Origin of the sequence: Novipirellula aureliae (assembly GCF_007860185.1) — a bacterium.
GTDB classification, from domain to species: Bacteria; Planctomycetota; Planctomycetia; order Pirellulales; family Pirellulaceae; genus Novipirellula_A; species Novipirellula_A aureliae.
On sequence record NZ_SJPY01000002.1, the window covers coordinates 749,804 to 807,474 of the forward strand.

Below are 57,671 nucleotides of genomic sequence, written 5' to 3' on the forward strand. Positions count from 1 at the left end.
ATATTGGAAAGTGGGATCCGCATGCCTGGGCGATGCGAATGCTGTGGTACAAATACATAGGGGATGAGCGGAATTTCCAGGCTGCAAAAGTGGAGTTTGATAGCGGTTTGTCGGAGCATTACATGCCAAACGACGGCGTCTCACCAGCTGGCAATGGGTACTGCGTACAGCGATGGAACTCGGTTGAGCGTTCCGCTAAAAATGCCACACCCGATTTGATGGAGTACATGGGCTATCATGAGTACTACACCAATCCTGGGATCATTGGGCTGAAAGAGTTTATGTATGGCTATGCAGTGGCCCCCTTTGGACGCATCCTGCTCTACGGCGATTCTCGCAGTACCGAAGGTCAGGTGCCATGGGATATTAAAGGGGGAAAGGTTGTTGTGTCCCCCCATATTCTTTCAGCGGCTAGGTATTCTCCCAAAGCCTACCAATACGCGATGTGGGTTCTGCGTGAAGGGGTTGGTGTGTCTTCGCTACGTTTAAAGGGACACTTGTCTAATTACTTAATTATGGCGGGGACCGCGGCCAAGAATGATCCAATCGCAGTTGAACTCAATGATGGGGTCATGGCTCCCAGCCGATTGTTTCAAAATTATGCCGCTTTCATTTCAAAAACTGACTCAACGAATGCTCTCTATATGAGCATGCTGAACCTGACAGGAAACACAGAGTACCATACCCATTTCGAAGTCAATGCTCTGGCTATGGCTGGATATGGGGAGATCCTATTGCGAAATGCTGGCTACAGTGGACCGGATAAGGATGTCACGGTGGATGGGGTGACCGCTACGTTTGATTACCTGCATTCAAATTCGGAGTCCGCCAATACCGTAATGATCGGTGGAGCAAGACATTCAGCAAAAGTGGGTGATGGGATTACGGAAGGATTCGTTGGACAAAATGTCGAGTATTGTAGAGGTGTGAGTACGACGGCTATCGAGGGGACCCATGCTAGAGATGTCGTGTTCGTGCAACCTTCCGATGGTGCTCATGGTTACTATCTCGTCATGGATCATGTCACCACGGACAATGCCGGGGAGAATGTTAATGTCGTATGGCACCCCAATTCAGGTGCGTTAAAGACGGTTGCGCCGGAAACACACTACTTATCTGAAATCACAAAAGAAGACGGCGCGAATGGTCCACGTGTTTTTACTGAAAACGAAGTTGAACTCACGACATTTTTAGCGACTCCACCCTCTTCGGTTGAAATAAAGAGGACGGCGAATCAGGCAAGCCGATATTCCTATGCAGCAGATTATTTGGTCGCCAATTACGATCCGATCGACAAAAGGAAAGACATCCTTACCGTTTTATTTCCGGCAGACAAAACCCATCAAGTAGGCGAACTAACAAGAATCGAATCCGAGGAGTATACGGGCTGCAAAATCGTTCAAGAAGAAATTGAAGATGTTGCCCTGACCTCCGATGGTAGCATGACCGGGCAACAAGGGGAGACAACGTTTCAAGGGGAAGATGTTCTCCTTAGAACGGAATCCGGAAAGTTGTCATCCTTTTTTGTCAAAGGGGTTTCATTTGATAATGGCCAGCGTACGCGTTGTGGCTTCCAGGCGGATCTGCCTATTGCGATTTATATGAACGCCGCGACTGCATCATCAGGGATGCGTGGAATAATCCATTCAAACGGAACCAAGGTGACTTTCTATTATCCGGAAATAACCTCTGTGAAGATAAATGAACATGCTGTAGAGGCAACGGCATCGGGTCAAGGATGGGTCCAAATCCAAGTTCCCTCCGGTACTTTTAAGGTAGAGATCGTTTCACCTCATACTCTGTGATGGCTTCTGCTACTCCGCCAGAATGATCAAGCTGCTATAAGTCATCCAATGATAGCAGCTCGACAGATTGCCTTGCTTGTTGGCTTACTCCTTCTCATGACCGGAATGGCTCAGGCCAAGATTCATCGGCCAAGATTCATCGGCCAAGATTCATCGGCCAAGATTCATCGTGTCTTGGACTACGGAGCCAAAGCCGATGGCGTTTACGAAAACGCCGCTAGCCCGGATGATTCATGGGCTTGCAAATTGTTTTGCTAACGTCTACGCCTTAAAGCGTTGACGTTCATTGCTCGAAAAACAGTCTGCGTATTAGCCGTTTTGACGTTAGCGGGCTGTCGATTTAATCGTTTAACGCTTAGCCGAAGGCGTCAGCTTTTCCATAAGCGGTCGCCTATGGCTTGGCGTTAAACAATCAGTCGAGTCAAACCGATTAAATCGACAGGCCGTTAGCCACGGTTCACACGACAAATCACGCAGCCGTGGCTGTCGCCAAAACGGCTAATGAATCATCCGGGCTAGCATCCAAAAGGCCATGGATGAGGCCTCGGCACCCGGTGGCGGCGTGGTTCTTTTCCATCCCGGAGAGTACCGCACGGCGACGATCTTTCTGATAGACAATGTGACCTTAAGATTGGAGAAGGATAGCTTGAAAGAAACGAAAGACTCCAATACCTGTAAAGAGAATCTCATGCAACAAAGACTTTTCACTTAACGTTTTGTCGTCTTTTGTTTTGGTGTGCAGACGGCATTGTCTCTTGACGAGTTGGCGGCATCAACCGTTGTCTTACTATCGTTGTGGCTTGGCCCGTCAAAAAGAGGGAAGCCCGTAAGAAATAGTTCTTTCGGCAACGATTTGACAGAATGTCGACGAGAAATCAGAGGGCTCGATATCTCGGTTCTGCCTGGTTTTCGTCAATGGCTTCACCCCATCGACGCCAAACGGCAGCTTTTGCGACGCAAAACGTGACACGACCGCGACAAAGTCGCCCTTACAGAGAGGGCCCGGTAGCGGTCGTGTAGACCTGCACTTGGCGATTCTTCTCACCACACTTCTCTACCGCAGGTTAACCAATGGAAAACTTCATCAGACGCTGGATTGACAATCCTCAACCCGCAAGTCGAAAAGCAACAACCAAGAAGCAGAGAAACAAACGCCGAACCATGCGTCGACGTCTCAGGGCGGAATCGTTGGAAGCTCGGCAGTTGTTGGCGGCCAACATCTTTCACAACGACGTGGTGCCGGAAGATGTGAACGAAGATGGTGTCGTTTCCGCTATCGATGCATTGACGATCATCAATCGTTTGAGCTACGCATCTCAACGCGGCGCTATTGACGACGGTGGTCTACTGCAGCGCGGACCTGGCGAAATGACGGACGTCAATAATGATGGCGTCGATAGCCCGCTTGACGCGCTGATGGTGATCAATCGATTGAGTCGTGATCGAGGTCGGTTTCGTTCGCCAGACAGCGGCAACCACCATGACATCGACTTGCCCGCTGACGATAGGGATGAATTGCCCAGCGAACTTCCAACGGAGACGCCGCTGAGTGGCCTGCCGACGGAATACCGATCGATCGACGGGTCGGCAAACAATCTTGAAAATACCGAACTGGGCACCGTCGGCACGCAACTGATTCGCGTTGCCGACAATGACTACGCCGATGGGATTTCGGAACCTGCTGGTGAAGATCGCCCCAGCGCACGCGAGATCAGCAACGTTTTGGCGACCGACGATGGTCTGATCAGCGATCGTGACATGTCCGCTTTCGTCTATGTGTGGGGGCAGTTCATCGACCACGACATCACACGCACACCATCGGGCGGCGAGTCGTTTGACATTGAGGTTCCAACAGGCGATGAATACTTCGATCCGTTCGGGACAGGAAGCCAAACCATCTCGCTGACTCGATCCTTGTATGATTCCGAAACCGGAGTCGATTCTCCCCGTGAGCAAATCAACACGATCACAACCTGGCTTGATGGTTCGGTTGTTTACGGGTCCGACGACGCCACCGCGACGGCGCTGAGAACACTTTCAGACGGTCAATTGAAGACGAGCGAAGGCGACTTGCTGCCGTTCAACAATGAAGAGACCTTTCCGGACGGAACACTGGCGATGGACAACGACGCCGGGATCGTTCCCAACGACGAGCTGTTTGCTGCCGGCGATGTGCGTGCCAACGAGAACATTGAGCTGACCGCAATCCAGACATTGTTCGTTCGCGAACACAATCGGCTGGCTGAAGAGATTGCCGCAGCAGACTCAACGCTGTCGGATGAAGAAATCTACCAACAAGCTCGAGCGATCGTGGTCGCGGAACTGCAAGCGATCACCTACAACGAATGGCTACCAGCATTCTTGGGCGCAGACACGATCAGTGATTATGAAGGCTATGACTCATCCGTTGACCCCACGATTGCCAACGAGTTCTCCACCGCAGCCTTCCGGTTTGGACACAGCTTGCTAGGCGACGATGTCGAGTTTTTGGATAACGAAGGGAACGAAAGCGCCGAAGAGATTCCGCTGAGTCAAGCCTTCTCCAATCCAGAAGCCGTGTCCGAGAATGGAATCGATTCCATCATCAAATATCTGACGGCCGACCCTTCCTCCGAACTGGATATCCAAACCGTTGATAGCGTCCGCAATTTCCTTTTTGGACCTCCCGGATCGGACGGGCTCGACTTGGTGAGCTTGAACATCCAGCGGGGCAGGGACCATGGGTTGTCTGATTACAACTCAACGCGGGTCGCCTATGGACTCGATCCTGTCGAAAGCTTTGCCGACATCACCTCGGATCCAGACGTCCAGGAAAAACTGGAACAACTCTACGGCTCCGTTGATGATATCGACCTGTGGGTGGGCGGCCTTGTCGAAGACCACGTAGAGGGTGCCAGTGTTGGCGAAACGTTCCAAGCGATCATCACCGACCAATTCGAGCGACTTCGCGACGCAGATCGGTTCTGGTACGAGAACACGTTCTCCGAATCGGCATTGGCCGAAATCGAAAGTACAACGTTGGCCGACATCGTTGAACGAAACACAGAACTAACCGATCTCCAAAACGACGTATTCTTTTTCAGCGCGTCGATTTCCGGGACGGTCACAACGGATAGTGACGGGCGAACAAGCGCAAACGCCAATGACATCTCAAAGCAGGGCGGCACCACGCAAGGTGCGTCTGATCAGGTCATTCAGCTGGTCAGCGATGGGGAAGTCGTCGCTGAAACGACAACGGATTCCGAGGGTCATTACCGCTTCGACGTTCAAGACGGTTTGCGGACCGGCGAATACGAGGTTCACTTGATCTCGCAAACCGATGACGTCGCCACAACAATCGCGATGAAAGAAGTCGCGATTACAACTGGTGATGTCCATCTGCAGGACCTTAACTTTTCAATCACCTGCGATGATAACGGCGATGAAATAGAAGTTACCCCCTCAGGCGACCACTCAGGATCACGGCCAGATTCCGGCCAGCGATCAGGTAGCGGTCAACGTTCCAATCTCGATCCTCGCTCCGGCCCTGGTTTTGGCAACGAGCAATCTAGCAACGGGCAATCTAGCCGCGCCGATCTGACGCGGGGAAGTTCGTTGAGCCCCGATCTTGTCGATCCGTTCTTTAGTGGCCAAGAGGACGCGTTTGGCAACCGGACCCGTTGACACCGGTCTCGTTCTCACCCAACGGTGCAAAGCCGCTGAGGGTAGAAAGAAGAAATCCGATACGAATGACGCGGACTTAATGAGCCGACCGCGTGAACCTACCGCGTGAACCTACCGCGTGAGCCGCGGGCGTTGGCTGCCGCTGTTCCCATGCAATACCCGACAGTAGTTATTGTTGAACGTCAGATTGTCGATGCACCAAAAAACATTCGTTTTGCCCTGCGATGCCTGAAAAACCGACCATTTTGTACTGGGGATTGATGAATCAACCCACGGATTCTTCGCTGGAGTCTTAATTTTCATTCTCCATCAGCAAAATGTCCTTTTTGGCATTTTCATAACCCTGTTGCCAGTCGGCTTGGCCGGCGCGGCTTAACAATTGGGATTTATATTGTTGCTGTCCGATCGCTGCATACTTCTCCCAATGCGTCAGCGCCTCTTTCAGATGAAGAATGGCTTGTCCCGGATTGCTGGCCTTATAATCTGCCGCGCGGATTTTTTCGGCGTAGTAATTTCCGAGGTGCGCCATAGCCTCAACGTCTGCGAGCGTGCGTTGCCACGCCTTGTCGCCTTTAATTTCCTGTAAGGCCGGCAACTCGTTCAGCACAAACTCAGCATGTCCCTGAATTTCATCCGCCATGCTTGATCCTCCTGCCTTCCAGCAGGTATCCGTGATGGCATGATAGCCTTTCCTGCCGGAGCAAGCTTCCACAGACCATTGAAAATCCCAGTCGTGCCAATGAGCACGATTCACGGCCGGAATAATCATCGACGACCGGGCCCACACAGATTGAAGCTTTTGGGTTGGCTTTCCAGGAAAGCGTTGTTGCATGGCTTTTTCGAAGTAGGCATTCGAGAGGGTAGGATCATAGCCAAGACGCCCCCACAGCATGTATTTATACCAGTGCTTTTCGACCTCGAGTTGACGGGGGGAGTCGGGCTCGGTACTGACGAATTCTCGTCCCCAGATATACCCATCCGATCCCATATGGAATCCCTCGGTTTGTTCCGCAGGAGGAAGGTTGTTGAGAAAGGCACGGACGTAGTCCGCATCACCCCATCGGAAATAGAAGATGTCGTCATTGCGTAAGTTCCACCACCATTTTGTGCCTTTCGGTGCGTCGCGGAGAATCTCATCCACAAATGTCGGCTTCGTGTTCGAATACAAGCGGGCTTTCGCATATTTAAAGCTGAAATTAAATTCAACGCCGTCATCGAAACCCTCAAAGTGCTTCGTGATTTCGGGAATTTTCGACATCCAGTACCGATGAATAAAACGGATCTTCCGATCAGGCATCGCTTTCTTCGCATCCATCACGCCCAAGCCATACGTTTTCCAAAGCCAGTTTTCTTTTTGTTCGGGCGTGATCCGTTTCATGTTTTCGCCAGCCGTCACACCAATGCCCGCTAACAAGGGATAGGTTTCAAAAAGGCTTCGCACCGTTTTACGCATATAGTCGATGGTCGTTTCGTTGTCGATCGATCCGGTGATCCCATATTTCCCATCGGCGCCCCACACAAAAATATTCCAGGTGATGATATGAAATTCGATTCCACGATCCTTCGCATATTCCATCACCTCGCGCCAGAATTCTATTTTCTCCTCAATCGATATATTCTTGATGGTTTTCAGGTGATCCAAAACCTCTTGATTGACGGAATGCTCTCCAGCTCCTCCAGCGTATTTGTCAAACCAATTGTTCCAGTCCAAGTCCGCGATTTTCACATCATCCAACGCCACATCAGGATATTCCGGGACCTTCACCATGGAAGGAAAGGGATGTGGACTCCATAAGGTAATGGTGTTGTATCGATCTCGTGCGAGGGCATCGAGGTGCTCTTTCCAAAAATTCATATCCCACATGACGGCGATATTCTGCTGCGCCGCGTCTCCACAATCCGCATAAGACGGCGTGCGCGCATCCAGCGGAATATTCATCTTTAAACCGCGTTTTTTAATGTAAGGCTGGCAGTCAATTTCCTGAACGGCTTCGATTCCGTCCTGCGCAATGGTTTCTGCCAGAGAGAGACCTGCATACATTGCTCCGGTCGCGTCCGCTCCAATCGCCCAAATGGTCAAAAGATCTTCGGTACGGGTAACCCGTATCGCGTAACCCTCTGCCAACATTTTCTCCAGGCCCTTTGCTCTAACTGCTTGGAGTCGCCCTGCTAAAACGTCATCGTCCTGAAGGCCCAATACCAATCGAATGTTTTCGGATTTGTCAGTCAAAGCTGAGAGAGGTTCCATTTTCCATTCGTTTCCATTCAGCTTGATCGCCTGAGTGAGATCCTTCACCGCGAATTGAATCGCAGGGATCTCGGAACGAGAATATATCGAAACGTTTTCCCCCAACACCATGCTTGTCCAAAGCGAGCATAAGCACGTTATCAAAGTCAGAATGGTTCTTTTCACGTATCCTTCCTCCACTGTTATCCAATTGGTGATTCAAAGGCGTCGAAAATGTCTCTCGTCCCCGTTCCCCATGTTATCATTCACGGTTTCCTCAGACTATCGTTAAATCAGCGGCGAATCAAAAAATCATATGAGAGTGCGATGCTACGACTAAGAATTAGGGTTCGCCGTAGTGGACGAGGCTACGAGTCCTCCGTGATTTGCCTGACGTTCGGGACTCGTTGCCTCGTCCACTACCACTACCCTAAAATTACGCTGTGACAAATCGTTAGAGCTGAAGTTCTAGATTGCGTCGTTGCGGACCAGCGAGGAAATGGCCATACGGATGGGGCTCGCTTTCACGGAAGTCGCTTCGTTTGAATCCTCGTGATCTGAACGTGAAAGAAGCGATTATGATGTTTGGCGAGAAGCAAGTGAAAGCTAGGCTGGTCAAAGGGAGAAGGGTAGCTTGGTTGAGTTTGCCTCTCTGGTTCCCATTGCTGCCGGCCAGGCACTGGCAGTCGAGTCGCGTCAATTTTTTTCATCAAAGGAGAAGATATGAAGGGTTTGCTGGGTTTATCGGTCGCGTGTTTGTTGGGTAGTACGGTGACGTTTGCGGCTCCCGTCCTCCCCGTCAAAAAAGGGTTGGTCCTCGATCTGAATGCCGATGTCGGCGTGACCGTTGAGGATGAATGCATGGTCACCTCGTGGCGGAATCAGGCGCCGGACCCTAAAGCGATTGATTTCAAGATCACCGAGGAAGGACGCACCAAGACTATCATCTCACAGAAAGAGCCAGGCACAGGTCGACCGACCCTCAAAAAAAATGCAGATGAAATCAATGGGCATAACAGCCTTGTGTTTAGGGAAGATGAGCTGATCAACGACAATGACGAGGCATTCCACGGAATGATAACTGGCGGCGGATATACTTGGTTTGCGGTTATAAAGCCTTACAAGCAGGGTGGACCTGGAAAAATTGACTCCATCTATCCAAACGCATTTTTCGGGTGCCTTCGAAATACAGGCAAACCTCAATTGGAGCCGGGACAATACGCAGGATTCTGGGGTTCATTCTATACGGATGGCCGAGTTTACATGGGTTCTCGTAATGGAATGAGTAAAACGACTCGTGATCGTGTGAATACGCCTGAAGTAGAAGGCCCTCCTCCTGCAACCAACCAGTGGCACATCATCATGGGTCGGCAGGGCTCCGGGCAGGGCGTTGTACAATTAGAGCTGTTCGTAAATGATCCAACTAAAGTGGTCAATTCCCATGACTATCCTGTTGCGGATGTGGAGCCCAGCCGTATGGCAATCGGCACCGAACGGAATGCGATCAATCATATGGGCAAAGAATCCTTTGATGGGGAACTCGCTCGGTTGTTGATGTTTGAAACCGCCTTGAATCAGCAGCAGATGCAAGCGGTCTATGACTATTTGAGAACGGTCTATTTTGAATGATCCGCACTCTACATCAATTCTTCTGACTTCTTCCGAAATCGAGCTCCCTGCAACTGATTCAGAACGACTTATAAACATGCAGTACGTGGCAACGCTTGGCATCGAGAGCCTAGCCCGGATGATTCATGGGCTTGCAAATTGTTTTGCTAACGTCTACGCCTTCAAGCGTTTACGTTCATTGCTCGAAAAACAGTCTGCGTATTAGCCGGGCTAGGCCGCATTCTCGAAATGTGGGATAGCCATTTTTTGGCTTCTGCGATCGTGTAGAGAATAAAGATGATCGAGCAATCTGGATGCGGATGAAGAATAGATCAGAAGCCTTGATCGAAACGCTGAAAGTAACAGCCACGGCTAAAAGTAACATCGTTTTATCCAGACCCTGTTGTGTTGCATCAGGGCATCCTCGTTTTTCATCAAACGAAATGGAAAGTGGAACTCGCGGTTTGCTTCATTTATTTTGAACGATATTTCTAGTCGGTTCCTTCGCGTGCGAACAAGATGGTGCCAAAGCCGATATGGTCCCCCTTAAAGCCTGGTCCTTCCGGTCGGATCTTTTTGACGACGGCTTCGGTGTAGGGACAATCCAATCCCTTCCGAAATTTGTAGTGGTTGTAGACCATTTCAAAAATCGGCCGACGGTCGAACCGACCTCGTCCCTCGGAAGCGATGGCGGTATGGTGATACTTACCGGTCGTGTCGGTGGTCTCCTGGAAGGGGACGTCGTGCCCCAGGTTGTAAGCGGCCGTGTACTCGAAACCGGCCAGGATGCGATTGTTCTCTGCACTGTATAGATCGAGACCCTGGTTCCAACCTATTTCTGCGACCACGGCCAGGTACCCCAGTCCCAGCATGGTATGCTGTTGATCACGACCACTCTCTTGGCACTGGCCTTCCGGATTAATCACATAGTGTGTTAGGCGGGCATTGTCCTTGCCGTGGTAGAACCATTCTACCGCGTGGTCGAACATGACGCGATCGTCGGTGAATACCGCAATGGCCATCACGGTCTGGAGGGCCGCTAAAGACCAGTTGCCATTGGCAAAGTCCGCCATGTCCTTGAGTACCGGATCGTAGATGTTTCGGAGCATGGATTCCATACGTACAATATCATCGGTAGCCCACCCGGATTCGGTGTAACGCAGAATTTCAGCGGCCGCAGCGAATTTGACTCCGGAGATCCCGGCGCAGAGGATCTTATCTCGTCCACTAATGACCTTCAGCGTGGACGACCAGGCATTGAGTATCTCAATGGCCTTGTCAGCATGGGCTTGGTCACCCGTGATCGCCCACATCATGGCGTTCTGGTAGGCCGCGTTGGCATCACTCTCGTGTTCCGAGGATCTGACGCTGGGCTTTCGACCGGTTTCCTCGAATCCTCCGAGTACCTTGTAACGACTTGACGATTGCGAATGCTTTTGCAGAATCTTGAATCCGTCTAGGTAGGGTTGGGCTCCCGTTGCGACTTGCTGGCGCATGCGTTCTAGATCGGCGTGCGTATGCAAGATGCCGGGATGAACAAAGGACTTGGACTCTGCCGACACCACGGATGCCACCGACAGGATTGCCATACTTAAGCAAAGGATTTTATGATTCATAACGTGTATTTTAATTACCCCAGGACCAGTTTGCATGATAAACGGCGTCAATGGGCTTCATCGAATAGCATCCCGTTGAAACAGCATGCTCCTCATCTGGCCGTTACCGAGAAAGAGTGCCTCGTCCCAGAGTTGAGGTAGGAATTTCCAATCGAGATCCTGTTCCGCGATAAAGCTGGGCCAGTCGACCTCCAAGTCAGCGGCAAGCACACTAGATCCGATCAGTGAAAGCGACGCCGCAAAGTAAAACAAAAGCTATAGCATTTTATCATCGTATGAAGTGTTTTGTTTTTCACAAGAGTTCCTTTTTTCAAAAAATCCTGCACTCTTGGCTTTCATCGTTGCTCCTTCACTGGAATTCTGGAGGAGAGTACCCATTGCCACTCTTGCTCGACTCCCTCGATGCCTCGGAGCAAGAAGCGAGGCAGATCGAACATCACCTTGATGACCGCGAACGGTGTTTCGCCGATAGGACGGCGCGACTGTATGCGATATTGGACTCCTCCTTCGGCCTCTTTGCTCGGTGCCGGCGTCGGGGCGTTTCGTGAACATCATCCATCACTTCTCGACCGACGTCGCATTGTTTTCAGGCCGGAGGCCGATATATCCTTGCCGGTGGTGTAAGCCACCGAATCAAAGGCGTTTAGGTCGTCACAAGGCCGGAGGCCGATACATCATCGCTGGTTGCATCAGGCTGGCAAAGTGATTATTGGCATTGGTGACTAAACCTGCCAATCGACCAAGAGCCAAGCCTCCTACCGGTGCAAGCGATACGGACGCTCGTGAGATCGTTCGTCGCTCAAGAGTTTACTATCGCAACCATCGTGGCCGGATGGACTATCCGGAGTACCGCCGACGCGGCTATCCGCTAACGAGCTCGATCATGGAATCGACGGTCAAGCAAGTTAATCGACGAGTCAAAGGGAGTGAAAAGTTTTGGTCAACCGCCGGTGGGGAAGCTGTCTTGGGGCTGCGAGCGGCATACATTAGCGACAGCAAGCCAATGGATAACTATCGGCAGCACCCCCAGCAAAACGCCAATGGCCAACGTGCTCACCTCGCCGCCTAAGACCGCAAACCGTCAGGTGCACTCGATTCTTCTGACGAGGCTAAAAAATCAATTTAAAGTCATTTCAATATTTATCCCCTTATTTTCTAAAACCGAACCATCGGTTTCGATCTGACAATCACGTGCCTTTGCTCCAATTTTTATGGGCATTCCAGTTTCATTATTTAACTTCAGTCCCCTCGTTTCACTTTCACCAAAAGGTGACATGGATTCTCCGTGTTCAGGAGGGGTATATCCGATCAAAATTGGAAGTCCATTCGTTTTCTTTTTCCCATCTTCCGATTTCAACACCACCTTATTGTTCTCACCCTGAACGGTAATCAGAGCGTGAACCAGACGATCCGATTCAGAAGGGGTTACAATCAATTCGACATCTAAATTGTTCCCTTCCACAAACATCAATGGACCATAATTAGCATCTCCCCTACAGTTCTTAACGATTGCACCATTCCCCAGCCAATAGCCACGTTCTGTGCCGATGGTCGTGCAATTTTCAAGTCGTATTCCACCGTTTGTTCTAAGTTCAAAGCCAGCCCGTGTGTTTTTGGCAGTACAGTTCTTGAAATGGATATTCTTGATTTGGCCATAGACGCGAAAACCGTCTTCGCATAATGATTTCATATAGCCAGGTGTAACGACGAATTCACCTTCACGGTTTGGAGTCCACGTTCGAAATTTCACATCGAAAGCAGGCCCTGATGTTTCTGCCAGAATATCATCTGTTGACCGAACGGCTCCCTCTACATAGCAATCTTCGAAGTATATATTTTTAGCATTTTGCTGCACAAAATAACCATGACCAAAAGATCGCATATAAAGTTTGCACCCATCGAGTTTGGTGTCGCTACCGGTAACCAAAAGCCCACTATGCTTGCTATGTTTAATTACGGTTTCTTTGGGTTTGCCCTTACCAAACAAATCGCCGTAACCATAAGGGTACGAACCTGAAACATGAAGTGTAATATTCTTAAGAACATTACCGTTACCAGCTACCTGAAGTGCGGCCCCTCCCGACGAAGTTCCTTCTCCATTGTATCTGATTAAAAGCCCCTTTAAGGTGTTGTTACTTCCAGTCATTAAAAATTCACTGGTATGTACCGGAGGGCTTAATGCTTTACGCAAAGCATTGTCTACCTCAAGCTCCACGCCATCGAGCTTGAAAATATTGTTGCTTCCGCTGAAAGTGATAAATTGAAATTGCTTGTTATCATGACGGGCTCTCATCGAATCAACCGGCAAATAGCCTTCTAATGGATAAACACCGGGAGACATCGTTATGACATTTCCACTTTTCGATGCATAATCTGCCAATTCATTCAAACTGCTAATCTTTACCTCAGCGGCGTTTATTGTGCCACACATAAACATCAGCCCAATAATCAACTGCCATTTCCCATTTGACTGTTTACAAAATAATCTCCAGTATTTTTTGACATTCAACATGCTCTACCCTTCAAAGATTTCTTGGCTCTTCAGAATAATTAGTGGGCTGATTTATGATTTGCGCGACTTGTTTGGTTCGTGCGATTGTCGATTGGTCAGCGGTAAGCAAACACTCTCTCGGAGATCCGCAGAATGGGGCCGCCCCTCCCACCTCGCCATCGCTTCGGCCCCTTAACAGGGTGCGGGCCGAAGCGATGGCGAGGCGGAAGGGGCTAATCGAACCCTTTTTCTATTTCTTGAATGCATCAGGCTGGCTTGGGATTCTGGCCAACTCTTCGCAAAGTGTTTTCAGAAACGCGAGAGCAACATTGTTGGGTTCATATGATTCCCTGCGGAACACTGGAGTCACTTACGGACAACCAATCCGATTGAATTAACGTTTGCAACGATTCGACTTCGTCATCGACGCACAAAAGGCAGCGGCACTCGGCGTGCAAGTTTGGCGATGATGATTAAGCTGGCACAGCCTGCGTCGAAGCAGTGGAGGCGACTGAACTGCCACAAAAGATCACACTCGTCATCGAAGCACAGTCCTTCAAAGACAGAATGATGCAGGATGAAATCGCCGCTTAATTCATTTGCTCAAAACACAACGATTGACAATAACTCCACCGCATCTCGTAAAAGCTTTTTATCATTTAGGAAGTCTCAACGGATTATAAATTTTCTGCAATTATCCGAGCGACCTCTTTTCCCTGCGCATTAAATCCCAGCTCATTATAATGAACGTTTCCAGGTTCTTGGGCCCATTCTTCAATATTTGGTTTAGTGAACGTATAGAGGTCATTTATTATGATGTCGGGATATTTAGCCAATACTTCCCTTGCTGCGTTATTGAATTTTATGCTGTCACCCTCGAATCGGCCCTTTGCATTTGCGGGTACCGGAGTTGTTGTCGAAAAAATTAATTTTGCATTTGGAAACATTGATCTTAGCCACTTACAGATTCCATCTAAATTCTCCTTATACACACTTATTGACGATACTTGTTTACCTTCTTTCTTATTCAGATTCCCATTCTTAAGGTATTTTAAATCGTGTAAGCCAACATTAAAATGAATCAAATCCCATTTAAAATCCCATCCTCCTTCTAAGCCAGGTTGAAACATCGCATCATGCATTTTTTCCATATTCGGTATAAAATGGTCGCTGGAGCCTCCGTTCTTAAACAACCGAAATACTGTAGCCTGGCCCTCTAAGTTTTTTTGTACGGCTGACGTATATTTTATTGAAATAGAGTCACCATATAAAAGCACATTAGGAATTCCTTTTGCCGGATGAACATAATTAAAGCAATCCGTTTTATAGACCCCAGCGATCTTACTACCACACAATGTTTCCCAGGCAACCCTGCATATTTCCTTGTCGCTTATTGTCTTGGCTACATTAATATTTGAACCTTTATTTTCTAAAATCGGACCGTGGGTTTTGATTTCACAATCGGTTGCCTTTTCACCAATAACAATTGGCATCGATGTCGTATTCGTAATGGTAATATTTTTAGCGGCTGCTTCCGGGATAGGCGATGATATTTCACCCGCGCTTGGCATTCCGTATCCAAGCATAATCGGAGTTTCTTTTTTTCTCGTTCCCTGATCACTGTTTTTAATAGAAACGTTATGGCCACTACCACAAATCGTTGCTACAGCATGAACCTTCATATCAGATTCGCCTGGCATTAGCGTTAAATCAATCTGCGAATTATTTCCAACGAGATACATTAAAGGACCGTATTTCGCATCGCCCCGACAGTCTTTGGCAACAGCGTTATTCAAATAATACCCTCGTTCGCAATCAATCGCTTCGCAATTGCTTAAAGACGCCTTTGCCAGAGCAAAGCCTACTCGCATGTATTTTGCGGTGCAATTAATTGCGGTCACTTTACCGGTAGCATATGTGCGAAACCCGCATTCATTCAGAGACTTCATATAGCCGGACGGGATTGTTTTTTTGCCGTCATAGTTCCTGTATACAGAGGCAAAATCATGCTCAAACGCAGGGCCCGACACCTCAGCCAGCATCTGATCCGTGGGTCGAATCTGGCCTTCGGCATAACAGTCTTCGAAATACGTATTGCTACCTCCCTGAATGAAAAAGGCATGACCGAGTGAACGCATAAAAACGTTACAGGCATAAAGCTTAGTGTTGGTTCCGGTAATCAAAAGCCCACTGTGCTTTTTATGCTTAACTACACTTTTGGGACCCTTGCCAAGGTAGTCGCCATAACCATATGGGAACGACCCTTTTACGCGAAGAGTAATGTTTTTAAGTACATTATCTTTACCGCCAACCGCGAATGCTGCTGATCCAAATGTAGTCCCTTCTCCCTTGTATCTTATCGTAAGACCACTGAATGTATTGTTGCTACCGGTTATTAAGAACTCACTGTTATGGAGAGGCGCTTTTAGAGCTGATCGCAATTCGTTGTCTACCTCAATTTCAACACCATCAAGTTTGAAAACATTTTCGTTTCCACTAAAGGTGATAAATTGAAATTGCTTGCTGTCATGCCGGGCTGCCATCGAATCAACCGACAAATAATCCGTTAAAGGATAAACACCGGGAGACAGGGTTATGACATTTCCACTTTTCGATGCATAATCTGCCAGTTCTTTTAGACTGCTAATCTTTACCTCGGCAGCGTTTATGACACCTACTACATTCATCAGCAAAAAAGTTAATACACACCGCTGTATCTTCATCTTCCATTTCCTTTTATCTCTAATTTACTAAATCACGATTAATCTAAATGATTTTGGTTGGTTCGCATACAAACAACGCATGAGCTAGGAAATTCTTATATTAAATTCATCAATCCATCCGCTCCGCTTTAGTATAATATGCACTACACAGCTGTTCCCCATCTTCATCCATAAACCAGGTTTCAATTTTATGGATACCCTCTGTGAGTTCAACTTTAAATTTCACTTCAGCCTGATCCGTTTCCGTACGGATGGTCCGGTCATAGTCTCCTATTCTGAGCCGGGCTTGTTTGACAGGAATTGCGCCCGCATTACGTCCTGTGCTATCCTTTATAGATGCGGTAAGTGCCATTCCTGAAGCAGGGTGCCACCTGGAGAGCGTCAATTCATACATTCCGGTTTTTTCAACCAATACATCCCAGGCACCGATACGATCGCCGGCGATAAGGTTATTTATGTTATCAGCGTATGCTCCATGCCAATCACATGAATAGAGCATTGCGGGATTCTGCTCTTTCGATCCCAGATGGATATATCGTTTCTGGTTGTACCCTTTAACGGCTTCCTGCCTCCACTGCCTGTAATAATTTTGCATGTGACTGAATACGTCTGGATGCTTGTCAGCCACATCTGTTTTTTGTCCAGGATCTGAAGAGACGTCATACAATTCACTATCTTTGACAAGACGCCATTTCTTCCACATAACCGCTTTATTATCATCAGGCTTGTAGGGATTATCATATTCAACCACGAGTATTCGATCGTCCAATGCATTAGGTTTACCCGAAAAAAGTGGTGCCAGAGAGGAACCGTCAAGTTCTTCATCTTCCGGGCCTTTCAACTTGCACCAGTCAATCAGTGTCGGAAGTAGATCCTGGCATTGCGTCAAGGTTTCTATGTCTCTGGCATCTCCCAGATTACCTTCTGGCCAACGGATAAACAAAGGAACCCTGTGGCCGCCGTCATAAGGATCTTTCTTGCTTCCGCGCATGCCCGCATTAAATACCTCATGCCCTTTGGCTGAACCATTATCCGACATGTATATGAGCAGGGTGTTTTCAGCCAAGCCTCTCTCATCCAGGGTTTCGAGCAGCCTACCCATGTTTTCGTCGATATTAGCAATTTGCCCGAAGAACTTAGACACTACGGGTTCAATGCCTTTTTTAAGATAAGGATCTGAATACTCATCATCACACAGGTGAGGATCGTGCGGGCAGTTTGTGGGTAGATACAGAAAGAAAGGATCGCTACCTTCTTTCCAGTCCTTTATATAATCAAGAGCAAGGTCAAACCATGTATTTGTGCAATATCCTTCGAATCTTTCCATTTCACCATTATGCCGAAAGTTTGCGGACCAATACGTATTCCCGAACCAATCTGCGATGGAACCAATACCGAAGGCACCAAATGTAATCGTTTCCTCAAATCCCCTATCCTGGGGCCGGTATGGATAACTGTCCCCCAAATGCCATTTTCCAAAGTGTGCGGTTCTATATCCTGAAGCTTTGAAGATGTCAGCCATCATGGGAAGATCCTCACGGGGCATCGACCGACCCAAACAGACGGCGGTGGCTCCGGTGTCCAGAGCATCCCTGCCGGTTAGCAACTGTGCCCTGGTTGGTGTGCACATCGGTGCAACATGAAAATCAGTAAAGCGGATGCTCATATCATGTAATTTATCCAGCACAGGCGTTTGCAATACCGGATTCCCATGCACGGAGAAATCGCCATACCCTTGATCATCCGTCAATATGAGGATTACGTTGGGTCGTGCAGGATCATTTTCTTTTGCTTCTAATGACACGCAGGAAAGACTAAAAAATATGAGTGGCAACACCGCCAGGAATACAGTTTGAATTTTTGAAAATCGACTTTTGTTGTTCATGTTTGTATCACTCCAATGACAAGGAATTTGTTTTTCACCGGCAGAAAATCTTTATCGCCTTCGTTGACTCAACGCCTGCCGGAACAGGCACATCACAGAAGATATCATCCTTTAATTCCAAGAAAGACGAAGGACGCCATTACTGTTTTTTAAACAGTACGACCGAACGCCATGGGGCAACGGTTATGGAACCTGATACTGGTTTACCCCAAGGGTCAACGTAAGCCTCAGCTGACAATGAGAAAGTTTTAGGATTGTCCGAATCATTGCATAAAAGCTGAATGAAATCCTCAGGGGCAGAGGATGCATCAATCATTATCGGCGCATCAAGATTTCCGATTGCATATTCGCGGGCATCATTCCATTCGGCCGCTGTGCTAAACCAGCGTTCATAAGGTGTGCATCCCGCATTGCAATCATACTGCCATTCCGTAACAACCTTCGATCCTATAAAGGGCGCGGCACACACATTATTTAAGAATATCCCCTGGTTTTCTAAATCGCATTGTTCAGAATCCTTTAAAGAAAAGGCAGTCGTACCCATATTTTGGTTTCGATTCGTGGCAGCAGAAGTGCGTACGATAACATTCTCTTCGAATCGATTTCTTGACATTGATGGAGGCGATGGTTCACCGGACGCCCGTTCATAAGGGTCACGATCATTGGTTGAGATTCCGGTTCCTTTGGCCAGGATAGTGTTGCCCAGGATTAAGTTATCCACCGAATTGAAATTGAGGTGAATTCCGCTAAATCGACCTTCAGTGTTTTTCGGAAAGGAGATGGTGTTGTAGCGAACAATGACATTCGCTGTTAAGAGATCACACTGGATACCTGTGCATAAGGGTACGCTAACACTCAGCGTTGGGTCGCCTGTTCCGGTTCCAACCTTATTGGCCGCCCCATTCATAATAATGTTTTCCTCTATGATCGTTCCCTTCTGATCATGATTCGTATAAATGGCTCCTCCGTCATATACGACGAGGTTATATGTATCGACAATGTTGCGACGGAGCAGATTATTTCCACCCGAGTGACGAATGCCTATATAACCAATATTGGTCATCTTGTTGTAACTCGCTTCTGAATTCCCACCCATAAGGTGTATGCCATACCTGCCGGAGGCACGTCCGGCAAACAAACCAATATTTAGCAAATTATTTTTTGTGACAACAACACGACCTTGACCACGGGTACTGATACCTGAACCGAGGCAATTGCTTATGTTGTTGCTCTCTATTTGTGCAGTACTTTTTTCAAGACTAATACCATCCTGCCCACACAAGGCAATTTCGCAATCACTCACTTCGATATCCTGACAGGAATCGCCTCGAATCCCCATCGAACCAGCCATCTCAATCTTCAATCCTTTCAGAGCGACCATTTCCGCATTTACGATATTAACCACAGTAGGTTTTGCAGAATATTGGACAGACTTTGGAAGCGGTTTTGAATCAGCGTATAGATATAGAACGTGTGTGCTTGCATCAAAGAACCATTCGCCATCGACATCCAGTGTGTTCAAATGTTTCTGAAAGAAATAACCAGCCGCTTTCCGGAACCCATCCCCCTTTTTCTTGGGGACCTTCTCATTATTGATAATGTTCACGGTCGTCCCCTCAACAGAGGTGACCTTATAATTAGAATAGTCCCAGCCATTTTTGCGTAAGACAATCTCTGAACCGGCCAGTTCTTCCGCAGCAGTTAATTCCGGGTCATAAATTGATGTCTGTATCCGGGAATTAAAAGTATAAAAGGCAGCCTCTGTCGACAAATCCCCGTTTGGCGTACGGCCCAGCGGCAATGATGTGTTTTCACGTAACACCATCGTCACATCCGTTACATCAGAAGGAATTTGGTATTTATACACGTTGGTTCGCCCGGCTACCGGAGACCAGTCCCCTGATACGTCTTGAGCTCCTGATAGAACGGGTCGTTCTCCTTCTCCGTAGGCTCCAAAACTTATCTTATTCTGGTTTACCTCCAAGCTTCCTTCAAATCGGTCGCCTCGGCGGAAGAGTACAGATGCGTCCTCAAGTTGCGACATCTGTTGATTCACCTTATCAAGTGTTTTCCATGGCCCCGACGTGCCACCACTATATTCTGCCGCCATGCCATCCCAGGCGTCATCGCCAGCGTTCGATACATAAAATCTTGTGGCATCCGCATTCGGCACCTGATTTTCAAGAGGGTCTGAAGCAGAAAGCGAGGCAGGCGTTTGAGCATTTGCTACACCTGCGATTAACACCGTGATCATCAGGGTCGTCGAGACAATAACTCTCATCTGACATTTATCATTCAGCTGCTTACATAACATCATTCAATCCTTCCAATATTAATAATTGAATCCCAATACCGTATCTTTTCGTATTTTGTATTTACCTCTGTCTCACTCTTTGAGATTGAGACATTGTACTAGAGTATTCGATTACATTCTATTACAAACGGGAATAACTCATGGGAAATACTCCAATTTACGAAATCACCTTTCGTAAAAGCTACAGAGCTATTGTCAATTAAAGCGACTGGGATCAAGACAGATAATTCCTTCAATGGTCACATCCTCAGAGTCATGCACCATGATGGTATAACGCCGCTTGGCCCGGGGAATATCGGGCTGCTCAATGATGCCCCTGCGGAATGTGTCAACGATAGTGAGACAACTTTAATTCACGATTGGTGTAAAAGTTCAGGCTGGTCAGGGGCCAGCCCCCGAACCCCCGAGATTTTTTTTGGCATGACTCGGGTGTTCAAAGTGTTTTGTTCGTTTATCTTTGAAGAGTCCGGTGAAACAGACGTGGGCTCTGCGGAGACGCAACCCATTGAGGGATAACCGGATCGAGGGTGCGTCAAAGACGTTACTTTAGGAGCCCTTGGGCAATTCGCTTGAGGGGCTTCGTTTTTTATTTCAAGCTCTCGTTTGGGTGCGTTGATCCAAACTGCTTTTGGACTACTTTCGGGCTTCGGCATGCCGCCCACGAAACGCTCGGGGCTGTTCTTCCATGCGTCTTGAAGCGTTAATTTTCTTGCAGCAATGATTTCGTCGGCTTGGCCGTCGTGCAACGATGCTGGAGTCAGCAAGCCGATGCCACTGTGATAATGCTCGTTGTTGTACCATCCAAAGAATTTCCGGCAGAACCGTAAGCCATCTTCGTAGCAACCAAAACGCTTTGGGAATTCAGGTCGGTATTTCATTGTTTTGAATTGGCTTTCCGAGAACGGATTGTCGTTGGAAACATGCGGTCGACTATGTGACTTCGTAACTCCCAGCGAGCCGAGCAGCTGGGCTACTGAGTGGGATGTCATCGAAGGGCCACGATCGCTGTGAAGGATCAATTGTTCAGATTGGACTTCTTGTTTTTCAATCGTTGTTTCAATGAGTTGCTTCGCCAGATCGGCACTTTCGCGATGTGCCAACATCCAGCCGACCACGCAGCGGCTATAAATATCCAGGATCACGTAGAGGTAGTAATAGGTCCATTTCTCCGGGCCTTTGAGCTTGGTAATGCCCCACGACCAGACTTCATTGGGGCCGGTCGCAAGGAGTTCAGGCTTTTGATAGTTGGGGTGTTTGAGTTGGTTTCGCCGTTCGCGGGAGCTTTGGTTTTCGGCAAGAACGCGATACATCGTCCGCACGCTGCAAAGGTAATCACCTTCGTCAAGCAACTTCGAGTAGACCTGACGTGGTGACTGATCAGCGAACCGTTCGCTGTTGAGTTGATCAAGCACCACTTTTCGTTCCTCGACCGAAAGCGCCCGAGCAGGAGTCGGTCTTCGCTGAGTTTGCCGATTGGGTTGGCGACGACGATAAAACGTCGCTCGCGAAACATTTAATGCACGACAGGCAGCGGAGACGCCGACTCGCTTGCTAAGTTGTTCGGCGGCTTTTAGTCTGCCTTCTCTTGTGATCTCGTCTGCATCATCTCCGAGACTTTTTTTTGGACGTCAATGATCAACTCTGCTTGTCGAAGTCTCTCTTCGAGGCGTTCATTCTCGCGTTTGAGACGAGCGATTTCTTGCTTGGCTGATGGTCCGCTGTTGGACTTTTTCGACGAGGACGAAGATGACACCGGTTGCTCCCGAAGTTGACGACGCCACCGCTGGATGACGGACGAATACAGGCCCTCACGACGCAGCAGGGCTCCAATCTCACCAGGCTTGGTACACGCTTCAGCCTCCAGTGCGATACGGTGTTTGTACTCGGAAGTGAAACGACGCCGAGCCGCCTTTTCCACAACCTCGGGATTTTTCCCAACTTTTTTGCCAGTAATTTCGATCATTCAAATTCTCCGTGCCCTCAACTTTGAAAAAACTCAAAGTTGTCTCACTCATGTTGGCACAGAGGGCTGCCCCGAATACTGATGTTCTTGCCGCTCAGCTTAAAGGTCGGCAAAAGCATATCGCTGAGTCCGATTTGAACGGGCTTTTCATCCGCATCCATAGCCCCGCGGATATAAGCACCACCGGCAATATAGATGGTCTTGTTATCCCCGACACTCCGATTGGTGAGATCATGAACACCCGGACCAAAATAGACCACATCGGGATCATCGGGGTTAGGGTAAGTAGATCACACAGGCCTTGCCGGGACAGGCCAGGCACCAGCCTGCTGAGACCAAATCGTTATTGGCTTCCATCAGCCAGAAGGGGACGTGGTCCATGAAAAATTCTGTGGCATGTCCTGCATCATTCCAGGCCCGCTGGTAACCACGGAAGTCATTCACGGAATGAACCTTCACTGCCGAAGTAATATTCGACTCCCCAGCGGTCGCGCCCATTCGCACCAATAACCACTGCTTTTTGTTGGCATCCTCTTCCAGACGAACCTTGGGATCAATTCTTCGATCGCCTGAGTCTTGCGAAGGTAAGCTGGTAAGACGCTCGGACTGAAAGTAACTCGCTTGTCTGGATCAGCAGTATTGTCACGAACACGACCTTGAGTGACGGAGATCGCTCCAGCGCCCGTCAGGATTTCACGTTCGGGGAGACTGCCATTTTTCACAACAAGCCGCCGACCACGTTCGTCACGGCGGTTGCCGTGTTGTGCGAGACAATCCTCCACTTCGACGTCAATCGCGGCTTGAAGCATTTTACGGACACCTTCACGGACACGCTCATCCAACGGACTTTTCTCGTCGAACGGAGCTCAAAAAGAGTTCACTTCCGGATCGAGCGACTCGTCCACTGGTAAAGCGGTTCGTTCTGTTTTAACTTGGTTTATGGCGTATTCCTTTGACCACGTCGGGCCGCTGCAGGGTTCAAGTTCCAACAGGATGCGCCACCATTTTCATCCTTCCAAGAACACAACCTTTGATAATATCTCCTTCCTATCAGCGAAAGCCGTTTCAGATGAACAATAGAAAGATAGCGTTTTGTATAGTTCTATTTATGGGAACGATGTCTTGTGGCAACGCCCAACCACCCAACGTTATTATGCTTATGGCCGACGATCTTGGCTGGGGCGATGTAGGATTTAATGGCAACGAAAACATTATCACACCTAATCTTGATACGATGGCCGAATCCGGTATTCGATTTACTCATTTTTATGCGGCGGCACCACTTTGCTCTCCAACGCGTGCAAGCGTTTTGACCGGAAGAAGCCCTTTTCGTCAGGGAATTTTTGCTGCCCACACCGGAGGAATGCGCCCAGCAGAAAAAACAATCGCCGAAGTGCTTAAGAAAGAAGGCTACTCCACCGGTTTTTTTGGAAAGTGGCATTTGGGTTGGCTAGAACCGGACAAGGTTGAATCACGTGGTATTTTTTCACCACCCTGGCACCATGGTTACGATGAAACGTTTGCCACAAAAAGTGCCATGCCTACATGGAATCCAACCAAAACTCCTATTGGCTGGAAAGGCTGGAATCATAAAGGCGTTCCCAATAGCTCTCCTGATAAACCTTGGGGGTCACCCTATATCGAAAATGGTAAACGTGTTACCGAGAACTTAGATGGTGACGATAGTCGTGTAATAATGGATCGGGCAATTCCTTTTATCGAAAAATCAATCAATGAAGAAAAGCCATTCTTGGCAACCATTTGGTTTCATACTCCTCACGAACCTGTCGTTGCGGGTCCCGAATACTTGGCAATGTACCCCAATCTTTCGGAAGAACAAAAACATTTTTACGGTTGCATTACAGCCATGGACGAACAAATTGGTCGCTTAAAACAATTCCTGAATGAAAAAGGAATTGCTGAAAACACCATACTTTTGTTTTGCAGCGACAATGGCCCTGCCGATCCTCAAGTAAGAAGCGGAGCAGCTTCAGCCGGCCCCTTTCGTGGGCACAAGCACCACATGTGGGAAGGTGGACTGCGTGTGCCTTCGCTTATCGAATGGCCAGGGCATGTAGATGCCGGAACAACTATCGATTACCAAGCCTGCACCAGCGACTATTTCCCCACAATCCTCGACATGCTCGATATCCCGGTGCCGAAGAATGTTCCGCTCGATGGGATTAGCCTGGTACCCATGCTCAACGGAGAATCAACGCAGCGTGAAGTGCCCTTTGCTGCCGGTTACCAACGGCTCTATAAAAACACCGAATTGTATGCGTTTGTCGACGGACAGTATAAAATCTGTAATCCCGAAGTGGGCATGGATATGATGCTCTTCGATTTGGAAGCCGATCCTACAGAATCGAAAAACCTGGCAGAAGAAATGCCCGAGTTGTTTGCAAAAATGAATGCTAAACTCGAAGCGATCAAAAGATCGTGGCGACTAAGCCGCGAAGGGAACGACTACCAGTGGTAGAAAATTTGCTGCAGTTTACCCCCAGCTCGCGGAACCCTCGGCAGGGCAAGCCCCAAGGATCCGCCCTGGAAATAGTCGTTAACGTTAGGGACAAACCATAAGGTGGGCTTCGTGGTCGTCTTTCTTAAAGGCGGAGTCCGGGTACTCCCAGGGTTCGGCAGGATTCTCCAACAACGGCCACAGGCAAACAACACAACGGCACTGACCCATAAAGCAACCTACTCATTGGCTCAACGTTGCTTAGATTCGATTCATTTCAAAAAGGTTCACTTAAAGGCGCAGTTGCGGCGACGTACCATCATTGTTTTTCAATTCGCTGGGTCGCTTCGGGAAGCACCAGTCGGGACGTGATATGCGAGACCTCTTGGATGTAGCGAATGTACTCAAGTCTGACCTGGCGATCGTTAATGACGGCTTCTTGAAGCTGCCGCTGCTCAGCTTCGGTCGCGATCCCTTCAAGCAACTTGGTCACCAGTTCATGGACTTGACCAAAACACTGCGAATGGTGTTGATGTGGATTCATAGCGGCAACTCCGCATTCAGGAGACGCTGCTCGACACAGCGTCTTAAAGACTTTCTGATTCGCTGGGAAGTCAAAATTACAAAATAAGCGACGCGAATCGCCCACGCGGCGAAATTGGACGCAGGTTCAAATTTGTCGAACTCAAGCCACAGCCTCACGGTCGCCTCTTGCCAATCTTCGTCCGCATCGCTGAAGCGAGGGACGTTGGCCATGATGTACCCCCGAACGGATCGCCCGTGTTGAGCAATCAGCCGAGCGAATTCGGAATGTTCAGAATCCAGTGACATCGCTGACGAGGGTATAGGGCAACACCTCAAACAGAGGGCATAACGAGTACAGGTGGTTCGCAGGTCCACCAGCCAAATTGCAAGAACGAAGTTGAAACGACGTCCCGCGTTCACGGGTGGTCAACGTATTAGGGTGACTTCCTCTGGTTTTGGACAGTAAATTCGCAATCGCTGAACCGCGAACGACTGAAATTCATAAATATTTAAAATCTTGGGATTTATTTGTGTCCAAACGGAGTCGTGGCCTGCCCTATATTTCTACAGTCAAGTTCACAGTCAAGTTCAGGGCGATCGGTTCGGCACGAGCGCGTGAGACTGCAGTTTTAAGAGGATTTTTATGATCCCTCTCGATGTCGAACACCAAGCCCTTCTGTTCCAAATCCCCACGAATTCCGAAGGAATGTATTAATGAATTTTCGAATTTCTCGCAGCGAGCGGGGCGGCTTTACGTTAGTCGAGCTTCTCGTCGTGATTGCAATCATTGGCGTCTTAGTCGGGTTGCTATTGCCCGCTGTTCAGGCCGCCCGAGAGGCCGCGCGACGCATGAGTTGCAGCAACAATTTCAAACAAATTGGCCTGGGAATCCACAATTACCATTCTGCGTTCAGTCAGTTGCCAACGCACGGTACAGGTACCACCAACTATGGTATTGGTTATGATGAAGCGGTTGGTGCATCCAATCGTTACGCAGACAGGACGAACCACAATAATTCCAGACTGAGCATGCTGGTAGGGATCTTACCATTTGTTGAGCAGCAGGGACTTTGGGAAGTAATATCGAACCCCTACAACGACGGCACAAACCAGTTTCGCCCGATGGGGCCAACGCCCGAAAATATACGTTACGAACCTTGGAGTACCGAACTGCCCGCGTACCGCTGCCCTAGTGATCCCGGCTCAGGGCTGCCTGCTTTAGGAAGGACCAACTATGCTGCCTGCGTAGGTGATTCGAGTTGGGGTACGTCGATGTGGCGGCATTCGGATTTTAGCACTCCGCAAACCTGTTTACAGCAAACCCAGGCGTCGCTTCGAGGTTTATTCGTAAACTTCCAAAAGAAACAGTTCAGAGACTGCTTGGATGGGTTGTCCAATACGATTGCGATGGGCGAAATCTGCACTTACCTGGGAGACCAGGACTCTCGTGCGTCAATCTCAAGTGATGACTTGGGCGGCAACTCAGGTACCTTGGAGACAATGAGAGACGCTCCGCTGTCGTGCCGTGGTTCACTCGATCCCGAACGACCTCGCTATTGGGGGACGGACGGTACAGCTGAATCCCCCGACGGTGGGCGAGGCTATCGCTGGGCGGATGCGAGTGCCCTTTACACCAGCTGTATGACGATCTTGCCGCCAAATTCGGAGTTGTGCAGTGGGACCAATCCAAGCGCCCTGACGGTCGTTGGAAGCATGTCGAGTTACCATCAAGGTGGCTGCCATGTTTTGATGGGTGATGGGGCAGTCAAGTTCGTGACGGATTCGATCAATGCGGGTAACTCCAGCAACGGCCAGGTCTGGCTAGAGGGCACCGGCGTGCAGGCACCTGGTTCGGAGAGTCCCTACGGGTTGTGGGGCTCATTGGGCACGAGGGCTTCGAAAGAAGTCATCAGCGAGGAATTTTAACATCGTTCGTTGCTGAGTGAGTTCTCTCACTGAATCGATAGGACGGGCGTTCCAGCCCGTCCTGGCAGGCTTGCGACAACGCTATCGAGCGTTGTCGCACTACATCACACAATTCCCGAAAGACATTTAAATGAAAATTTCAGTTTTGCTTTTAATGGTTTCGCTGTTCGCAATCGTCGGAACGACCACTGGTTGTGGAGGCAGCGAGGAGCCTACGGTTGTCAAGCGAACCGAGGAGCAGATGTTAGACTATGAGGCCAGGATCAAGGCACGGAATGAAGCGGAGGCAGGTGACCGATAGTCGCCTCAAAGACTGAGTTCAACGATAAGCCGAAAATCTCAATTGTCGACTCAGTCGTCGATCCTTGTTGATTGCACCGGTTTCGTTCGTTAGCTGATCCGAAAACAAATGGGTCATCCGAAACAAATGGGTCAAACCTGAATGCCGCGGGGTTAAGCGGGGTTAAGCTGCTCAAAACAACAGGTAGTAAGCTTTGAACCGCGAGGCACTACCGCCAGTGGTCACACTTTGGATGTTCCTGGGGCAAACGTTTTCTGCCGATCACTCTTGTCGTGACGCAGTGATGCGACTCAATGCCTGGCGAGTTGAGCGTGGCAAGCCAGCGGTTTGCACCAGTACAAAATCTTACACCGACGCACGACAAAGGCTTCCTGAAGAATTGTAGCCGAACTGGCTCGCTTAAACGTAGACCAAAAACGTACCCAACGATGAAACGCCCACGCCACGCCGCCAGAAGGGCAGCGGCATGAAGGACTTGCAGTTTAAACTCGCGGCATTCAGGTTTGACCCATTTGTTTGACCCATTTGTTTGACCAATCGATGTTCTCTTGATGTCTGTGCCGATGGCCCGACTCTCCGATCAATCTCAAAACCTTCGGGCCGAGTTCATCCCCCCTCACATTCGTAGATCGATCGAGTCTGAATAGGATGAATTTCCTAAGGAGTCGCTCTAACAGCGAAACGTGATGAACATCCAGTTTTGATTGCCGATCCTCATTTGGTTCGCAGTCCCCGTTTTGCCGATTTGGTCACAGCCAAATACGCAGGCTTGGCCCCATTGCACAATTATCGGTGTTGAAAGGAACGGACTGTCGTTGAGGTTGGAACATTATACGGATTCGGAAACACTTTGCGTTTCGTTCATCGGTGATGATTTTGCTCCACGAATTTCACTCAAGTAACGCAAAGTTGATTGGGATCAAGGAACCGCCCACCGTGAAACCACCAAATACCTATTCGCCGATAAAACGTGGTTGTCGGACGAAAAGTCGGATCGACATTAGCGGCCTGCTGATTTAATCGGTTTGACTCGACTTATTGTTTAACGCCAAGCCATAGGCGACCGCTTATGGAAAAGCTGACGCCTTCGGCTAAGCGTTAAACGATTAAATCAGCAGGCCGTTAGCGGCGAGTAAGCGAGTGTAGGGACAGAGCATCCTGTCAAGTGATACAGCGAGAATTCAGCGGGATCGAGAATCGATTTAGTTTGCGACGCAGTACAAATGCGTTTTTCCTCGCAAGAAAATCTCATCGTCAACGATCGCGGCGGAGGCGTCAATCTCGTCATCGAGCTTATTCGTCGCGACGACATTGAACGATTGGGCGTGATCGAAAACCAAGGTCGTGCCGTCACGCCCGGTTAAATAGATGTGGTCTGCGGCAGCGACGGGGGAGGCGTAGACAGACGAAACATCGGGCAAACGGGTTTGGTCGATAAGCAGTTCGCCGGTCTTGGCGTCACGCGAGAGCAAAACGCCGTTGTTGGATTTGACGAAGTAAAGCTGGCCTTTGTAAAGCACCGGCGAGGACACGTAGGGTGCGGCGTCTTTTTCGTACCAAGTGATTTGGTCCGAGCCAGTGATATCGCCTTTGGCATTGAGCGGGATGGAATAGATCGCGTAGCCACGATAGCCCGTCATCACGATGACGTTATCTTCAAAGCGAACCGGCGTGGGGATCGGGTTTCCAACTTGACCACCGCATTGCCAGATGACTTCCCCGGTGGCGAGGTCATAGCTGCGGACTCGGTTGGAGCCGTTGGTGATGACTTGGACGCGGCCGTCATATTCTGTGATCAACGGCGTCGACCAAGTCGTTTGTTCGTCACGGGATTGACGCCATTTTTCCTCGCCGGTTTTTCCATCAAGGGCAACGATGAACGATTCGCCCTCGTGATCCCATGGCACGACAAGCGTCCCATCGTAGACCGCTGGCGAGCTGCCTTCACCGAACTGGGATCGCGTCTGCATTTGGCCGAAGCTGACGTCCCAAAGTTGCTTGCCGTCTAGGTCCAGGCAAAAAACACCACGAGAACCGAACGACACATAAAGTCGTTCGCCATCGGTAACGGGCGATGCCGAGGCGAATGTGTTGGTGTTGTGGATGGATTCGTGGGGAATCTGTTGGGTCAAACTGGTTCGCCAAATCTCGTTGCCGGTCGCACGGTCGAAGGCAAGTATCATGAAGTCGTAGTAATCCGTCAGAGCGGCGCCGCCACCGGATCGGCCACGTCCTCCACGTCCTCCTCCCTGCCCGCCAGCTCGCCCGGATCCTCCAACATCGCCATTGCGGCCTCCCCGCGGTCCTCCACTTTGCGGCTCGGTCTGTTCGCGTGCTGCTACTTCCTCGGAGGCTCCGCCCTCAGCCGTGCGCTGCATCTTGACGGCGGTGCTGACATACACACGGTTGCCCAAGACAATCGGTGTGCTGCCGCCAGTCCCAGGCACTTCGACTTTCCATTTGATATTCTCTGTTTCACTCCATGTCGTCGGTGGGTTGGAATCGACGGCTACGCCAGATCCTTCAAGACCACGCCACTGCGGCCAACTTGATACCTGCTCTTCGCCACGAGTCGCTGGGGCCGCTGCAGCCAAAGCAAGAGCGAAAAAAAATGCATTCGTTATGATTCGCACGGACAGATCCCCGAATATGTATGAGTGGGCTGGGTGATTGCAGACCGATAGCCTGATACGCTTGTAGCCCCTGTACAACCCCTCAAGCTGCCGTAAGTTTCGCCGCGAAAGGTTAAACGATGTTTACCAATCCATTGGACCGGTTAATGGCGTTCCAGAATTCTGCCTAAAATGGTTGGAACTCGCCGGCATGACGCAAACAGGAAGGCTTCCAACGATCGCTTGATTAACCAAAAAGAAGTCTTACGAGGTGGCTGTGATAGGAGGCGCTCGCGATTATTCCCAAATTCTGGAATCACCTTTCTTCATCGCTATGGTTTCGCTAAGTTTGCCGTTCGAGTAGACACGAAATGTGCCGTTGCGGGTGGCGTGGATCGTGGCTTTCAGCAGTTGGCCGTTGTCCCACTCCATATCGACTTCAAAGCCACCGCGTGCCCGCAAGCCCTTGACACTGCCCTTGGGCCATGCCGAAGGCAGGGCGGGAAGTAGGTCGAGAATATACGGCGCTCCCACCAGACGATCTGGTGGCGTCACTGCAACGAAATGGTTTGGCTGCTTGGGGTCTTTCCGATACGGAACATAGGCGGCCGCTGCGATCGTATCCGCCTGCGGATCAATACTGCGAAGGTGACTCTGCAACAACATTTCGGGAATCACCGCACCGCCACCTAAGTTGCCATCAATCTGAAAGCGACTGCCGTTGAGGAGGTTGGGATTGGGCGTCCCAAACGCTAAGTCATTGTAGTACTTCAGCGCTTCGTCTCCGTTGCGCAGGCGAGCCCAACATGCAGCCCTCCAGGCACCCTTCCATCCGCCCGTACCGGTCCGCACCTTGAGTACGGTTTCGCAGGCTTGAGCCAGTTCAGGTGTCGAAAGAGGTGAAAAGTCTCGCCCTGGATGAAGGGCGATTAGGTGAGAAAGATGTCGGTGGGTAACCTCGTAGCCATCCCAATCCTCCGGCCACTCCTGGAGATGTCCCTGTGAATTGATTTTCTGCGGACACAGTTTCGGAATGAATTCGCGCAAGGTTTGGCGGAACTCTGGGTCTCGATCCAAAAGGATGGATGCTTCGATACAATCGGTGAACAGGCCTACCAGCAGTTGTTGATCATAACTCGCCCCCCAAGCCTGCTTGTTAAGCTTTCCATACGCTTCCTCCAGAAAAAAGTTCTCTGGCGACCAAGTGGGATAGACCACCAACGTGCCATCCTTCCAGGGAGCAAGATGTTCAATGAAAAACTCTGCAGCTCCTTTGAGAACCGGATAGACGTCTTCGAGATATGCTTGATCCTTGTTGAAGGCATAGTGTTCAAATAGATGTTGAGCCAACCAGTGGCCGCCCTGCTGAAGTCGGCGCCCATGTGGATTCTGAGCAGTGAAACCAAAAATGTTTCCATTTAAGCCTGCCGTCCACCCCTTCTTCACGCCAAAGGTTCCCCACGCGGTATGCCTACCGGATTCCGCGAGCACCTTTGTCCACTCAACAAACGGCGTGAAACTCTCGGGAAGGTTTGCCGTTTCGACCATCCAGTAGTTCATCTGGACGTTGATATCGTTATGGTAGTCGCTGTTCCAGGGTGGAATCAGCATCGAACTCCAAAGCCCTTGCAAGTTGGAAGGTACGGGAGCATCTCGCGATGAGCAGATCTGCAGGTAACGCGAATAATCGAAGTAGAGCTTTTGCACTTCCTTCGGGTCACCCTGTTTGACGAGCCTATCCGTTGGCAGCCCCGATGGCGTGATACCGAGATCGAGTGGAACACGGCGCATTAGCGACTGGACGTCCGAGACATGATTGGTCTTCAGAACCGTGTAGCCTAGCTCTTCCGCCTGCTGTAGAGCGTGAAGCGTATCGCCTTCAAAATCGCGTCCCTTGAATTTCGGGTATTCCGGCAGAAAATCTGTATGGCCAGCGACAGACAGCACCACTTCAGTCGCTCCGGTGATTTGCAACGTGCCGTTTGATTTGGCTTCCACCTCGCCATCGCTGGAGACAACCCGAACGCCTTGCATAAACGCCATGTCGTCTTGATCCATGTCGGCAAATCCGCGCAGCTGAATCTCATGACCTTGGGATTCAATCGTGTTCTTTTTGTGAGGCGTTCGGGCTTGGAGCACCAAGTCCATTTTCCCACCGTCAGCCGAAAAGCGGGCAACAAACACATCTTGCGGATGGCTGCAGAAATATTCGCGAGAGTACGTGACGTCACCAATCCTGTAGCGAACACTCGCCACCCCCGTCGCGAGATCCAGGGCTCGATCATAGTCTTCCACTGCGTTCGAATCATGCCCGGTTCGTATCTCTAGATCGGCAAACGGCGCAAAATTCCCTAACCGCTGCTTGGTAGCAAGATACTCAGTGCCCAGGGATTCGATGGAGCCTTCCCCGGTGCCAAACTTTCCTTCACGGCAGGCAGTTCGGACCATCTCGAGGTAGTCCTTGCCGTCGGCTGGCGAGCCCGACTGCTTGAACTCACTCGCCCCACGCGTCGAGTTCATCCACAGCGTAATGTCATTGAAAACCAGGTACTCCGAATCGACATGCCCGGAAAATATCGCACCAAACCGGCCGTTTCCCAAAGGCAGTGCCTCGCCCATGAAACGTGCATTGATTGGAGACCTGGGAACCGAGTGATCAAGTCGCTTTAGATCCTCCGATATCGGATGGTCGTAATGCATAACCGATCGATCCTCTGCCAATCCTGGGCGAGACGAGCTGAGTGCAATAAGCAGGATCGTAATCAACCCTTTGAGACTTTCTCTTATCTTCATCTCATCTCCTCTCATGTTTTCCAGCAGAAACCTCCGCATCAAGAGATCTCCACTTACGATTGGGACGTTTTAGGCAAGGCAATTGTGCAAGGCAAAGCCTTGCCGCACAGAGATCAATCAACTTGGCTTACAGGTACCAACACGACGCTTCCATATCGGGGCGAGCTATTGAAATCAGAAGCAACTTCAAGAGTGAATGTATAGGTTCCTGGTGTATCGATTTGTATCTTTCCAAGTTGAGCGTGCCCACGATCGACGAACGTCAAGCCATTCTCGATCGATTGCCCGGCGACAGTCGCACGCAGTTTGCCTTTCGTGTTTGCGTTTTGGTTATTGACTCCACTGCATTGAATAGCCACCTGATAAGTGCCAGGTTCAAATACTTTAAAATCCCAACTTAGTGCCTGACCCTTGGTTTGGAAACCCGAAACGGTGATCGCTCTGCTCGGCATGATCCCCTCGCCCGGCTTTTTGTACATTTGATAATCCCAGGGTCCGGTCGTATCGCTCGGCAGTTGTGGTCGTCTGTCCGGGACCGTAAACATCTTCATGTCGATGGCTTTGGTCGGTTTGCCGGGCACATATTGCACATCATGAATGGTGGCATTGTAGGTATCCAGGATGACCTTACCGTCGTTTAGCTGCATGTGTGCCGGATCCATTGACACGGTGCCTGCTACATCGAGTTTGATCACGGACACATATTCATCGGGAGCATCTTTGGGGATATCCAGCGTAATGACAGATTGCCCGGAAGCTCCATCAAATCTTGATTCGCTCTTGATCGGTTCGCCCGTGGCCAGCAGGGAAGCCTTTATCACGGGATTGTTCACACCAAACAAGGTGAACTTACCATCCGTCGGCCAGTCAGCCACATTGAGATAAAGACTCGTGCTATCCTCGTTTTTGCGTTGCGTGATCGAACCCCAGTTGATTTCATAGCGGTAGGGTCCGGCCTCGGTTCCGTAAATGGCCTCGCCATTTTTCTCCAGCCAATTGCCCATGATCTTGAGTCGTTCTTGCATCTCTTCGGGAATCACGCCCTGCTGATCTGGCCCGACATTGAGGAGGTAATTTCCTCCGTTTCCTACAATATTGACGAGTTGCTCGATAAGGAATTGGGGTGATTTCACCGTGTCGTTGGCGGTGTAGTTCCACGATTTGCCCATGCACACCGCGGATTCAAAACAAATGCCCAAGTTAATGTCAGGAGCCATGTTGTCATTCATGCTCATGTAATCCACAAACTTCAAGGAATCATCATCGCCAAGGCGGCTATTGGAGAGCGTGCCATAAGAATGCAACATATCCACCATTTCTTGGCGGCGCAGTAGGGGCTTATCAACGGGATTGCTAAACCCACTTCCACCATCAAACCAGATCAGGCAGGGACGATAGAGTTCACAGAGTTCTCGAAGCTGACCGAACATGTAGTCGCCGATGTACTTGTTGATATCGGCACCAGGAACGGTGCCGCTGCGTCGATTGGGCCGGTTCTGGTATTTGGGCTCATAGAGGGGATGGTTATATTCTGCGATCGAATAGTAGCAGCCCATCTCAAGTCCCTCCGCCTCACAGCCCGCGGCCAAATCTTTCACGATATCTCGCGGATAGGGCGTTTGATCAACAACATTGTATTCGGATAGTTCAGAGTCCCAAAGACAGAATCCGACGTGATGCTTGGTGGTTAGAACGACATATTTCATTCCACCCATCTTGGCAACACGCGCCCACTGGCCAGCATTAAAATCCGGATTGAATTTACTTTGGTTATGGACACCAAAATGGATGAACATCCCGAACTTCGCATCCTTAAACCACTGCATCCGTTCTTCAGCCGTCTGCGCGGAAACGTTACAGGTGCAGATCATCAATGCCAACGCAGCCCCAGCGAATGAGGCGAATCGATTTAACTTCATCGTCGTTTGCTTTTTCCTTGTTTATGAGGTTCATTAAAAGATCAATTGTTGTACGCTTCCTAACTTCTCTCAACGGCAAAGCCCCGTTTTGCCATTTCTTAATGCCAGGCTCTCTTCAAGACAGGTGGCGTCGTGTGTCATCCCAATTAAAACGTGGGGTAGGCATCCTGCCTGCCAATCCGTACTTGTCGCAAATCGCAGGCTGGAAGCCTACGCCACGGACAGAACGAACCCCAAATGAAATGTGGTTGAAGCATTAGTCTCCTTTCACGGCCTTTCGCACCTGCTTCATGATGTCGATACACGCCGGATTGAAAAACGGGGCATCCTTCGTGATGTAGGGACTCGACGCAAGATTGATCGTGATCGGCATGTTGGCTTCATCCGCCTTTTTGAAGATCTCGATGTATTCCTCAGCAGAGAACTTGGGTTTTCCTCTCCATACTCCATTGCGTGCACCACCGCCCCAACCATCCATGTAGAACCATGCAGCAGGGGTCTGCCCCTCTAACTGGCCGCCCTCTTCAAACAGGAATGCGGGCTGATGTTCCGGCGCCCTGCCGGCTCCATCGGACACCACGAAGTCACTGAACGGAGTTAGGTTCGCAAACAGGTTCTGGCTGAATCCGACCGGCGCATTGGGATTGCCAGCTTTAATCGCTTTGACCAATCGCTCCCATGGCGGGTCCAATTGATAGACTTGCCAGCCGCAGTCATCGACATACGCTGCGGTTGTGACCAAATCTTCACCGTACCGAAGGCTTACCTCGCGGAAATGGTTTTCTAAAAAGTTAAAATATCCGCTCGGATCCCGCTCGGGGCCATTGCCATAGACGTTGCCATACAACCGCTTGATACCACTGTTCGGGTTGTAGTAAAGCATCAAGCGAATGTCATGTTTCGCCAAACCATCAATGAGCTCCCGAATCAAATCCCGTTCACAGGTAAACCCGGGTTTCTGTGCATCGATGGTTTTGCTGGGCCCCGGCCAATAATGTGCGCCATGGGAGCAGGTGAAGCAGACCCACGATGAGCCAGTTTCGACCACTTTTTCAACAAAAGCATCCACATCGAAGGCTTTGACCCGCTCCTGATAGTCTGCCGAAGATGAAAAATGAACAAACAGGCCATACTTGCCATCGATCATCCATTGAACGTCAGCTTTCATAGCCTTGGCGCGGGCTTTTATGTCAACCAGAGCTTCGGGTCGCACCAATTCCATTGACCACAACGCAAATGGGGTGGTCTTCCCTTTTGCGTTCTTAACAGCGTCCAATGCATCACGTTCTTCTCGCGTCCCTTGGAAATCCACCAGCCGCAAACTGATTTTGTTAATCCCCTTCTTCAGCAGCAAGGGCTGCTTCAGCGTGTGCCGCGGGACGAGCGGGCGGGTGCCCCAGTCCGCAACAACCGCCTTCTCCGTGATGACGGTGTCTCCACAGCTGACCTGCACCGTGGATTGCTCCATGATTTCGTCGCGTCCTGCATACAGAAAGGAAACCGTGTAATTCGCTTCATAAGGCGCATTCACCTCCCAGGTCATGATGTCGTTCTCGGTTTTAAACCCCCGAACAAAGGCATTATTGACCACGGCAGGCGTCGGCCGATCCGCAACGTTCAAGTTTCCGGTAAGCTCCGCACGGAAGCCCATGATGCTTGTGATGTCATCCGGCCGTAGCTCATAGACCCCTGGAGCCCAATAGGGATGAAGATTCGCTTTTGGGGCATTGGGTTGATCCTGTGCATACCCATCCGATACCACACAAATCGTGAGCATCGTCAACAACCCGATTATCCAACGAATATTCCGCTTTTTCATAAGTTTGTCCAAATGGTCTGAGTCCATCGAATTTGCAGTCATTTTCATGTTGTCCTTATCTCCTTTGTCCATAAGGTTTGCCCCCCACCCAATTCATCTGACGCATCGCCTCTTGATAACGCTCTTCACCAAAAGCTTCGCGATACAACTCATGATAAGGCTTGTGCTCGGCCGGAACGTTTTCAAGGTGATCATTCACCATGTAGGATTGGACGTCCGCCCACCAAGCATCATAGACCTTCTTCAGTTGCTCTACCTTTTCGGGATACTGACTGGCAACATTGTTCCGTTCACGTTTGTCCGCGGAAACCTCGTAGAGTTCAAGTTTTCCTGCGTTTGGCATGAACAGTTTAAATTGTAAATCTTGAACCGATGCGTGAGCGTACTGCGACGTAGCCGCATCGTTCCAGCGAGTGCGATGAGCAATCCAGTAGCGCTGCGGCCATTGAGCGTTTGTGGGGTTTTCCAGCAGAGGCAGCATGCTACGACCATCCCAGATTTGGCCGCCGGGAACGGCGTCGTCCGACCCAGCCAGTTCAGCAAATGTAGCGTAATAATCGATGTGGCCAGTTAGATCATTGTTTGAGATTCCGCCTTCAAGGTGCCCCTTCCAATACATGATACAAGGCACACGAATTCCGCCTTCGGTGGCAAATGTTTTTCGCCCCTTCAGCTGGAGTGAACCGGACGCGGCGCCATTGTCTGTCATGTAGATCAGCAGCGTGTTTTCACTGAGGCCCTGCTCATCCAGATATGCCATCATCTTCCCAACGTTGTCATCGAGGTTCTTCATGATGTTGCCGGTACTGCCGTCCGGTAGGATCGGTGGAATGTGGGGACGGTGAGCAACGTTCAAGGGCACATAGGCAAAGAAGGGCTTCTTGGCCGCTGCCTGGGTACCGATCCAGCGAATGGCCTGATCGAAAAACAGATCGGTGCAATAGCCTTCCGTCTCGATGACCTTGCCGTTGTGATAAAGAACGGGGTTGTTGTAGTCGTTGTTGGGGAAATCCGCACTGTGCGCGTAATTCTGACCGATACCACCGGCGCCGTGGATATAGACTTCGCCGAAACCTCGGCTGTCCGGTCGGTATTCCTTGGAATCCCCCAGATGCCATTTTCCGAAAATGCCCGTCGCATAGCCCACGTCCTGAAGCATCTGCGGCATCGTCCGCAACTCCGGGTTCATCTGATCCCGTAACATGATCGTGTGGGTGACTCCGCTGTAGCACTCATGACGACCGGTCAACAAGGCCGCACGTGTCGGCGAACAGGTCGGTGACACATGAAAATTCTCAAAGCGAACGCCTTTGTGATAAAGCTCGTCCACGCTCGGGCTATTCGCTTTTGGATTCCCATACGCACCGATCGATGCGAAACTGATATCATCCGGCATGATAATCACAATATTTGGCCGGGTGCCCTTCAGCGTTGCGGCTCTACCTGTGGCCGGCATCACTAGACAGAGAACGAGCAGAACCAAGCCTCTGGCAAGACGGATTTTAGAAATACGATTCATCATGACTCCTTTAAGAGATTCACTGTTGTTTCAAGCGTTTGCCCACTTCACGCAAGGTGGTTATATCGTCTGGAAAAACCGATCCGTCGGGCAACGGGCCAATATTGAGTAATAGGTTCGCTTTCATCGACTTGGTGCCGGCAAGCATTTTCATCACATCATCTGGCGTCTTGTGTCCAACGTCATCGTCCCGATCATAGCCCCATGCATGAGGCTGCATCGTATTGCAAATTTCCAAGGGCACCTTCGATTCACCTTTGAAATTGCGTTCTGGAGCCTTAAAATCTTCCGTTCCAAGCACCCCTTGTTTGTAAGAGACCAGCACCTGTGGCTGCAGCGAATGAATGTAATCGTAGAGTTCTTGCAGCTTCAGTTCATGTAGTTTTTCCGGCCGTGAACCGGGGACCGCCCGCCCATCCAACCAAATCCCTGCCACCGGTCCGTAGTGGGTCAGCAGTTCCGTGATCTGATTCTTCATGTATTCCACATAAAGTTGTAGGTCATGCTCTTCGCCGTATTTGTAGGACTCCTCGGGAGGATCATAATTGGGTCTGGGGTTACCGCCCCATTCGTCTCGGTTCGGGGCATGGGGATGGCGCCAGTCGCGACCATGGGAGTAATAAAAGAACAGCCCCAACCCCTTTTTCTGGCATTGTTCGGCCAGTTCCGCGATCAGGTCTCGCTTGGCCGCACTCTTGGTGCTCTTGAAATCGGTATACTTGGAATCAAAGAGGCAAAAACCATCGTGATGCCGGGTCGTAATGTTGATGTACTTCATGCCAGCAGCGACGGCCAAATCGGTAATAAAGTCCGCATCAAAATTTTCAGCCGTGAATTTTCCTGCCAACTTTTCATACTCGCTTGGCCTGATCTTGGCACGTAACTGGACCCATTCCGCCGGGCTGGAATGGACATCGCCCCAATGCCCTTCGGCCAAACTATACAAGCCATAGTGGATGAACATGCCAAACTCGGCCTCTCTAAACCACTCCAATGCGGCCTCGCGAGGATTCTCGGCGTAGGTATCTTCGTATCCCGCCAGATAGGTAGGAACTTCGTCAGCCGAGCTGTACCCACAAAGTCCTATCCCTATCACAACGCTCAACAGCGTCCACCTAATCTTCTGAAACGTCTTCATCCCTTTTCCTTTTCTAACAGAGCAGTGAGTAGCACGATCTATCATCGCTGCGAAGGCACCAATTCGACCCTTTGGAAATTGGGTTTTGCACCGGTGAGGTTTTCAGCGATCTCCAACGTTAGGGTATGCGCCCCCGACGAATCGATCTCGACGGTTCCCAAGACCGAATGCAGCTCCAAATACTTCGGCACGGTGATGGTTTCAACGCGTTTCGATTCGACAAGTTGATTCTCGACCGTTTGCCCGGCAACATGTGCCCGCACGCGTCCCCTCACTTGCCAGTTGGACCCTTTGGTAACATGGCAAACCGCCACGACATCATAGCGACCCGGCTCATAGATTTTGAAATCCCAGCTCAACGCCTGGCCCTTGGTTTGGAAGCCTGAGACGGTGATGCCTCTGGCCGGCATGATCCCCTCACCGGGCTTCTTATACATTTGATAGTCCCAGGGTCCCTTGTAATCACTCGGCTGCTGGGGTCGTCTTTCCGCGACAGTGAACATCTTCATGTCGATGGCCTTGGTAGGCTTTTCGGGCACAAACTCTAAATCATGAATCGTGGCATTGTAGGTATCCAGTAAGACCTTCCCATCGGTCAGTTGCAGGTGATCTTGATCCATCACCGCATCACCAGCGACTACCAACTTGATCACGGAGACATAGTCATCCGGCTGTGTTTCGGGGACGTCTAACGTGACGATATTCTGACCGGAGTTGGCATCAAAGTTGGATTGAAAGTCAATCGTTTTTCCCGTCGCTAGCAGAGACGCCTGCAAGACTTTGTTTTGCAATCCAAACAAGGTGAACTTCCCCGTTTCAGGCCAGTCAAGCACGTTCAGATAAAGGTTGGTGTTTCCTTCATCTTTCCGTTGCGTGATCGATCCCCAACTGATTTGATAGGGGTAGGGCCCCGGCTGAGTTCCGTGAATGGCCTCCCCATTCTTCTCAAGCCATTGCCCTAGGGTCTTCAGTCGTTCCTCCATGTTCTTTGGAATAACGCCTTGCGGATCCGGTCCAACATTTAACAATAGATTTCCGCCGTTTCCGGCAGCATTGATCAGCCGATGTAGAAGCTCTTTGGGGGATCTCAACTCAGCGTTCGCGTTGGTAAAGTGCCAGGAGCCATCCGTCGTTATGGTCACGGCTGATTCCCATGGCACGCCCAGGTTAAAATCGGGAGCCATATTATCATTCATGGTCAGGTAATCGACATACCGCTGCCCATCGTCATCGCCAAGTCGGCTATTCGAAAGGGTTCCATAAGAATGAAGCATCTCGACCATTTCGGCCCGCCGCAGCAATTCCTTTTGTTCAGGATGCTTGAATCGTCGCGAAGCATCAAACCAGATGAGAAGGGGCTGATGCTGTTCACAGAGTTCCTTGATGACCGCGTGCAGATACTCGACATACGGTTTGATATCAGAACCGTCTTCGTTGTAGAGCGGATTGCCAGGGTCGGCAATCGCATAGTAGGCCCCCATTCGGAGCCCCGCAGCCTTACACGATTCGGACAACTCCTTTAAGTAAGGCTGCCGAAACGGGGTTAGGTCCGTGACATCTCGGCTTGAGACCTCGGAGTCCCACATAACAATGTAGGAAGATTGGTGCGTCGTTGGGACGACGTACTTCATCCCAGCCTGTTTAGCAATACGCACCCATTCATCGGTATCCAGATTGCTCGGATTCCATGTGCTTATGTTTCGCTTATCCACATCAAAATGAATAAACATCCCAAATTTGGCATCCTTCAACCACTGCCGTGATTCTTCCGCCGCTTGCGTCTGAGCCACCGCGATTCCGGACTGCATCAACCCGCCGAGACATGCGGCAAGCAGAAATGTTTTTAACTTCATGGGTTTTCTCTTCCAACTAGACCATGGGTAAGATGATTGCTTGGGACGATCAAAGGCGCAATCCATTCCGGTGGCTCACGCCACCGGCAGGGGATGTTTCGGCCTCTGGCCTAGGTTTCTTGGCGTTCCGGCACCAGGGTAACGCCTCCATACCTCAGAGCGTTTTTGAAATCAGAAACAACTTCAAGGGTGAAGGTATAGGTTCCTGGCTTTTCGATTTGAATCTTTCCTAGCTGAGCTTTCCCAAGACCGACGATGTTCAAATGACCCTCAATCGATTGACCGGCGACATACGCACGCAGTTTGCCTTCGTCGTCCCCGTTTTGGTTTCGGTTCCCTCTGCAATCAATCACCACGTTGAAAGTACCAGGTTCAAATACTTTGAAATCCCAACTCAGTGCCTGACCCTTGGTTTGGAATCCTGAAACGGTGATCGCTCTGCCTGGCATGACCCCCTCGCCCGCCTTTCTGTACATCTGGTAGTCCCAGGGACCAGTGATTTCGCCCGGTAGCAGCGGCCGTCGATCCGGGACCGTGAACATCTTCATGTCGATCGCCTTGGTCGGTTTGCCAGGCACGTACTTCGCATCATGAATGGTGGCATTGTACGTATCGAGAATAACCTTCCCACCGTTTAGTTGCATGTGTGCTGGATCCATCGACACGGTGCCCGCGACCTCAAGTTTGATTACCGAAACATAGTCGTCGGGTGCCTCTTGGGGGAGTTCCAGCGTCATCAGGTTTTGGCCGGAAGACGCATCAAACTTGGATTCACTCTTGATGACTTCACCCGTGGCCAAGAGCGATGCCTTCAGCACAGGATGGTTCACGCCAAACAAGGTGAATTTCCCGTCGCTAGGCCAGTTGGCGACGTTGAGATAGAGGCTGGTGCTGTCCTCGTTTTTACGTTGCGTGATCGTCCCCCAATCGATTTCATAGCGGTAGGGTCCAGGCTCGGTTCCATAAATAGCTTCGCCGTTCCTTTGAAGCCAATCGCCCACGATCTTGAGTCGGTCCTCCATCTCCTTAGGAATAACGCCGTCCTTGTCGGGGCCGACATTGAGGAGATAGTTCCCGCCATTTCCTGCTGTATTGATCAGTTGTTCGATAAGGACTTGGGGAGATTTTAGCGTGTCATTGGCTCGATAGTGCCAGGACCGACCCATCGTCACCGCCGACTCAAAAGGGACCCCCAGGTTAATCGAAGGCATCATGTTGTCATTCATGGTGAGGTAATTGACATAGCGTAAGGCATCATCGTCACCCAGTCGGCTATTGGAAAGGGTGCCATAGGAATTCAGCATGTCCACCATCTCCTGCTGGCGAAGCAAGGGCTTTTCCGCAGGATCTCGGAAGCGGCGTGAAGCGTCAAACCAGATCAGGCAGGGGTGATAGTTTTCACAAAGCTCCTTCATCATGCCATGCAGGTATTCCACATAGGGTCGAATCTCGCCTCCCACATCTGGTTCGTTGTAAATCGGATTTGGCGGGTCCGCGATCGGATAGTAACATCCCATCCGGATTCCCTCGGCCTTACAGGCTTCAGCGAGTTCCTTAACGATGTCACGCGTCCATGAGGTTCGATCGGTGACATCCCGATCGGAAAACGAAGAGTTCCATAAAGGGACGTAAGAACTCTGCGACGTGGTTAGCGTCATGTACTTCATCCCACCGGCCTTGGCGATACGAACCCATTCTTTCGTATCAAGATTAGCTGGGTTAAATTCGCCATTACGTGGAGCTTGGAAATGGATAAACATCCCAAACTTAGCGTCTTTAAACCACTGCAGTTGTTCTTCAGCCGCATCGGTTTGAGCCCCCGCGTTACAGGAGAACATCAAGACACTAAGCCACCCTAGCAACGCACATGTTCTTATCTTCACAGATTGTCCTTTCAAATGTTTAAATCTATTCTTCATGCGAGCGGCAGGAGTATCAAGGACTCGTAACCTCGTCCACTACGGTAGGTTTTTACCTACCCCTTGTCTTAGACAACGTTTCTACCAATCGAATGCAACTCGTTCACCGGCAGCCAACTCGACGACTTTTTCTTTTCCGTTACAAACCAGAGTTGTCTTTCCTCCACTTTTGGCCAGCACGGTTACTTTCTGAAGTTGACCGTTACTCCAATCCATTGACACTTCGAAACCACCACGGGCACACAAACCTTCTACCGAGCCTTCTTCCCAAGCATCAGGTAGGGCAGGCAGCAAATCAATGACCCCCTCATGCGACTGCATCAGCATTTCAACGACGCCGGCAGCACCGCCAAAGTTGCCGTCAATTTGGAAAGGTGGATGCGCGTCAAGCAGGTTTGGATAGGTTCCGCCACCTTTGCTGTAGTCCGTACGCAATCCCGACGGCTCAACAAACTGAAGCAACTCACGGTACATCTTGTAAGCGTGGTTGCCATCTCGCAGTCTTGCCCACAAATTGATCCGCCACCCCTTCGACCAACCTGTCGATTCGTCACCCTTAATTTCAAGGGTCTTTCTACAGGCCGCGGCCAATTCGGGAGTCGACGCAGGCGTAATATGATTTCCAGGGTGCAATCCAAACAAATGCGACTGGTGACGATGCTGAGGATCGGAGTCGTCCCAATCGTGATACCACTCTTGTAGATTCCCTTTCTTGCCAATTTGATAGGGGTGCATCTGTGCCAGTGCCTGTTCCAATTCAGCTCGAAACTCCGCATCAACATCCAGCACTTTGGAGGCTTCGATCATCTGCAAGAAGCTTTCCCGAATCATGGCGAGGTCAGCCGTTCCGCCGTACAAGGTCGACCCCCGATAACCGTCGTTGGTTCGGTAACTATTCTCGGGAGAGGTGGAAGGTGACGTGATCAGTTTTCCCTTGCTGTCTTCAATCATCCAGTTTAGACAAAACTCGGCGGACCCCTTCATCAAAGGATAAGCGTCGTTCTTCAGGAATTCTTTGTCCTGCGTGAATTGGTAGTGCTCCCAGAGGTGGGTGACCAACCAGGTTCCACTCATGTTCCAGTTTGCCCATTGCGGACTACCGTTGCCGAAATCGCCCACCGGATTGCTCATTGCCCAAATATCGGAGGTGTGACAAGCAGCCCATCCTTGATCGACGCCGTAGAAGGTTTTTGCGGTTACCTCGCCCGTCTTTGAGAGATTGTCGATGTAAGTAAGCAAAGGCATATGGAATTCCGACAGGTTGGCTGTTTCCGCCATCCAGTAGTTTTCCTCCACATTGATGTTCATGGTGTAATTGCTACACCAGGGTGGCTGGACGTACGGGTTCCAAATTCCCTGCAGCGTAGCGGGGACGGCCTTGGTACGAGAACTGGAGATCAACAGATAGCGACCAAACTGAAAATACAGTACCTCTAGGTTCTTATCCTCCGCGCCATGAAAGTATCTTTTCAGCCGTTCATCGGTTGGTAGATTCGGCGCATCGGTTTCTCCTAAACTGAGTGCCACTCGACTAAAAAACGGTTGATAATCAGCAAGGTGAGCCGCCTTTATTTCCTCGAAATCCTTCTTCGCTGCTTGCGAAAGCTGCTCGGCAGCAATCGCCTTGTTATCCAATCCCTCTTTCGCAGGATCCTTATCGAAACCGTTGAAACTTGTAGCGATCGAAACGTAAACCGTTGCTTCATTGGCTCCGTGAACGGCAAGCGAATCTCCCGTAGCCGTTAACTCTCCCCCCTCATGCTCAATCCCTAAGTAAGAAGAAAAGCGGGTACCACGATTCTCATCGAACCGGACCGGATCCTTTACGTTCCTCTGGATGTTATGAGCAACGTAGTAGGGCGCGTACCCATCTACTTTCAGGGCGTCGCTCGTTACGTTTGTTTCGAATTTCAGCAGACTCTCAAACGACACACTAAAATTAAGAGCCGCCTCTTTGTCTGCAGTGAGTTTTACCGCCATAATTTGGTCGGGATGCGAGACAATATATTCACGCGAAAACTTGACGCCGTCTACCTGGTAAGTCGTTTTGGCCGTTGCGTTGCTGATATCCAATTCACGGTAATAATCCCCTACTTCACCGTCATGTTCAAACTTGAGAAACAGGGTTCCCAGCGGCGCGAACGACTCCGTGAATTTGCCTTGAAGTTCGCGATTCAACTGGTCGCCCAGTTTATAGTCTTCATTTGCAAGCGCTTCTCTAATCTTTGGAAGCGATTTGTAGGCATCAGGATTCATATTCGGATCAACGGGCTCGCCTGACCAAAGGGTTGCGTCGTTTAGATAGATCTGATCCGATTCAACACCTCCAAACACCGAAGCTCCCATCTTGCCGTTGCCAAGCACAAGGCTTTCTTCGAAATAGGTAGCCGGTTCGTCGAACCAAAGTTTCGTTGGGGACTGCGCCGTGGTCGTTTGCCCAACAAGAATGATCAGCGAAAAACATAGAAAGACGTTGTCTAGTTTTCTCATGCTAGTAGTTTGTTCCAAGAAAAAAAAGGAAGGTTGACGGAAGTGACGACTCGCTACTTATTGTCGTTGCGTAAGCCGACTTTGGACAAATCAATAGGGACAAAACCCAGTTCCAGTGCGGGTGAGTCAGGCTTCAAGCGAAAGTCGCCGTTGTCTGGATCAACAAACATCGGGTCGACCGCCAGACTGTGGGCATCGACTCCCTCACGCTGCATCCTGGTCAGCGCTGACTGGCTCACCTCTGGATTCCCAGCACAGTAATAGATGTTGTAATCCTTGTCCCCATCCTTGGACTGTGCGCCTCGACTTTCGGTGAAGAACGAAGCTTTCGTACCGGGATGATAAAAGATGTTACGCTTGATAGCGCCGCCGGTCGATGGTCCCTCGGTTAACCTCAAGTAAGAAACCTCCGTCCCCTTGGCCTGCCGCGCCCCATCGAGAACGTAAGCGATGATGTTGTTTTCTGCACGATTGTTCAGCTTTAGTATGAGACCTTGGGACGTGCATTTGTAGATCAGATTTTCGGCAATGAGAGTATCCATCTGTCCGCCATCGGTTCGCATACCTGACTGCGCGCCGCTCTCGGCGACAAGGTGATGAATGTAGTTGCGGCGGATAATATTTCCGGGGCCTGATCCACGAATGTAGATCCCGTTTCCATCGCCCAGTTTTTCCATGGCATGATGGATCTCGTTGTATTCGATGAGGTTGTCATGGGAGTGCAGGAAGGGACGGACGTCATCGATCGTCGGATTGTGTGGCACTTGCCCTACTTCATGCCTTCGAATGGACCGACTAACCTCACGACCATTTCCATTGATAAACTTGGTCACCATTCCACAAACGATCATGCCGCAGTAGTTTGTGTTATGAATCAGATTGTTCGCCACACGGTTTTCACCACTTTGCCAGAGCAGGATGCCGGGTGAATGCCAATAGAGTTCCCCGACATGATGAATGTGGTTGTTGTAGACGAGGTTTTTTTTGTTAACGTCTTTGGTGCCAGGTCCATAGCCACCGAGCATGATGCCCGTTCCGCCAATATGCTCGATATGGTTGCTCGAGATCTTGTTCCCTTGCCCGTACAAATCCACTCGAACCGCACCGCTGCCGCTATGGAGAAAATGACACTCTTCCACGACGCAGTTCTCAGCTCCGCGTAGCCGAACCAAGGCGTTATCTTTGTCTACCACATCCCAGTCGTGCTGTACCCCCGCATCGTCCTGATCAAATAGATAGCGATCACCATGCATGAAGGTGAGACCACGGAAGCATAGGTTGCGTACCGGAACATCCGTCGGGCCCATTTCATCAATCTTGCCTTCGACACGGATCAATTCCAATAGCTGCGGCGCCAGGACTGGCGATTCACCTCGCGGCCACAGATAGAGCTTGCCTTCCTTTGTATTGAGAACCCATTCGCCCGGCTGATCGAGTTCCTCCAGTACGTTTTCAACCCAACACGAATCGCCCAAGCTCTTCATGGCATAGGTTGCATCAATGGACGTTTGAGCAACTTGAGCCTCTTCATCGACCGATGCCAGGGGAAGGATATTAATCATCCACTGATGGCTCGCTCGAATGACAATCTCCACATCTTCTAGATTTGACCAGTTCTTCAACCTGCCCTCAGGAAACCGTAGTCCCGTGCGACCGTTGCCCGCCGTCGTTCGGAATCCGGCTGACCGTGCGCGTGGCAGCAGCCCCTCGGCATTAAAGAGCGAGTGAAAGCGACCAGAAACGTCCGCAACAAGAACGTTACCCTGAGCTTCTTTTGGCAAGTCGGGCAGTTCACCGGTCACCTTTTTCAAGCCTTTGATTTCTTGCCCCGAACTGAACACAGGCTTTTCGCCGGGGTAGGCCGCATAGGTGATTGTCGCATCACCTACCCCCGAATCCTGCAGACCGAAAACGACAGTCTCTTCAAGCTGGTAATTTCCCTCACGCACCAGCACAACGATGTCTGTCGATTGGCTTTTCTTCAACTCCCGAACCGCGTCGCGTGCACGAGCGATCGTCGCGAACGGTCCATCGGCTCCTCCCTGATCCGGTTCCGCCAAGGTTCCAGACCACCTATCGGAGCCACGGGGGGACACGTAAAAATCGGCCGTCTCCTCCGCAGCACAGCAGACGGTCCCGCTCGTCAACGCTATTAACACGATCAATAGTAGTTTCATCTTGTTCTCTCGGCTCGCTTATTCTTCTATGGCGGTGTTAATTCTTCGGTGCTGGAATACTTCTCTGGAATGCTTTCTAGGCTCAATCGTAATCGCAAACATTCTACCCTTAAGTTGTCGCGAAGTCCAAAAGTGTGACATTCGACTTCACTTTTTCCGGACTCACACCTCCGTCACGAATTGCACGAGCTTGATCGATTCTTGACGTGAGCAACCCAGGGTGCGCTTGCGCGACCCCGGGCTTTGGAATCTAACGCCGTGGGCGTAGAGGTGCGCAAATACCGCAACGCGGTTACATTCCGTAGCCCAGGGTCGCGCAAGCGCACCCTGGGTCGCCGATGCCACCGGCGACCATGAACCCCAACGGGGTTCGACAATACGTGTGCCGATGACGGTGGTCAAACCCCGTTGGGGTTTTTCATCTTCGTTGGGCACGACAACCCAGGGTGCGCCGGCGCGGCGACCCTGGGCTTTGGAATCCAACGCCGTGGGCGTAGAGGTGCGCAAATACCGCAACGCGGTTACATTCCGTAGCCCAGGGTCGCGCAAGCGCACCCTGGGTCGCCGATGCACCGGCAACCATGAACCCCAACGGGGTTCGACGACGCGTGTGCCGATGACGGTGGTCAAACCCCGTTGGGGTTTTTCGTGTTCGCTGGGCACGACAACCCAGGGTGCGCCGGCGCGGCGACCCTGGGCTTTGGAATCTAACGCCGTTGGCGTAGAGGTGTGCAAATACCGCAACGCGGTTACATTCCGTAGCCCACGGTCGCGCAAGCGCACCCTGGGTCGCCGATGCACCGGAAACCATGAACCCCAACGGGGTTCGACAATGCGTGTGCTGATGACGGTGGTCAAACCCCGTTGGGGTTTTTCATCTTCGTTGGGCACGACAACCCAGGGTGCGCCGGGGCGGCGACCCTGGGCTTTGGAATCTAACGCCGTTCGCGTAGAGGTGTGCAAATACCGCAACGCGGTTGCATTCCGTAGCCCAGGGTCGCGCAAGCGCACCCTGGGTCGCCGATGCACACGCAACCATGAACCCCAACGGGGTTCGACGACGCGTGTGCTGATGACGGTGGTCAAACCCCGTTGGGGTTTTTCGTGTTCGTTGGGGACGGCAACCCAGGGTGCGCCGGCGAGGCGACCCTGGGCTTTGGAATCTAACGCCGTTGGCGTAAAGGTGTGCAAATACCGCAACGCGGTTACATTCCGTAGCCCACGGTCGCGCAAGCACACCCTGGGTCGCCGATGCACCGGCAACCATGAACCCCAACGGGGTTCGACAATGCGTGTGCCGATGACGATTGTCAAACCCCGTTGGGGTTTTTCATCTTCGTTGGGCACGGCAACCCAGGGTGCGCCGGCGCGGCGACCCTGGGCTTTGGAATCTAACGCCGTTGGCGTAGAGGTGTGCAAATACCGCAACGCGGTTACATTCCGTAGCCCAGGGTCGCGCAAGCGTACCCTGGGTCGCCGATGCACACGCAACCATGAACCCCAACGGGGTTCGACAATGCGTGTGCTGATGACGGTGGTCAAACCCCGTTGGGGTTTTTCGTGTTCGTTGGGCACGGCAACCCAGGGTGCGCCGGTGCGGCGACCCTGGGCTTTGGAATCTAACGCCGTTGGCGTAGAGGTGCGCAAATACCGCAACGCGGTTACATTCCACAGCCCAGGGTCGCGCAAGCGCACCCTGGGTCGCCGATGCACACGCAACCATGAACCCCAACGGGGTTCGACGACGCGTGTGCTGATGACGGTGGTCAAACCCCGTTGGGCTTTTTCATCTTCGTTGGGGACGGCAACCCAGGGTGCGCCGGCGCGGCGACCCTGGGCTTTGGAATCTAACGCCGTTCGCGTAGAGGTGCGCAAATACCGCAACGCGGTTACATTCCACAGCCCAGGGTCGCGCAAGCGCACCCTGGGTCGCCGATGCACACGCAACCATGAACCCCAACGGGGTTCGACGACGCGTGTGCCGATGACGATTGTCAAACCCCGTTGGGGTTTTTCATCTTCGTTGGGCTCGGCAACCCAGGGTGCGCCGGCGCGGCGACCCTGGGCTTTGGAACCTAACGCCGTTGGCGTAAATTGGGAATCACTTCGCGGGGTTCAGGCTTGATCGTCGGTTTTCAACCAAGATCCTGTCTGACCATGACGGAGTCGTCTTCATACGGCCCTCTTTCAACGATTCGCCCCTCCTTCTTATTTAGAATCCTCCTTCAGTCGTTATTGAATTGATTGGAGACCGACCGTATTCACTGCGGTGATCCGGTAAGAATGCTCCACTCCGGCTTCCGCCGTTTGGTCCGTGTAACTCATCTCGGGTAGCGGTTGTCTGGGGGTGTCGCCATTGTACAGACACTGAAACAGCGGCCGGCCCTGGGTGAGTTCGTCGCTTTCCGGCACTTTGGCAAGAAACTCTCCATCGCGTTCGATGATGAAATAGGACAGCCCGCTTTCGAGATCAGCTTCGGCTGTCCAGGAGAGTTTGTTCCCAACGACCTTCAGGTTTCGGGGTGCAGGCGGAGGCGTAGCATCCTCAACGCCGGTATCTTTCCTATAGCTCATCCAAGCTTTCGCAATCTTCTGGTTCGGCAGCCAGACCGATTGGTCGATATTCCCTTTGTACTGAGCGGCCGGAACGGCCTCGCCACCAAGCAGAGGCGCCAGCCACGCGGCATCTTGCGGCATCGGGCTCAGCGCGTCGCCGTTTTTTTCCGGCAAGCGCGCCGACAGACAGGCATCAAACCATGGAATCGCGAGATAGCGTTGATTGCCGCATGCGTGTTCGGTCAAAGGGTCCACCGCATGACCAATCAATCCGCCGCGCGAGCGGAGCGAGCGGATCAAAAACTGAAAGCGAGTCAACACGTGCGCGAAGCGGCCATCGGGTTTAGAGATGCCTTCCTGCACTCCCTGGTTGCACATGATCGGAATCATCAAACCCGCTGGAGAAAGCTCGTAAGGCTTGTCACTTGGAAGACTTGGGTTCGGCTCCACGGTCACCGCACCGGAATTCAGCCAAAGCGCGGCGGTTCGCTCCGGATGCAAAAATGCCATTCCGCCCGCCCAGTTCGCTCCACCACTGTGTCCCCACAGCGCCCATGGGACCGATGCCAGCTCAGGGTGGCCGGACTTCTCACCCAAATCAAAAAGTGCTTTGATGAAGGTTTCCCTTGAACCATTGCGAGGATCGGCCCATAGGGGACAAGCTCCGTCACTCGGCTGCTCGTACGCCGGGCTCAGCAGCGCGCAATCATACTTTCGAGCCAACGCCTGCCAATGCAGGTCGAATGCTCCCGTCAGGCCGGTAATCCCTGCCCCGGCCCCGCATCCATGCTGATGCACAATGACACCCCGAAGCGTATTCACATCGGGGGGAACCCAAATCGAATAGATCACGCCATAGACCAACCCGCCCGGCGCGGCCCCCGCCTCATAGCGCACCGCGTAATACGGCGGCACCGTCTGAGCCGGCATCTCGCGTGGAAAATCCTGCGTAAAAGCAAGCCCGGCGAAGGAGACAACGATCAAGGCAATGCTGGGAATAATCTTCATCATCGAGGAAAACCGTCACAATTCGTTTGGCAAAACATGACTCACTGCGCGTCGATAATCAAACAAAGACGCGATGGCTACTTCCTAGATCCACACGAACCGATCAATTAACAGGGCCATATTATTATGCCCCGAACCGAGCTAGCCTGGCATCAAGATGAAACCGGTGTGACATCAATCACAAGTCGACGATAATCAAACAGCGCCGCGATGGGGTTCTTATCTTTGATTTCGAGAATAATGTGGATCTGTTTGCCGCCCGCATCGGATGGAATCGTCAATTGGGTTTTGGCGTTTTCCGGTGAGGAGATGGGAACACTGCCTGCGTACGTACCTGCTTCCTGATACTGCCACCAACGGATCAGCAGTTCATCTTGGTCAGGATCCGTACTGTTCGACGCATCCAGGTCAATGGTGTCTCCCGGAGCGGCGGTAATTCTTATAATCGAGTCGCTACGGTCCTGGCCGATAGCCGCCACCGGATGGTGATTGGCCTTATCATAGGGTTGTACGCACCAATCCATTCGACATTTGAAATCGTTATACATCGCTTCACGCCAACGCCAGACCGGTACGTAGTTGTCGCTATAGGTTGTACCACTTTGCGGATCGGTCCAGGTGTCACTGACTTCGCTATGGGTATAAAAGGGAGCCACCTCTTGTTCGTCTTGCTTGATATCCTTGTGTCGCGACCAGAAGTTCTGCGTTTTCTCGGGTGAAAACCTGCCGCTCCAACCGCCCCAGGAGGGCTGGTCCACATCAAAGAGGCCTTTGTTCACCAATCCCATCCAGGGAATGGTTCCGCCTCCTTCCATGAAATTAATCACACCATCGCCCCAGGCATGAAAGAGGCGTGGTGGATAAATCGCCCCCAAAGCTCCATGCCCATTGATAATGTGTTCCTTCTGCCAGTCCAGTTGACCTTGGGTGCTATTGGCGTAGGGTTGCCAAGTGTGAGGACCAAGATTATTTCGACTGGGGCCGCCATAAGCATACGTCTGATAGTTGCTGCGAATCCAATGAATGGCAGGAAACTGGCTGCAGATCCAGGCGCCGGCGTTGTCTTGTGAACCGTTTTCAAAGACACGTAATTTGGCAACAAACTGTTCCACTTCTTCGGCTGTGTGAGTAGCGCGGTAGTCCACCAATGCCTGAGCCAATGTATTGGCACCCGCATTGACGACGATCCAAACCGGCCGGTCATCGTCTTTGGTGAGGGCCCGAATAATCCGTTCCGAACCCGGACTGGAGTTCCCTTCCTCGACATCGGCAATGCCATATTCTTTCTGTCCGGCCGCAACGATTTTCTTGAGGGCATCCGGCTCGGGCCAACCATCCGCGTGTTTCTGTAGGTTTTTATAGACCTTGGCATAGGCATCAATGATCTCGATATAGAGTTCGGGGTGGGTCACCCAGTTGTACTCACCCAATCGGGATCCCGGACGCAGGTACTTGCCTGTGACTGCGATCAAGCCTTCGAGCTCGAATTCGTTGGAGCAGCTGATCATGTGGATCATCTGCTGCATTTCGTCGGGCTCATTGCCCATGTCGGCCAAAATGATCAAGCGTGGTTTTGCCGAAGCCAAGTTTTCCTTTGCAAACACAAGTTCACTTGATACGTTTATCCGCCGGGCATCGGCTACTGAAATAAACCAGATTGTCGCCTTCTCCGGGGGCTGGGGCGAGACAATCATGTCGTCTTCGATGCGAGCAGGCAGGGTTTGCCAATCAAGTTGATTGATCGGCGTCTTTCCGGTCGTGTAGTGAAGGGTTGCAGAAGTGAGGGCGGTCTCGCTCTTAAAACGGGCTCGGATCTCTCCATCACTAATCTCTGGTGTTAGAACCTCTGGCAATGGGGTTCCAGCCTTTAAGTATTGGTCAACAAATAGCCCGATTTCCTCAGGGGTCCAACCCGGTGAATGGCCATGACGCATATTGACGGTGATACGAAAGTTACGTTTTCCGTTTACAAGTCCATAGGTCTTTGCGTAACTATCAAGGGGATAGGCACCATCATTGGTGCCATTGATAAAGAACATCGGCATCGTCGCGGAACCAACGTACATCGAGGGATCCCACAACTGAACCCACTTGTCCTTTTGTTGGGCATTCATCGCCGCGAAATTATCCAGCCACATGCTATTTTCATGCAGGAACCCACAACCATAAACAGGGACCGCTGCTTTGAATCTGCTATCAAGGCCTGCGACAATACAAGTCAGGTACCCACCCCAACTGATTCCGGTAACGGCCGTTCTGCTGGCATCCACTTCATCGAAACGACGGATCAGCGAATGGGCCAAAATAACATTTGCAACCGCATGATAGCTCCACTGATCCTCAACAGGTTGATCAATTGCTTGAAATTTTTGCTTGTCACTTTGTCCGGGGCCGCCGTCAACAAGTCGCTGACGACGCTCTGGACCGCAACCGCCGAGATCCATGGCAATCGCCGCATACCCCCTCTTGGCCCACCTTTCAGCCCATTCCTTGAAAGCCATTCCTCCTCCACCATGCACTAGCACAACGGCTGGAAAAGTTTTTTCTCCCGTACCCTCTGATCCTCCCGTCCTCTCTAATCCCAGAGTGACAGGACTTGCATAGTAGGCAAACACGCGCGTCGGATTGCCTTTATAGACTTCTCCCTGATAGTGGAGCGACCATACGGGGCTTTCCTGATCAGCCCACTGGTACTCTGGTTGCCGACTCAAAGCGACCAAATCCCACGGTGTCGTGGATGGAAGTGACTTCGCCGCATGGATCGTGTTGCTGTCTTGCGTCGCGAAGAGTGAATAGTCCGCCGTCCAGACTTCTTCTTGCCCAGGTTCGACGCTTAGCTGAATCGTATTCTCTGGACAGATGACCCGGCCGTTCGACCAAAATTCCAGCTTGTTCACGGGTTTGTCCACGGCAACGGTAACGCCAGCTCCTGACTTCGAGTTTTCGATCGTAAACCGATTGTCCTCGCTTTTATCGCTGTACCCGTCTAGACTCATGAAGACGGTCCCCCGCTCCATCGCCTTGGTGAAATGTAGGGTATTTCCGTTGACCTCCATGAGTCCCTTTAAATCGTCTTGGGTTGATACGGAAAAGGGATAAGAGATTTTTACGGCAGGGCCACATTGCTCATTGTCGATCATGAAGAAATTGTGATTGTACTGATCGGTCGTGATGGTCTTCTCGCCGGTGTTCTTCAGCGTGTGCTTCATGAGAAAGCCATCCTCCTTAAGCTTCAGGGTCTTGGAATAAACATAGCCATAACCAAAATCACCATCGATTGACTGAGTGAAGGTTATCCAATCGCTGCCGCGATCAATGGTCCAGGTCCCGCTATCGACCAACTTGTACTTGTTATGAAAATCGTATTCGGGCTCATCTTCTTTTTCGATAGAGCCCACTCCGATCCGCAGGAAGGTTTCTCCCGGCTTTGCCTCATCGTAGCCTAAGCCGGCCGTCTTGTAGGTGTCTGCCGGACCAAAGATACCCAATGTGGGATCATAGGATGGTTTCCAGTACCCAAAGTACTCATGGCCCTTGTATTGAAGACTTCCTATCATGCCAGACCAGTCGTAGCGTGTGGCGCGATAGGCACCATCCTCAGGGTCTGGTAGATACACCTTCATATTGACCTGTGCATTCGAAAGCACAACACTTGGATACAGATCCAAATTCGCACCTCCCTCGGCAGCCATCAGCTGAACTTGGCAGATCCCAGCGATAGTCAGCAACAATCCTCGTAACAACACTCTGATACCTTCTCTCATGTCCACTACCTGTCGTTCTAGTTCGATATGATCCTATTCGTGTTCTTTCCGATCGCTTGAAACGATCCTTGATAACTGCGGTAGGCGAGACATTCGCCGGCCCGATTGCGAAGAAGCCTGCAATCACCCTTGCGCCCTTCATTCTTCATTCCCTGCAAACGTGAACCTTCAGCTTTGTAAAGCACATCACCAAAGCCCGCCCCATATTCTTCCTGCGATTCGTATATCCGCGCATGCCTTCAGGTTCAGGGCGGCTCTTGCATCATTCCTGTAGCCGATAGAAATAAAGTCAACATAGATAAATACCTTGGACCGCTTAGCTATCGGGTTCAATATATCTGAAATGATACCGGCTTGCCGTAAATTTTTGCATGCCCCGTTTGGGTCCATCGTGAACGGGCTCGGCACTCAGGTTGCTTCCCAGCAGGTTGCTTCCCAGCAGAGTCCTATCGTCCCTTGCCATTTTGCGAGCCTCGGCGTTTCCCAATCTTGTAGCCCAGCAAAGAAAAATCGCATTCGGTGCGGTGGCTCACATCGTGCTACGTTGCTGATAGGCATCATCACTAAACCGACTCCGGCGAACGGACATTGATGCCAATCTGGCAATCACCTTGCTGCCTTTGAATCCACTACCCGAAGGCCGAGTAACAAAAACTAGCACCCGAGCAACTCACGCGTCGAACAGTACTGGATTGGCCTCATTTGTTTCCTCCGCATCCTACACGGGATCGGTGCGGTTCTGGCATTATAGAATTCAGACTCAACCAGAATGCAATCAGGGAAAGGAACATCGCTGCTTTTACCTCGTAGAGTCATCAGAGCTTGATACGCTCGATAGTCCATGGACTCGTTGACAAACCGAATGCCTCCATCCGCCATTGCCATCCTTGGCCTCCAAAGGTATGAAAATGCGATTGAACCATCAACGAATCGCAAGCATAATCGTTTCTGGAGATTCGACCGATGGCGATCAATGCAACGGTCGGTAACCGGTGGGGTATCGATCCAAACAACCGATGGTCTATTGCGGAAGTTATTTTTTTGACGCCCAACTCATCTTGAGAGTAGGACCGTGATGGAGGAAGATGGAGGAAGTGCGTAAGGCCATTCGTGTGAAATTGAACAAATCAATCGAGAATTAGGAACCATGAAAATTAGAAACCCGTTGAGCTTTCTGCTTGCTGCTGTCCTATTCGCCTTTTGTCTGGCGTCCCGAGTGAATGCGGCAGATCCCGAAGGTATTCAGGTGTTGGACATCGGTGATCAAGCGCCTGATTTCACCTTACCCGGAATCGACGGACGCGACTACTCGCTAGCAGATTTCGACGACGCGGAGGTTCTGATGGTTTTTTTCACCTCCAACCACTGTCCGACTTCCCATGCAGCGGAAGCTCGACTCCAGAAGTTGCTCAGCGATATCGAGACTCAAAAACGGAGCTTCGGCTTCGTCGCGATCAATCCAAATAACCCCGAGGGAATGACGCCTGCCGAATTGGGATTCGGACGTTACACCGATAGTTTCGAGGATATGGTTTCTTATGCCAAAGAAAACGGTTGGAACTTCCCCTATCTCTACGACGGTGACAAGCAAATCGTCGCGCGTGCCTACGGCTGCCTTGCAACTCCTCATGTTTTTATTTTTGACAAAGAACGCAAACTGAGATACAAGGGCCGTTTTGACGATTCCCGCTTCCCCGATCCGGCTACCGTAACCTCTCATGATGCGATCAATGCACTCAATGCACTCTTTGCAGGCGAGCCGGTTCCCGTTGAAGTTACGAAACCTCACGGCTGCTCCACAAAGTGGCGAGAAAAGAAAGCGAACGTGGCAATCGCACAGGCGAAATGGGAAAACCTGCCAGTAGAGATCGATACGATCGATGTAGCGGGGGTCGCCAGCCTGCGAGCCAACGGCACCAACAAATACCGCCTCATCAATCTCTGGGCTACCAATTGCATTCCCTGTATTGCGGAAATGCCAGACCTCGTGTACTTGCAACGCGTATTGGGCTTGCGTGCCTTTGAGCTGATCACCATCAGCCTTGACGACCCCAAAGATCAGGATCGCGTCCAGGCCTTCCTAGAGAAAAACCATGCCGCCACTCCACCGAAGCTAAAAAGGATTGCCCAAACCGAAGGCCGTAAAGGGAATCACTATCTCTTTACGGGAGCAAGCCAGGACGAGCTCTCTGCGGCGTTGGATCCCGATTGGCCAGGTCCGCTGCCGCATTCGATCATCGTTGACCCCAACGGTGAAATCATTTACCGGCACAACGGGATCATTGATCCAACAGAAGTTCGCTCGGTTCTTATCGACGCGCTGACGCCATACTGGCCGGAACCAGCAGCGAGCGGCGACACGGTTTCTCGAACGCATGCGTACGAAATCGTGGAAGAGAGCTTCACTGCGGAAAAGTCGTATGGCAATCCCTATATGGATGTTGAGCTTTGGGTGGATCTCAGCGGACCCGATGGACAGCAGATCCGAGTGCCCGCGTTTTGGGACGGCGGACAGACCTTTCGCGTGCGGATGATGGGCACTGCTCCCGGCACTTGGAACTGGTCAACCGGAAACCGGACAGGCGATGGCGGATTGGAT

General features: G+C 50.9%; 31 protein-coding genes and 3 pseudogenes (2 of these 34 running past the window's edge). 12 read left to right on the top strand and 22 right to left on the bottom strand.

Annotated features, from left to right (window positions below; all coding sequences use genetic code 11):
* From Q31b_RS08545 to Q31b_RS08555, 3 genes are all read left to right on the top strand, one after another.
* A protein-coding gene (locus Q31b_RS08545) for a hypothetical protein (protein WP_146599238.1) crosses the window boundary here: on the top strand, positions 1-1,805 show its 3' portion. It extends 442 nt beyond the left edge of the window; only the last 1,805 of its 2,247 coding nucleotides appear in the window; its start codon lies beyond the left edge, outside the window; its stop codon occupies positions 1,803-1,805.
* A 48-nt stretch (positions 1,806-1,853) separates the two neighbouring features.
* Entirely contained in the window at positions 1,854-2,063 is a 210-nt protein-coding gene (locus tag Q31b_RS08550; protein WP_146599239.1) for a hypothetical protein, read from the top strand.
* A gap of 813 nt (positions 2,064-2,876) precedes the next feature.
* On the top strand, positions 2,877-5,468 hold the full coding sequence (locus tag Q31b_RS08555) for a peroxidase family protein (RefSeq protein ID WP_146599240.1): 2,592 nt from the start codon (positions 2,877-2,879) through the stop codon (positions 5,466-5,468).
* 292 nt (positions 5,469-5,760) lie between these two features.
* Here Q31b_RS08555 and Q31b_RS08560 read toward each other — a convergent pair whose 3' ends face one another.
* Positions 5,761-7,764: a hypothetical protein gene (locus Q31b_RS08560; RefSeq protein WP_197171181.1), complete on the bottom strand. Its 2,004-nt coding sequence runs from the start codon at positions 7,762-7,764 to the stop codon at positions 5,761-5,763.
* Positions 7,765-8,418: 654 nt separating this feature from the next.
* On the opposite strand from Q31b_RS08560, the gene Q31b_RS08565 reads away from it, so the two are divergent.
* Entirely contained in the window at positions 8,419-9,324 is a 906-nt protein-coding gene (locus Q31b_RS08565) for a hypothetical protein (RefSeq protein ID WP_146599242.1), read from the top strand.
* A gap of 470 nt (positions 9,325-9,794) precedes the next feature.
* Here the strand turns inward: Q31b_RS08565 and Q31b_RS08570 are convergent, their stop codons facing one another.
* Positions 9,795-10,919, bottom strand: a complete 1,125-nt coding sequence (locus tag Q31b_RS08570; RefSeq protein WP_197171183.1) for an alginate lyase family protein — start codon at positions 10,917-10,919, stop codon at positions 9,795-9,797.
* Between the two features lie 377 nt (positions 10,920-11,296).
* Here Q31b_RS08570 and Q31b_RS28055 point away from each other — a divergent pair, with 377 nt between their 5' ends.
* A complete protein-coding gene (locus tag Q31b_RS28055) occupies positions 11,297-11,467 on the top strand; it encodes a hypothetical protein (protein ID WP_197171185.1) in 171 nt (56 codons plus the stop codon).
* Between the two features lie 170 nt (positions 11,468-11,637).
* The gene (locus Q31b_RS08575) at positions 11,638-11,988 is read left to right on the top strand and encodes a hypothetical protein (protein WP_231617404.1); all 351 of its coding nucleotides are present in this window, start codon (positions 11,638-11,640) and stop codon (positions 11,986-11,988) included.
* A 48-nt stretch (positions 11,989-12,036) separates the two neighbouring features.
* Here Q31b_RS08575 and Q31b_RS08580 read toward each other — a convergent pair whose 3' ends face one another.
* A complete protein-coding gene (locus Q31b_RS08580; protein WP_146599244.1) occupies positions 12,037-13,431 on the bottom strand; it encodes a right-handed parallel beta-helix repeat-containing protein in 1,395 nt (464 codons plus the stop codon).
* Between the two features lie 325 nt (positions 13,432-13,756).
* Here Q31b_RS08580 and Q31b_RS28920 point away from each other — a divergent pair.
* Positions 13,757-13,927 (top strand): annotated as a pseudogene (locus Q31b_RS28920) (IS256 family transposase); the annotation flags it as partial.
* Between the two features lie 160 nt (positions 13,928-14,087).
* Here the strand turns inward: Q31b_RS28920 and Q31b_RS08590 are convergent.
* The 5 genes and pseudogenes from Q31b_RS08590 to Q31b_RS08610 all read right to left on the bottom strand — a co-directional run.
* Complete coding sequence (locus Q31b_RS08590) at positions 14,088-16,133, bottom strand: SGNH/GDSL hydrolase family protein (RefSeq protein ID WP_146599245.1); 2,046 nt, start codon at positions 16,131-16,133, stop codon at positions 14,088-14,090.
* A 109-nt stretch (positions 16,134-16,242) separates the two neighbouring features.
* A complete protein-coding gene (locus Q31b_RS08595) occupies positions 16,243-18,018 on the bottom strand; it encodes an arylsulfatase (RefSeq protein ID WP_146599246.1) in 1,776 nt (591 codons plus the stop codon).
* 139 nt (positions 18,019-18,157) lie between these two features.
* Complete coding sequence (locus Q31b_RS08600) at positions 18,158-20,335, bottom strand: right-handed parallel beta-helix repeat-containing protein (protein WP_146599247.1); 2,178 nt, start codon at positions 20,333-20,335, stop codon at positions 18,158-18,160.
* Positions 20,336-20,934: 599 nt separating this feature from the next.
* A pseudogene (locus Q31b_RS08605) lies at positions 20,935-22,295 on the bottom strand (IS3 family transposase); the annotation flags it as partial.
* A 509-nt stretch (positions 22,296-22,804) separates the two neighbouring features.
* Positions 22,805-23,236: pseudogene (locus Q31b_RS08610) on the bottom strand (IS256 family transposase); the annotation flags it as partial.
* Between the two features lie 128 nt (positions 23,237-23,364).
* Between Q31b_RS08610 and Q31b_RS08615 the strand changes: the two are divergent.
* On the top strand, positions 23,365-24,774 hold the full coding sequence (locus Q31b_RS08615) for a sulfatase family protein (RefSeq protein ID WP_231617405.1): 1,410 nt from the start codon (positions 23,365-23,367) through the stop codon (positions 24,772-24,774).
* Between the two features lie 298 nt (positions 24,775-25,072).
* Here Q31b_RS08615 and Q31b_RS08620 read toward each other — a convergent pair whose 3' ends face one another.
* Both Q31b_RS08620 and Q31b_RS08625 read right to left on the bottom strand, forming a co-directional pair.
* On the bottom strand, positions 25,073-25,297 hold the full coding sequence (locus tag Q31b_RS08620) for a hypothetical protein (protein ID WP_146599249.1): 225 nt from the start codon (positions 25,295-25,297) through the stop codon (positions 25,073-25,075).
* On the bottom strand, positions 25,294-25,584 hold the full coding sequence (locus Q31b_RS08625; protein ID WP_146599250.1) for a sigma factor: 291 nt from the start codon (positions 25,582-25,584) through the stop codon (positions 25,294-25,296). Before Q31b_RS08625 ends, Q31b_RS08620 begins: the two co-directional genes overlap by 4 nt.
* Positions 25,585-25,992: 408 nt before the next feature.
* Here Q31b_RS08625 and Q31b_RS08630 point away from each other — a divergent pair, with 408 nt between their 5' ends.
* The 3 genes from Q31b_RS08630 (at position 25,993) to Q31b_RS08635 (ending at position 27,890) form a co-directional block, all read left to right on the top strand.
* Complete coding sequence (locus Q31b_RS08630; RefSeq protein WP_146599251.1) at positions 25,993-27,204, top strand: DUF1559 family PulG-like putative transporter; 1,212 nt, start codon at positions 25,993-25,995, stop codon at positions 27,202-27,204.
* A 130-nt stretch (positions 27,205-27,334) separates the two neighbouring features.
* Positions 27,335-27,505, top strand: coding sequence for a hypothetical protein (locus tag Q31b_RS28065; RefSeq protein ID WP_197171189.1), 171 nt, complete (start codon positions 27,335-27,337; stop codon positions 27,503-27,505).
* A 193-nt stretch (positions 27,506-27,698) separates the two neighbouring features.
* A complete protein-coding gene (locus Q31b_RS08635) occupies positions 27,699-27,890 on the top strand; it encodes a hypothetical protein (protein WP_146599252.1) in 192 nt (63 codons plus the stop codon).
* A gap of 817 nt (positions 27,891-28,707) precedes the next feature.
* On the opposite strand, the gene Q31b_RS08640 is transcribed toward Q31b_RS08635, so the two are convergent.
* From Q31b_RS08640 to Q31b_RS08695, 12 genes are all read right to left on the bottom strand, one after another.
* Positions 28,708-30,138: a PQQ-binding-like beta-propeller repeat protein gene (locus Q31b_RS08640; RefSeq protein ID WP_390622312.1), complete on the bottom strand. Its 1,431-nt coding sequence runs from the start codon at positions 30,136-30,138 to the stop codon at positions 28,708-28,710.
* Positions 30,139-30,414: 276 nt separating this feature from the next.
* Complete coding sequence (locus tag Q31b_RS08645; RefSeq protein WP_146599253.1) at positions 30,415-32,910, bottom strand: glycoside hydrolase family 95 protein; 2,496 nt, start codon at positions 32,908-32,910, stop codon at positions 30,415-30,417.
* Positions 32,911-33,023: 113 nt separating this feature from the next.
* A complete protein-coding gene (locus Q31b_RS08650) occupies positions 33,024-34,829 on the bottom strand; it encodes an alpha-L-fucosidase (protein WP_146599254.1) in 1,806 nt (601 codons plus the stop codon).
* A 256-nt stretch (positions 34,830-35,085) separates the two neighbouring features.
* Positions 35,086-36,690, bottom strand: coding sequence for an alpha-L-fucosidase (locus tag Q31b_RS08655; RefSeq protein ID WP_231617406.1), 1,605 nt, complete (start codon positions 36,688-36,690; stop codon positions 35,086-35,088).
* A 13-nt stretch (positions 36,691-36,703) separates the two neighbouring features.
* Positions 36,704-38,170 (bottom strand): arylsulfatase, encoded by a 1,467-nt coding sequence (locus Q31b_RS08660; RefSeq protein WP_146599256.1) that lies wholly within the window; start codon positions 38,168-38,170, stop codon positions 36,704-36,706.
* A gap of 16 nt (positions 38,171-38,186) precedes the next feature.
* Positions 38,187-39,305, bottom strand: a complete 1,119-nt coding sequence (locus Q31b_RS08665; protein WP_146599257.1) for an alpha-L-fucosidase — start codon at positions 39,303-39,305, stop codon at positions 38,187-38,189.
* 41 nt (positions 39,306-39,346) lie between these two features.
* On the bottom strand, positions 39,347-41,158 hold the full coding sequence (locus Q31b_RS08670) for an alpha-L-fucosidase (RefSeq protein ID WP_197171195.1): 1,812 nt from the start codon (positions 41,156-41,158) through the stop codon (positions 39,347-39,349).
* A gap of 110 nt (positions 41,159-41,268) precedes the next feature.
* Positions 41,269-43,041 carry an alpha-L-fucosidase gene (locus tag Q31b_RS08675; protein WP_197171197.1) on the bottom strand — a complete coding sequence of 591 codons (1,773 nt, stop codon included), beginning with the start codon at positions 43,039-43,041 and terminating at the stop codon, positions 41,269-41,271.
* A 117-nt stretch (positions 43,042-43,158) separates the two neighbouring features.
* Positions 43,159-45,567 (bottom strand): glycosyl hydrolase family 95 catalytic domain-containing protein, encoded by a 2,409-nt coding sequence (locus tag Q31b_RS08680; protein WP_146599260.1) that lies wholly within the window; start codon positions 45,565-45,567, stop codon positions 43,159-43,161.
* A gap of 53 nt (positions 45,568-45,620) precedes the next feature.
* Positions 45,621-47,744, bottom strand: coding sequence for a right-handed parallel beta-helix repeat-containing protein (locus tag Q31b_RS08685; protein ID WP_146599261.1), 2,124 nt, complete (start codon positions 47,742-47,744; stop codon positions 45,621-45,623).
* Positions 47,745-49,976: 2,232 nt separating this feature from the next.
* On the bottom strand, positions 49,977-51,311 hold the full coding sequence (locus Q31b_RS08690) for a hypothetical protein (protein ID WP_146599262.1): 1,335 nt from the start codon (positions 51,309-51,311) through the stop codon (positions 49,977-49,979).
* Positions 51,312-51,460: 149 nt separating this feature from the next.
* Positions 51,461-55,072, bottom strand: coding sequence for a nucleoside hydrolase-like domain-containing protein (locus Q31b_RS08695; protein WP_146599263.1), 3,612 nt, complete (start codon positions 55,070-55,072; stop codon positions 51,461-51,463).
* A gap of 1,147 nt (positions 55,073-56,219) precedes the next feature.
* Here Q31b_RS08695 and Q31b_RS08700 point away from each other — a divergent pair.
* Positions 56,220-57,671: the 5' end (the start) of a redoxin domain-containing protein gene (locus Q31b_RS08700; RefSeq protein WP_146599264.1), read on the top strand. The gene runs 3,426 nt beyond the window's last position; only the first 1,452 of its 4,878 coding nucleotides appear in the window; its start codon is at positions 56,220-56,222; its stop codon lies beyond the right edge, outside the window.

Excerpts from the sequence above, each read along its gene's own strand:
- Q31b_RS08620 (WP_146599249.1), bottom strand. The coding sequence starts at position 25,297 with ATGAATCCACATCAACACCATTCGCAGTGTTTTGGTCAAGTCCATGAA.
- Q31b_RS08665 (WP_146599257.1), bottom strand. The coding sequence starts at position 39,305 with ATGAAGACGTTTCAGAAGATTAGGTGGACGCTGTTGAGCGTTGTGATA.
- Q31b_RS08690 (WP_146599262.1), bottom strand. The coding sequence starts at position 51,311 with ATGATGAAGATTATTCCCAGCATTGCCTTGATCGTTGTCTCCTTCGCC.
- Q31b_RS08655 (WP_231617406.1), bottom strand. The coding sequence starts at position 36,690 with ATGACTGCAAATTCGATGGACTCAGACCATTTGGACAAACTTATGAAA.
- Q31b_RS08630 (WP_146599251.1), top strand. The coding sequence starts at position 25,993 with ATGAATTTTCGAATTTCTCGCAGCGAGCGGGGCGGCTTTACGTTAGTC.
- Q31b_RS08685 (WP_146599261.1), bottom strand. The coding sequence starts at position 47,744 with ATGAAACTACTATTGATCGTGTTAATAGCGTTGACGAGCGGGACCGTC.
- Q31b_RS08670 (WP_197171195.1), bottom strand. The coding sequence starts at position 41,158 with ATGAAGTTAAAAACATTTCTGCTTGCCGCATGTCTCGGCGGGTTGATG.
- Q31b_RS08695 (WP_146599263.1), bottom strand. The coding sequence starts at position 55,072 with ATGAGAGAAGGTATCAGAGTGTTGTTACGAGGATTGTTGCTGACTATC.
- Q31b_RS08555 (WP_146599240.1), top strand. The coding sequence starts at position 2,877 with ATGGAAAACTTCATCAGACGCTGGATTGACAATCCTCAACCCGCAAGT.
- Q31b_RS08625 (WP_146599250.1), bottom strand. The coding sequence starts at position 25,584 with ATGTCACTGGATTCTGAACATTCCGAATTCGCTCGGCTGATTGCTCAA.
- Q31b_RS08565 (WP_146599242.1), top strand. The coding sequence starts at position 8,419 with ATGAAGGGTTTGCTGGGTTTATCGGTCGCGTGTTTGTTGGGTAGTACG.
- Q31b_RS08615 (WP_231617405.1), top strand. The coding sequence starts at position 23,365 with ATGAACAATAGAAAGATAGCGTTTTGTATAGTTCTATTTATGGGAACG.
- Q31b_RS08680 (WP_146599260.1), bottom strand. The coding sequence starts at position 45,567 with ATGAGAAAACTAGACAACGTCTTTCTATGTTTTTCGCTGATCATTCTT.
- Q31b_RS08650 (WP_146599254.1), bottom strand. The coding sequence starts at position 34,829 with ATGAAGTTAAATCGATTCGCCTCATTCGCTGGGGCTGCGTTGGCATTG.
- Q31b_RS08645 (WP_146599253.1), bottom strand. The coding sequence starts at position 32,910 with ATGAAGATAAGAGAAAGTCTCAAAGGGTTGATTACGATCCTGCTTATT.
- Q31b_RS08570 (WP_197171183.1), bottom strand. The coding sequence starts at position 10,919 with ATGAATCATAAAATCCTTTGCTTAAGTATGGCAATCCTGTCGGTGGCA.
- Q31b_RS08580 (WP_146599244.1), bottom strand. The coding sequence starts at position 13,431 with ATGTTGAATGTCAAAAAATACTGGAGATTATTTTGTAAACAGTCAAAT.
- Q31b_RS28065 (WP_197171189.1), top strand. The coding sequence starts at position 27,335 with ATGAAAATTTCAGTTTTGCTTTTAATGGTTTCGCTGTTCGCAATCGTC.
- Q31b_RS08550 (WP_146599239.1), top strand. The coding sequence starts at position 1,854 with ATGATAGCAGCTCGACAGATTGCCTTGCTTGTTGGCTTACTCCTTCTC.
- Q31b_RS08595 (WP_146599246.1), bottom strand. The coding sequence starts at position 18,018 with ATGAACAACAAAAGTCGATTTTCAAAAATTCAAACTGTATTCCTGGCG.
- Q31b_RS08590 (WP_146599245.1), bottom strand. The coding sequence starts at position 16,133 with ATGAAGATACAGCGGTGTGTATTAACTTTTTTGCTGATGAATGTAGTA.
- Q31b_RS08660 (WP_146599256.1), bottom strand. The coding sequence starts at position 38,170 with ATGATGAATCGTATTTCTAAAATCCGTCTTGCCAGAGGCTTGGTTCTG.
- Q31b_RS08600 (WP_146599247.1), bottom strand. The coding sequence starts at position 20,335 with ATGATGTTATGTAAGCAGCTGAATGATAAATGTCAGATGAGAGTTATT.